The following is a 57,671-nucleotide window of genomic DNA, read 5'->3' as shown; positions in this document are numbered from 1 at the left end:
CTTTGACCAGGTCATCGACCGAGCGGGTCGAGACCCCGTGCACGTATGCCTCCATCACCACGGCGAACAACGCCCGGTCGATCCGCCGCCGGCGTTCCAGCAGAGACGGGAAGAACGACCCGCTCCGCACCTTCGGGATCTTCAGATCCAGGTCACCGGCCTGCGTGGTCAGCAGCCTCTCCCGGTGTCCGTTGCGCCAGGTCGTGCGCGTCTCGGTGTGCTCACGCGGCGCGGCACCGATCACATCGGTGGCCTCGGCCTCGATCAGCTCCTGCAGGATGCGCTCGCACACCACCCTGATTGCTTCAACTCCCTCGGCCCGACGTAGTGACTCCAGCAGCCGCATCAGCTCAGACTGGGACAAGGCCATCGCGTGCTCCTCCGGTTGAACCGCCCGTTCACCAGGGAGACTTGCGCGATGGCCTGCCCTTGTTCAGGGAGCATGCACCGCCAGCGGATGCACGCCCCGGGCAGACACCCGCGCGTTCCGGGACCGTGCCCGACTACACCACCTCATGGGACGCGATCTCCTGTCGCCGGGGCACAGTGTGACTCGCGACGATCTCATCGCCATGCTCCGCGAACAGACTCCGGCATGCGGGCCTGCACGTAACGCCTTGATCGCCGGGGCTGACTTCGTCGTCTGGGACGGACTGGTCCCAGCCAACCGGCACGCGGGCGTCTTCCGGGGTCGAATGCACCACTCTTTGAAGCGTGGCCACACGATCGATGGCCTGGCCGACAGCGTCGACATCCTCAAGCGGGCCGGGGAAGAGCCGCTTCGTACCGGATCCATCGACGCGGTGGACAGGTCATCCTGGTTCACGATCTTCCTGAACTCCACGGCGACAGCAGTGGTGGCCTGCTGCGGCGGACGCCGACCCACCCCCATGGAGTCGGCCGACACCTCCGAGTCCGGCGCCCAACCGCGCAGGTGACAACAAGCCTGCCTATGGGACAACCATCGCGCTTTGGCTCACCAAGACCACCCCTTGATCACGACCGAATACTCGCCTTAGCAGCCCGACGCTGACGAACGCAACCGCCGCCACGACCGTCGCACGGCCAAATGCCGCGGGGCCGAAGGCGCAGCAGTAGCCATCACCACGATCATGGCCGGTAAGGATCGCCCGTCACAACTGACAGGGCGGTAGCACGGCACCGCATTGCGCAACTTCTGATAGCTGGAACCACCGGCAGAGCACCAAGCTGAGCCGGTCGCGGGGGTTGGGGAGACGGTCGAGAGTGCCGCGCAGATTATCGTCGGCCAGCCGCCTGGGCAGTACGACGGCGGTGGTCAGGGAGACGGTGCGGGCCAGGACACGGAAAATGAGTTTCTCCCGTTTGAGAGCGCGGAACAGCGAGCGCAGGGCGGTGGCCAGGGACTTGGCGGCTTCTCCCTGGACCGGTTCGAGTGAAGGGTGCTGTCACCGGGCACGGAGGCTGGGCAGTGTGCAGGGTGGCCCGAGCCCCCGTGGGAGCGCCGCGCCTGCTTCAGTGATCCGGACCTGCTGCGACGCGCGCTCGCGCCGTCGTCAGGAGCGCGCGAGCCGGGCCGCGAGGTAGGGCGCGGTGGCGCTGCGGCGAGACCTGGCCAACTTGGCCGGCGGCCCCGCCGCGACTACCCGCCCGCCCGCGTCGCCGCCGCCCGGCCCGAGGTCGATCACCCAGTCGGCAGTGGCGATCGTGTCCAGGTCGTGCTCGACGAGGACGACCGTGTTGCCGGCGTCGACGAGCCGGTGCAGCTGTCGCAGCAGCAGTGCGATGTCCGAGGGGTGCAGCCCCGTCGTCGGCTCGTCGAGCAGGTAGAGCGCGTGACCGCGGCGGGCTCGCTGGAGTTCGGTGGCCAATTTGATGCGTTGCGCCTCACCACCGCTGAGTTCCGTCGCGGGCTGCCCCAGCCGCAAATACCCCAGTCCCACCTCGCGCAGCGTCTCCAGACTGCGGGAGGCGGCCGGTACCGGGGACAGGAACTCGGCGGCGGCGTCGACGGACAGCTCCAGCACTTCCGCGATGTTCTTGCCGCGGTAGGTGACTTCCAGCGTTTCGGCGTTGTACCGGGCGCCCTGGCAAGTCGGGCACGGCGCGTACGTGCCGGGCAGGAACAGCAGCTCGACCGCGACGAATCCTTCGCCCTGGCAGGTCTCGCAGCGCCCTTCGGGCACGTTGAAGGAGAACCGTCCGGCCGAGTAGCCGCGCGCCCTGGCCTCGTCCGTCGCCGCGTACAGCTTGCGCACCGCGTCGAACATCCCCGTGTACGTGGCCAGGTTGGACCGGGGAGTTCGGCCGATGGGCCGTTGGTCGACCCGGACCAGGCGGTCGAACGACTCGACCCCCGACGCGTCCTGGACGTCAACCTCCAGCTGCGCCTCGTCGGGCTCCTCGGGTGCGAGTCCGAGGTGGCCGCGGACGACCTCGGCGAGGACCTGCGTCACCAGCGTCGACTTTCCGGAACCGGACACGCCCGTCACCGCCGTCAGCACGCAGAGCGGTACGTCGACGGCCACGTCGTGCAGATTATGGCGGGAGACGCCGCTCAGGTGCAGCCAACCGTGCGGTGTGCGCGGGCGGTGATCGAGCGGTTGGGCGCGCCCGAACAAGTACTGGCTCGTGGCCGATTCCCCGACCTTCTCAAGACCGGCGACCGGGCCGCTGTACAGCACGCGTCCGCCGCCCTCACCCGCGCCGGGACCGATGTCGACCACCCAGTCCGCCCGCCGTACGACGTCCATGTCGTGCTCCACGACGAACAGCGAGTTGCCCGCCGCCTTGAGGCGGTCCAGCACGTCCAGCAGCGGTTCGGCATCAGCCGGGTGCAGGCCCGCGGAGGGTTCGTCGAGGACGTAGACGACGCCGAACAGTCCCGAGCGCAACTGGGTGGCGATCCGCAGGCGCTGTGCCTCGCCGGGCGACAGGGTGGTCGAGCGGCGCCCGAGGCTGAGATATCCGAGGCCCAGGTCGAGCAGTACGTCGACCCGTGCGACCAGATCGCCGCAGATCCGGACCGCGACTTCGGTCGTCTCCCCGGATCGGGCGGTCGACGTGGTGGCGTCGGCCTCGGACCGCCCCGCGACGGGCCGCAGCAGCGCCACGACCTTGGTGAGCGGCATCGCGTTGATCTCGGCGATGGAACGTCCGGCGAAGGTCACGGCCAGCGCCTCGGGCCGCAGTCCGCTGCCATGGCACTCGGGGCAGGGCACACTCCTGACGAACCGGAGCGCCCGCTCGCGCATCTTCTCGCTCTTGGAGTCGGCGAGGACGTGCATGACGTGCTTGCGGGCGCTCCAGAACTTGCCCTGGTAGCCGTAGTCGACGCGGTCCTCCTCCGGCTCGATGTACACGGAGGGCTGCTCGTCCGTGTACAGCAACCAGTCCCGGTCCTTCTTCCTGAGCCTGCGCCACGGTCGGTCGATGTCGATCCCCAGGCCGTTCACGACACTGCGCAGATTGGCGCCCTGCCAGGCGCCCGGCCAGGCGGCGATCGCCCCCTCGCGGATGCTCAGCGAGGGGTCCGGCACGAGCAGGTCCTCGGCGACGTCGTGCACGACACCCAGTCCGTGGCACTCCGGGCAGGCCCCGGCGGCGGTGTTGGGTGAGAACGACTCGGCCTCCAGCCGTGCGGCCCCGGGCGGATAGGTGCCGGCGCGGGAGTACAGCATGCGCAGCAGATTGGACAACGTGGTGAGGGTGCCGACCGTCGAGCGCGAGCTGGGCGACCCACGTCGCTGCTGCAGGGCCACGGCGGGTGGCAGTCCGGTGATTTCCTGCACGTGCGGTGCGCCGACCTGTTGCAACAGCCTTCGGGCGTACGGTGCTACGGACTCGAAGTAACGGCGCTGGGCCTCCGCGTAGAGCGTGCCGAACGCGAGCGAGGACTTGCCCGAACCGGAAACGCCGGTGAAGGCGACCATCGCGTCCCGCGGAACGTCGACATCGATGTTCCGCAGGTTGTTCTCACTGGCGCCCCGGACATGCACGAAGGGGTCGGTCGCGTCCTTGTTCACCGTTCCTGATTACCTGATCGCACCGGGAACCGCGCGACAGGCACCGTCACCGGGCCCCGCTTGCAGACGCCATCAGGACATGACCGGCCTCGACCCCTACGACGCCGGCACACCGGCCGACTCCTGGCGCCAGCAGCCCAACGGCCCCGTCTACTGCACCGAGCTGACCATCGAGGAGCTGCCGGCGGCTCTGGCCGCGGCCGACCGCGTCAAGGACGCGGCCATCCGCGACAGCCTCCCGGAACGCTTCGCCGCCCTCCCGGCCAACCCCACCGTCGACGACGTCGGAGATGAACCGCGCCGCCCACCGCTGAGTCACCCGACGCCCGGGCTGAGGGTGACGCAGTTCTTTGCGGTGGCGGCGGAGGGCAAGAAGGCCCCGCCGAAGCGGTAGGCGCTGCGCCGGGGCTGGTGTGGAGCGGCTCGTCGAGGCTGCCGCGTGGTGCTGCGCGTCAGCGGGACGCCTGTACGCCGAGCAGGGTGAGTGCGTTGCGGATGCCCTCGTCGAGGAGTTCTTCGGAGAGTTGCCGGTCGGACAGGGCGCGGGAGAGCTGCAGCGTTCCGACCATCAGGGCGTAGACGCTGAGTGTCTTCGTGCGCGCCGAGGGCGGATCGGCGGGCGCCAGGCGAGCGGCGATACCGTCGATGACGGCGAGCACGCCGTCGGTGTATGCCTGCTTGGTCTCGTCCGGGCAGCGCCCGATCTCATCGAGGAGTGCCGCGGAGGGGCAGCCGTCGTCGGGACTGTCGCGGTGCTGGGGCGACAGATACCACCGCACGATCTGCTCGACTCCGGCGATGCCGGGGGCAGCCTGCTCGATGACGTTCGCGTACTGCGCGCGCAATTGGTCCGTGACCGCGGTGGCCACGAGGTCGTCCTTGGATGCGAAGTGGGCGTAGAAGGCGCCGTTGGTCAGTCCGGCGTCCGCCATCAGTGTTGCGACGCCCGAGCCGTCGATGCCGTCCCGCTTGAACCGGCGGCCGGCGGTCTCGATGATCCGCTGCCTCGTCGCCTGCTTGTGCTCTTTTCCGTAACGCGGCACGCGCTCGCTCCTCTGTGTGCCGGAAGGGTCACCTGCCCTCCGCCGGCTTCCCCATTGTATTGGATTGTGAACGTACTCCAATGGTGTGCCGACGGGTGTCCTGGAGCACCGGCACCCCTTCTCTGCGGCTGGCCCGGTTCACTCGTCGTCGGGTGCCATCGAGATCACGACCTTTCCGGCCGCGGTGCGGCCCTGCTCGACGTGCGCCATCGCTTCGAGCGTCCGGTCGAAGGGGAACGTTCGGTCGATGACCGGGCGGAGCTGTCCGTTGTCGTAGAGGGCGGCGAGTTCGCGCAGTTGGGTGCCGTTCGCCTGCATGAAGAAGAACTGGTAGCGCACGCCCAGGGCCTTGGCCTGCTTGCGGGTCTTGCGACTGAGCACGTTCATGACCAGGCCCAGAAAGGATGGGGCGCCGAGCTGCTTGGCGAACGCGGCGTCCGGGGGGCCCACGACGCTGATGGCCACGCCACCGGGCTTCAGCACGGTCAGCGACTTCTCGAGGTTCGTCCCGCCCAGGGAGTCCAGCACCAGGTCGTAGCCGGACAGCACCTGCGAGAAGTCCTCCTTGGTGTAGTCGACGACGATGTCGGCGCCGAGGCTCCTGACCAGCTTCTCGGACGCAGTGTTCGCGGTCGTGGCCACTGTGGCGCCGAGGTGCTTGGCGAGCTGGACGGCCGTCGATCCGAGGCCGCCGGCACCGGCATGGATGAGCACCTTCTGGCCCGGCTTCACGCGGGCGCGGTCGACGAGGATCTGCCAGGCGGCCAGGGCCACCAGAGGCACCGCGGCCGCCTCGCGGAGGGTGAGTGACTCCGGCTTGGGGGACACGTCGTCCTGGTCGATCGCAATGAACTCGGCGAAGCCGCCGATCCGCAGGTCGCGGGGACGTGCGTAGACCTCGTCGCCGACGGCCACGTCGCGCACTGCGGACCCGACCTGTGTCACGATGCCGGCGACGTCGTGGCCGAGCACGAAGGGCAGCTTGTACTTCAGGAGCCGTTTGAACTCCCCGTTACGGACCATCTTGTCCAGCGGGTTGATGCTGGCGGCACTCACTCGGACCAGGACGTCGCCGTCGCCGACGGTGGGCTCGGGAACCTCTGCGGCGCGCAGGCCGTCCTTGCCGTACTTCTCGACGATGAATGCCTTCATGTCAGCCATCCCCTCGCGTGATCTTCTCGGTTGCCTTTCGGCGGACGATGCGCATGTCGGACCACCTTCCACATCAGCTGCCGAGGTGCCGTCGAAGCCACTGCCCCATCTGCTCGATCGCCCGGTCCACCTCGGGCACACGCCCCGCCCCCAGGATGAACGAGTGCTGCCCCCCGGGCAGCGGACGGACCTCGGAGAGGATCTTGAAGTCGGCGAGTCGGCGGCCGAAGTCGGCGCCCTCGCCGGCAAGCGCCTCATACTCTCCGTAGTGGAGGGCCGTCGGCGGCAGACCGGTCAGGTCGGCGTTCAGGATGCTGATGTCGGGGTCGGTGAAGTCCACGCCGGGGTCCTGCAGCCAAGCCGCTCGGAACTGCTCGAGGATGTCCCGGCTGAGCATCTTGTCCAGTTCCTCGTTCTCGTCCACCTTCGGGTTACTGATGGTGAGGTCGGTCCACGGCGAGATGCTGATGATCGCCCCCGGGGCTGCCTCGCCCTTGGAAAGCAGGCGCAGCGGAAGCGCGATGGCCAGGGTGCCTCCGATGGAGTGGCCGGTGCTGCCGATGTTTTGCGGCTCGTAGCCCTGTGCGAGCAGCCACCGGTAGGCGGTCTCGGCGTCGTCGATCTGCGCCGGGTGGGGGTGCTCGGGCGCCAGACGGAAGCCCACGACGAGTGAGCGGGCTTCGGCCGCCTTGGCGATGTGGCCGGCGGCCTTGCGGTCCGATGTGATCGAGGCGGCGACCGATCCGCCGAAATGGAAGTGGAGCAGCGCCTTGTCGGGGTCGGCCCCCTCAGGGATGGCCCACAGGGCGGGGACGCCGTCCGCGTCCACGTCGGCGTAGGTGACGCCTTCCGGCTCGGCCGATGCCGAAGCATGTGTGTCGACGATGGCGCGGACGACGGCCAGGTCGAGGCCCGGTGTCGACGCCTTCGTGCGCACACTTTCGAGGAACTGCGCGAACTGCTGTGCTTCCGTGCTGATTCCCATGGTGATGCTCCTCGTCAGGTCAGGTCAGGTCAGGTCAGGTCAGGTCAGAACTGAACGCGCCGCTGGCGCGCACGGCAGGTCGATGGGCCGGGGGTGACGTCAGCCGGGCATCCGGTTGAATCTGCGGATCTGCTTGTCGAAGATCCCGGCGGGGACGAGGCGTCGCGCGGTGGTGATGCGTGAGGCGAGCGGTCCGGCGGTGTAGCGCAGCTTCGGCTTCGGGGCGGTGGCTGCCGTGACGATCTCCTTGGCGACGACGGCAGGGTCGTCGCCGGTCTTCATTGCCGCGGCGACCACTTCATCGAAGACACGCCGCCGCTCCGCATACAGCGGCAGGGGGGTGTCGGGCTGCGCGGCATTGGCGTCGAAGGCGGTCCGGGTGTAGCCGGGCTCAACGAGCAGGACGCGGACGCCGTGCTCGCGGACCTCGTGGTCGAGGGACTCGGAGTAGCCCTCGATGGCGTGCTTCGCGGCGACGTAGAGGGCCATATAGGGCTGCGGGACGACGCCGAGGACGGACGAGAGGTTGATGATGCGGCCACGGCCCTGGGCGCGCATGTGCGGCAGGACGGCCTTGGTCATGCGGACGAGACCGAAGAAGTTGAGGTTGAAGAGGCCCTGGGCCTGGGCGACCGAGTTCTCCTCGGCGGCGCCGGCCGAGCCGAGTCCGGCGTTGTTGACGAGGACGTCGATCCGTCCGAACCGTTCGATCACTTCCCGGACGGCGGTGGCGACGGATTCGTCACTGGTCACGTCGAGGTCGAGGAAGGTCACACCGGCGGGCGGGGTGAGTCCCAAGGTGTTCCGTCCGGTTCCGATCACCTCGAACCCGGCTGCGACCAAGGCGCGAGCGGTTGTGTTGCCGATCCCCGAGGACGCCCCCGTTACGAGTGCTAGCGGCCGATCTGTCGTCATCACAGACTCCCTGAGTCATTGAATTACGATCGTTTGTCTTACGGTCGTAATTCTATGGCGCGACGGGATGGATGGCAAGGGGGAGGCTCCGGTGATCGGCGGGGGTTCGGCGGCCCGTTTCTGATCTTGCTCGCGCAAAGGACCGTTTGTGAGAGCCGGGCATCACTTCAGTCAGTGGGGCAGGTCGGCGGTGAGGGCGTCGGCGAGGGCGTGGGGGCCTATGGGGAAGGCGTCGTGGGCTTCGCCAGGGATCTCGACGAAGCGGGCGTCGGGCAGGGCCTTGTGCAGGCGGCGGGAGGCGTCGGTCAGCCGGCGGGGGCCGAGCTCGCCGATCACGAGGAGGGCCGGGATGGTGAGGGTGGCGAAGCTGGTGAGGTCGTCGCCGAAGCTGTCCATCGCGCGCATCTCGCGGTCCCATGTCAGGGTCATGGACGCACGGATGGCCCAGAACGGGGTCTGGCGGAACTCCTCGATGGCCTCGTCGGGGAACTTCAGGAAGTTCCGCAGCCAGGGTGAGGGCATGCTCGAGGGCGCCTGCCTGGACGGCCTCCTCGAAGGGGCGATGGCATCGCCGCCGACGGGGCCGCCCAGCAGGATCGGCTCGTAGAGGATGAACGCCGCCGGGGGGCTGGTGCAGGGCGTGAGCGAGGGTGACCAGTCCGCCGTAGGAGCGGCCGAGCGGTATCGCGTCATGGCCGGCGAGGTCGAGGACGGCGGCAGTGTCGTCGGCCTCCTGCTGGATGGTGTGCGTGCTGTGGTCGCCGCTGGCGCCCCGGCCGCGGCGGTCGATCGCGTAGGTGGTGAAGTGCGGGGCCGGCAGGTCGGCGAGGATCTGCCAGTCCTGGGCGGCGTTGAGGGCGCCGGGGGAGGCGACCAGAGGGCGGCCCTGGCCGGTGACCGTGACGGCGATCTTTGTGTGCGGCCGGGCGGGCAGCCCGCCCGGGCTGGCCATGCAGGCGGTACGGGGAAGGCGCCTCCACCTGCATCGAAACGATGTTCACATCGTTTCGATGGGAGATCCTGGAGTCATGCTTGAACTCGCGATACTCGGCTTCCTCGCCGCAGGCCCCCTGCCCGGTCACGAGCTGCGCCGCCGCATCACGCACCTGACCGGCTACAGCCGTCCGGTCAGCGACGGCACCCTCTACCCGGCGATCAGCCGGCTGACGAAGGCCGGACTGATCGAACGGCGCCCCGCACCGGCGAGCAGGTCGGGGTCCAGCCCTGTGTCCGGACCGCGGTCACCGGCGGTGACCTCCAGGGTGTCGGGGACGACGTCGGCGGCGACCTCGCGTCGCCGTCTGCGCCACCACGACACCCGGGTGTTGAACGCGGTCCGGACCACCCAGGCGCGGGGCGCGGAGTGCCGGCGCACCACGTGCCACGACGTCCAGGCGCGGGTGAACGCCTCGGTGACCAGGTCCTCGGCCAACTGCCGATCACCCACCCCGGCCAGCACCGCCCGCAGGCAGACGTCCCGATTGGCTTCGTAGAACTCGCTGAACTCCAGCTGCTTCACACCCCCTGAACGCTTCGGGGCCGCGATCGGCTTACCTACTCTGGTGGCTGGCTCCAGCGGCAGTCGTCCAAGGCGGAGTTGAAGCCAGCGTGACAGCGGGTCGTCCGGGTGGGTCCAGGCTGAACAGTTCCCGGGCGCGGGGCGGCCGGTACCTCAGGGCGTCGGGCTGGATCGTCAATCGTTGTGCAGTCTCGCCGACGCTGCCCACGGCGCCCAGCCATGCGGTGAGCGAGGCGGCGTAGGCGCTGCCCCGGGTGCGGTCGCGTAGACCGACTCGGCGCACCGTCAGGGTCTGCCCCCGAGTGATGCCTCCTCGCAGTCCGTAACTGAGTGCCGTAGGCCGGGACGAGCGCCTGCCCGTCCCGTGCCTGGATGCGGGATCATCCCATCCGCCGGCCCCTGACGACCGGCCAATCACACAACGTCACCCGCAGCCCAATAACGGATTACGAGAAGGGAGAATCTTCAGGCTATGCGCCGTGCGTGCGCAGCTGGTGTTCGTAGGCGAAGATCACGACCTGGACCCGGTCGCGGAGCTGCAGTTTGGTGAGGATGCGGGTGATGTGGGTCTTGACGGTGGCTTCGGTCAGGAAGAGACGTTCGGCTATCTCCGCGTTGGACAGGCCGGCGGCGATGAGGTGGAACACGTCCCTTTCGCGGGCCGTCAGTCGGGCGAAGAGTGCGCCTGCGTCGTCTGCGCGGGGCCACGGGGCGATCTGGGCGAAGCGGTCGACGAGACCGCGGGTGATGCGCGGGGTGAGGACGGCGTCGCCGGAGGCCACGGCTCGGATCGCTGCCTGGAGCACGGCCGGGACGACGTCCTTGAGGAGGAATCCACAGGCTCCGGCGCGGAGGCCCTCGAAGGCGTACTCGTCGAGGTCGAAGGTGGTGAGGATGAGGACGCGGGACGCTGTGTGGGAGGTGATGCGCCGGGTCGCTTCGATGCCGTCCACGACCGGCATGCGTACGTCCATGAGCACCACGTCCGGCAGCGTGCGCCGCGTGAGGTCGACCGCCTCCTCCCCGTTGGCGGCTTCGCCGACGACAGTGATGTCCGGCATCGTGTCGAGGAGGCTGCGGAACGCCATGCGGATGAGCGCCTGGTCGTCGGCGAGGAGGACCGAGACCGTCATCGCGGTTCCCCCAGCTTCAGCTCGCCCGAGACGACCCACCCTGACGCGGTGGGCCCCGCCCGGAGGGCACCGTCGAACATCGCGACCCGTTCCCGCATCCCGGTCAACCCGTTGCCGGCATGTCCTTCGGAGCCGGTCCCGGGGGCCGGTCTGCCGTCGTCGGTGACACTGAAGGCGACCAGGTCACCGCAGCATTGCAGGACGACATCCACTGTCGACGCGTCCCGCGCGTGCTTGACGACATTCGTGAGCGACTCCTGCAGGATCCGGAAGAGCGTCGTCTGTGCCTCCGCGCTCAGGGTCTCCGGGCTGCCGGTCTCGGTCAGCCGGACGTCCAGGCCGGTGCCGCGGGTCTCGTCCACCAGGGCCTTGAGCGAGCCGAGGTCGGGCTGAGGGGCGCGGTCGCCACCGTCATCGGCCCGCAGGACACCGAGGAGGCGGCGCATTCCGGCAAGGGACTGTCGGCCGGTCGACGCCGCCTGGAGCATCTTCCCGCGAGCGCCCTCCGGATCGACCCCCGTGGTCGCCGCCGCGGCCTCGGAGAGGGCTACGACGACCACCAGACCGTGGGCGACGATGTCGTGCATCTCCCGCGCGATCCGGGCGCGTTCGGCCGCCGCGGCGAGCTGCGCCTGCTGGGCGCGCTCCTGTTCCAGGCGTTGCGCGCGGTCCTCGATGGAGGCGAGGTAGCGGCGCTGGGCCCGCACGGTGGTGCCGAGGAAGAACGCCGCGGCGGCCAGCCCACTGAGGATCACGAAGGCGTCGTTGATGCTTCCGGCCGGGGCGAACCGCACCGCGACCAGGACGACACCCAGCTCGACGGCCGCCGCGGCGGGAAGCGAGTGTCGCAGGCCGCGGTGGGCGGAAACGGTGTAGAGCGCGACGAGCACCGCGAATTCGGAGAACGAGACCGTGTCGAGCGCCCACGTCGCCAGTGCCACGGCCCAGCAGAACCAGAACACGACGACCGGTGCCCGGCGGCGCAGCACGAGGGGACAGATCACCGCGATCGCCAGTACCCAGTTCAGTGCTCCGGACCGGTTGTAGAGCAACTCGTGCGACGCGGCGACAGCGCACAGGACGGGTGGCCCGAGCAGCAGTACGAGGGAGAGCGGCGGGTGGTCCCGGAACAGTCGGTGCGCCGGCTGGAGGTGCTTCACCCCGCCGACATTACGGAAGGGCGGTCCCAGCGACATCAATCGAAGGTCTTACATCCGCCGGAAAGTGACCACCATCGTTGGATGTGTTGGTCCCGGGGTCACTTCTAGCTTCACGATATGAGAACACGACCAGCGACCATGGCCATGAAGGTGCCGGAGATCACCCTCATCTTCTGGATCGCGAAACTCTGCACCACCGGATTCGGCGAGTCCTTCTCGGACTACGTCTTCTTCAACGACTACATCGGACAGCATGTGGCCATGCTCATGGGCCTCGGCCTGCTCCTCGTATGCCTGGCCGTACAGTTCGCCACCACCAAATACACCCCGTGGGCCTACTGGCTCGCGGTGACGGCCGTGAGCATCTTCGGGACGATGTCGGCGGACTTCCTGAACAAGGATCTGGGGATGCCGCTCTACGCCTCCACGCTGATGCTGGTGGCCGTCCAGACCGCCGTCTTCGCCGCCTGGTACGCGACCCAACGCACCCTGGACGTGCACAGCATCAACAACCGTCTGCGGGAACTGTTCTACTGGCTGACCGTCCTGTGCACCTTCGCTCTGGGAACAGCCGCGGGTGACTTCGCCGCCGTGACCCTGGGACTCGGCACCTTGACCTCGTCCTTCGTTTTCCTGGGGATCATTCTGATACCGGCAGTCGGCTATCGCTGGTTCCGTCTCAACGAAGTCCTCGCATTCTGGTTCGCCTACACCATCACCCGCCCCCTGGGCGCCTCCGTCGCGGACTGGCTTTCCGTACCAGCCCCTTATGGGGACGGACTTCAATTGGGCACCGGACCCATCAGCCTCGTCCTTGGGATTCTCCTCGCGGGAGTCGTCGGAATGATCGGATCACGACACCGCCGGGCTGATTCCCTGGAAGCGGCTCCTATGAGCTCATAACAGGATCTTGTTGAGGTGCCCTGGTTGGGCGTGACCGATGTGACGATTCGGCCGTTCGGGAGGGTGCCAGTACTCGGCCGTGGATCGTGGATGACGACTTGTGGATGCCGATCGAGCCGCTGTTGCCCCCGTGGCCGGAGAAGTCGCCGGGGCCGCAGCCGGTGGCGGACCGGCTGTGTCCGCAGGGCATCCTGTACGTGCTCCACAACGACATAGCCTGGCAACTCCTGCCGCTGGAGCTGGGGTTAGGCTCCGGGCAGACCTGCTGGCGACGCCTGGAGCGGTGGCAGCAGGCCGGAGTCTTCGACCAGCTGCACCGCATCCTGCTCGCCGAACTCAACGCGGCCGGCGAACTCGACTGGTCCCGCGCATGCGTGGACGGCTCCCACATCCGCGCGAAAAAGGGGGAACCGATACCGGTCCGTCGCCGGTCGACCGGCGGAAGACAGGCAGCAAACACCACCTGATCTGCGACGGACGCGGCACCCCGCTCAAGGTCATCACCACCGGGGCCAACGTCAACGACGTCACCCAGACCCAGACCCTGGCCCTCGTCGACGGCATCCCGCCCGTGGCCGGACGGCCCGGCCGACCGCGGCGCCGCCCCGACTCGCTGCTCGGCGACAAGGGCTACGACTCCAACCCCAACCGGCATGAACTGCGCAAACGCCGGATCCTGCCGGTCATCTCCCGCAAGGGCACCCCGAACATCAAGGGCCTGGGCAAACCCCGCTACGTCGTCGAGCAGACCTTCGCCCTGCTCCACCAGCTTCAAACGCCTCGCCGTCCGCTGGGAACGCCGAACCGAACTCCACGACGCCTTCGTCTCGTTGGCCTGCAGCCTCATCTGCTGGAGACGCCTCAAGAAACACCGATCATGATCGTGTTACAAGCTCTTCGGAATCGCCCTGCGGAAGGAGATTTCAAACCGTTTCATGCCGCGTTGGCCGAAGACGGCGCTTCCTTGGCCCACTGCCCGATGTGTCAGAGCCCCGCTCAGCTTCCACACAGAGAACGGGCCGGAATACCCGAAAGTACCCCGGCCCCGCCAGTACGACGCGATCTCAGCTATGGACTGTCTGTTTGACGCCATCCTTGTCGGTGATACTGACGGAAACGCGCCACCGCGTCCGCTTGTCGGCCTCGATCTTGACCGTACCGCCGAACTTCCGGCCATCCAGGTCTTTCGCCTTCATCGAGGCACCATAGGTGGCACTGTCGTCACACACTTCGATCCCGGCGCCCAGCGCTGTCCCATTACTGACCTTCAGACCACCCGAGGGGCCGAGACAGTCATACCGCACGGACAATGCGGCAATCCGGTCCGCAGCCACGGGCAGCTTCACCGTCCCCGGACCCAGCCGACCCGGCGTCTTTGCACCCTTGTCGGAATTGTCCGGATCGGACACCAGTGCCGCCTTCGAGGCACTCGGCGAAGGCGGCGTACTCTTCCCGCCGCTGCATCCGGACACCACAACGGCGGACACCACCAGCAGAACGATCCCAGCGCTGCGGGTCAGCTTGTCCCGTGCCACGTCTCGCGGCCGTTGTAGACCAGGTGCGCCGTTCCCTTTTCCAGCACCTTCGTGCTGCAGTTGGGCTCGGTAATGTTGTAGTTCCACTTCGTGTACCTGGCCTTCACCCCGGCGTGCAGGTAACCGTGCCTCATCGTCTTCGGCACCTGCCACGACCACGTGTACGTAGAGCTGTTCGTCCACTGCCAGGCGAAATGGTAGTTGAACTCAGCCGGCGCCTTGCCGAACACCATCTTCGCTTCGCCGAGTTCGGCGAGCAGGATGCGGTGCAGCTGGTCGAAGACTCCGGCCTGCTGCCACCGCTCCAGGCGTCGCCAGCAGGTCTGCCCGGAGCACGACTGCGGGAGTTGGCGTTGCTGGTCGCCGCTCGCCACTTCGACGCGCAGCACTCGTGGAACGCGCACCTGGCCAAGGCGGTTGACGCCGGGGTGGACCCGGCCGCGCTGGAACGCCTGGCCCGCGGAGAGGAGCCGCGGTTCAGCAGCCCGGACGAGGAAGTCCTCCACCGCTTCGCGTCCGAGGCGCTTGAGGGGCACTTCGTCGGCGACGAGACCTCGCCGCCGGACTTGAGCACTTCGGGGAGCCCGGACTGGTCGACCTGGTCGCCGCCCTGGGGACCTTCTCGATGTTCGCGATGGCCCTGAACGTCTTTCAGGTGGACCTGCAGGCCGACCACGATCCGCCGTTCCCGGACATCAAGGGATTCCGCCGGATGTAGCGGGGCGGCAGACGAGTCGAGCTGTACGCCGCGTACAGCCTGGCTTTGATCTGGATGCGTGGATCCGGCCCTTGTGCGTTCTTGTCCTGGACGAGGTTGCGGCGTATGCCTCGTATGTTCATCAGCGGGAGTTCGCGCTGCAGAGCGGGGCGGACACGGTCGGATTGCTGAAGCCGGTGGCGCCCCGTACGCGCCGATCCCGAGGTGCGCTGTGGGCGGCTTTCCCGTTGGGGATCGTGGTCTCGCCGGCGGCGAATATCGCGGCGGCACCCGCTCTGGAGTGGAAGCCGATCCTTGTTGCCGGATTGCCTCCCGTCGCCTTGTTGCTGTCGGTGGAACTCCTTGTGCATCGCTCCGTTGCAGGAGGACGGTGATCCGTCGCTGCCGCGGGCTCGCATGGTCGATGCCCGGCACCGGGGGTTGCACCGACGACCCGTCTCGGCCGAGACGCTGCGAAAGGAACTGCGCATCGGCGCGGGACGACCGAGACAGCTGGCCGCGCTTGTACGGGGGAGCCGAAGTGGCAGCGATGAGACAGAAGTGTTCCGTAATCGGGCAAATGAACCCAAGAGGCGGCGTTCGGAGTGAGCCTTGGCTACGACGGCGCCGGGCTGGAAGACATTGACGGCGATCAGCCCGACGGCCAGGGCGGCCAGCCTGGAAGTAGAGCAGGGATTTGAGGCCGACCCTACGGCCGCGACGCAGGCTGTCGACACCGCCGATGCCTGCCACGATGGTGAGGAAGACGATCGGTGTGATGAGCGTCTTGATGGCGGACGCGAAGGCGGTGCCGACCGGCTCCGGGGCGACGGCGCCACCGGGCCAGAGCCAGCCGGTCAGGATGCCGCAGACGATCGGGCCAGGACCTAGAAGACATTTGCTTGTACCAGGGCTTGGCGGCTGGCGTGGTAGAGGACGGGCAGGGACGCGGTTGCCGCCACGGCGTTTCTCCTCGTCGAGGAGCGTGGACGCAGCCGGGACGTGGGGCGGCCCTCCAGGTGTGAAGGCCGGTGGGGAGGGTGCGGCTCGGTGGCGGACAGATGCGGGTGTCCGGTGATCGGTGCGGGACGGTCGTCCCGCACCGGGCAGGCCGGGGTGGGCGCCGACACCGGGATCTCCACGTCGGAGGTCTACCGGATCTGTAAGGACCTTGACACCGAGGTCGCGCTGTTCAGCGACCGGCCGCTGTCACACACCGTCTTCCCCTCGTCTTCCTGGACGCCGCCTACTGCTAGGTACAGGTGAACCACCGGGTGGTGAGCCAGTCTGTGGTCATGGCTGTTCTTCGTCCTGCTGTCTCGATGAGGCGGCGTCGAGCGCGGTCCACACCAGTGCCGTGGCCGCGTCGAGCAGTGCCTTCTCGGCGGCCTCGCCGACGCAGTGCGCGGCGAATTCGCGCTGGTGGTTGAGGGCGGGTAGTGAGTCGATCCCGATGTAGGGGTGGATGGCCGGGACGACTTGGGAGACGTTGCCCATGTCGGTGGATGCCCGGTTCATGCGTGCAGCGGCGCTGCCGTCCTGGAAGCGGCGGCCGAGTCTCTCGGCGTTGCGGCGGTAGGCGGACAGGGCACGTTCGGCGGTACGGAACTCCGCGTACGGCTTGCTCTCCGCGGTGATCGCGAGTTGGCACCCGGTGGCCAGCGCGCCTGCCTCGAAGCAGCGCCGTATCCGGGGCTCGATGTCGGTGAGCTCGGCGAGTGTGCCGGCCCGGACGTACCAGCGGCCCTCGGTGTGTTCGGCGATGGCGTTGGGTGCCTCGCCGCCGTTGGTCACCACGCCATGGACGCGTACGGTCGGGGGCAGTTGCTGGCGGAGCAGGGCGATCGCGACCTGTGCCACGGTGAAGGCGTCGGCGGCGTTGACGCCTTGTTCGGGGTACGCCGCCGCATGGGCGGCCTTCCCCCGGTAGGCGACGTGCGAGTGGGAGACGGCATAGGGTTCGGCCGCTGCTACGTCGACGGGTGCCGGGTGCGCCATCATGGCGAGATCGAGTCCGGCGAAGGCTCCCCGGTCGAGCAGTTCGATCTTGCCTCCGCCTCCTTCTTCCGCGGGGGTGCCGTAGACCTCGATGGTCAGCCCTGCTTCGTCGGCGAGCGGTGCGAGTGCGAGTGCGAGACCGACCCTGGTGGCGTGACGACGACCAACACCTACGACGCCCTCGACGACCTGACCGCGCAGAGCGCCACCGGTGCCGAAGCGGCCACGGCCGACCGACACTTCACCTACTCCCTGGACGGTTACCTGGTGGCCTCGGCGGTCGGCGGCACCTGGGAGTACTACGCCACCAACGCGCTCGGCGACCTCCTCACCACCTCAGGCCAGGCGGGCAGTTCGTCTTTCACCTACGACGCCGACGAGAACCCGGCCACCCGCACCGACGCCTCCGGCACCAGCACCTACACCTACGACACGGACGGCCGCCTGGGCACCGACACGGACGCGTCGACCGGCACGACCCTGACCTACCAGTACAACTCCCTCTCCCAGCCCCAGTCGGTGACCTTCGGCGCCTCGGGCGACGTCCGCAACTTCGGCTACGACTCCCTGCACCGCTTGACCTCCGACACCCTGACTACCGCCTCCGGTACCAAGGTCGCGTCGGTCGGCTACGACTGGGACAAGAACGACAACCTGACCTCCAAGACCACTACGGGTGTCCAGGGTGCCTCCACGAACGCGTACGTCTACGACTACGCGAACCGCCTCACGTCCTGGACCTCGGGCTCCACGACCACCGGCTACACCTACGACGCCGACGGCAACCGCCTGACCGCAGGTCCCACGACGTACACCTACAACGCGCGGGATCAGCTGACGTCCGACGGCACGCTCAACTACAGCTACACGGCCCGCGGCACCCTCTCCGCCAAGGGCTCCACGGCGTACACCTTCGATGCCTACGGCCAGCAGGCCACGACAGGCGCGACGACGTACACCTACGACGCGCTGGGCCGTGCGATCACCGTCGGCTCCACCACCCTCACCTACTCCGGCACCGACAACACGGTCGCCTCCGACGGCGCGAGCACCTACAGCCGCGACCCGTCGGGTGCCCTGACCGGCGAGTCCTCGGCGACCGGCGCCACCCTGGCCTGGACCGACCTGCACACCGACGTCATCGGCCAGTTCACGGCGAGTGGCACCACACTCACCGCCTCCGCGAGCTACGACCCCTGGGGCACCACGACCGCCTCCACCCTCACGGGCAGCGCCGGCTACCAGAGCGAGTACACCGACCCCGCCACCGGCAACGTCAACATGCACGCCCGCTGGTACAGCCCTGCCGCAGGCGGCTTCGACTCGGCGGACACGTTCGACAACACGGCGGTCGGAGACAGCGTCAACGCCAACCACTTCACGTATGCGAACGACGCACCCCTCGTCGGCACCGATCCGTCCGGTCATTTCGTCAATCCCAATGAAGGAGGCGGCGAAGGGGGGGACGGCGAATTCGGCGAGAGCGAAGGCGAATCCGCAGCCGAAAAGAGAGCGCGGGAGCGAGAGGAGGCCGAAGAGGAGCAGGAGGAGTACGCGACGGAGCAGGAGGAGTCGCTGGAGGAGGCCAAGCGCTCCAACTCCCATGCCGAGGAACGGGAAGAAGAGGCCCGCGCCGAGGGCGAGGAGGGGGAGTCGACCTCCCGCGGCCGTGGATCGTCATCCGGCTCCTCGAACGGGTCCCGTTCCTACCGCGGTTCGAACACGACCACGCAACGCGAGTCCGCCGAGCAGGCAGCCGAAGAACGCGCCGCCGCCGCGCGGGCAGCAGCGGCCCGTCGAGCGGCGGTCAGAGCCCACGCTGAGAAGATCACGTACAGCATCGGCCGCGGCACCCTGACCATCCGCTCCGGCACCGGATCCGTCGCCGTCGCGCCAACCGTCGGGATCAACATCAGCAACTCGGTCCTCAACGCCGCCTCCGCCATCGCGGCCGGCCTGACCACCGCCGCCGTGTGCGTGTCCACCGGCGGCTGCACCGGAGACGACGATGACGAGGGGCGCAGGAGTTCGTGCGATGCGACACCCTTGATCGACGGGGGGCGGATCTACGGCGGTCTTGAGGAATACACGGACCACCAGGGGAACAAGGGATGCAGGGCGACCGGCGCCATCGCATTCCTCACCAAGAGCGATCGCAGGTCGCGCACCGGAGCGGGTGGCCTGCCGAAGTGCTCCGAATGCGATCCCTCCGTCGATCCGGACGGAATGGAAGAGATCAGGGCAGGAGGAGGAGATCCGCAGGCTGGTCACCTGATAGGTTATTGGGGCAAGGGTACCGGTCAGGATGTCCGAAACCTGGTGGCTTTGAATGCCAGGGCGAACGCCCGGATGGCGAGCAAGGTGGAAGCCTTCGGGTGGAAGTCCCTGAATAAGAACAACAGCCTGTTCATGTCCGTCGTTCCCCTATACGGAGACACTCACTCGGCCGTTCCTTCGACTATCCAAGTGGGAATGACCGTGTACGGACCCGGGGGAGGGATCGTGGACAGTTATTCATGCACTGCGATCAACTCCAAGACCGGCATCGGCTCGAAATGCTAAAGAGGTCTAGTGGTGGCAACATTCGCAGAGATCCGAGCCTTGCTGGGCGAACCCAGATTCAACTGGACGGATCCGGCGCCATGGATTGAAATGAAACGGGAGTTCGGAATCGAATTCCCGGCGGACTTCCGTGAGATCCTGGATGCCTACGGTTCGGTCCAGATCAACAATCAACTGTATCTGAAGCACCCCGCCGGCCATCTTCTGCACAACCTGGGAGAATTGATCAGGGGGGATCTTGAGCTCTGGCGCGAGGAAGACATGGTGGAGTACCTGCCCAGTCCGGCAGGGGCGAACCCCGGTGAGTTGATGCCGGTCGCGTTGGCCAAGACGGGGGAATGGGTTTTCCTCCGCGTCCCGGACGGCTCCTCGTCACCCTGGCGCGTCGTGGTGGCGGAGCTCGACAGTCCGGCCTGGACACTGCATGAGATGACGTTCGGCGAATGGTTGGTGGCTTACCTCAGGGGCGAGGACGTGACGGTGTGTTCTCGCAACTTCGCTCCCGATCGCCCGTTCTTCGAATCGCTGAGCTGAACCGCGGATACCGGCAGACCAGATCGACCTCGACAAGGACGATGACCTTGAAGGCTTCTGATCGTGCCCACCGCCCGACTCGTGGGTGCCGGTGGGCCGTTCTCGGCGCGGGTGCCGCGGTGCTGCCGGCGGTGGCCGGTGTCGTGGCGCTGCTCCTGCCCTCGGAATCCGGCGATGGTGCGACGCCGCCCGCGCCGGTGTCGCACGTCGACACAGCCACCCGGGCCTGCCTTCTGTCGTCCACCGACACCGACCCGACGGGCACCTGGGTGGCGATGCAGAACATGGCAAGGGCGAGCCGCACGAACGTGGTGGTGCAGCGCTACCGCCTGCCCGTGTCGGGGAAGGCAGCCGCCTACGTCAACACCCTCGTTCAGCTGCGCTGCTCCACGATCGTCACCACCGGCGCCACGGCGCGCTCCGCCGTAGCATCCCGGCTGGCCGACGGACACATTCCGCACGTCCGCTTCGTGGTCGTTGCTGGCCAGCCGGTGTCGGGTGCGACGCATCTGAGCCCCGACTCGGTGAGCACATCGGCCCTGACTCGGGCGGTCTTGCGCTGAGCGGCGCGCACAGGTACGTCACCTCGCGGACGCCCGCGAGCTGCTGCTGCTGCTCGCGCCGGACGTCTCCCCTGGATCTGGTACAGGGTTTCAACTTGTGATTTAACGTCCTGGCATGAGCGGTGCGCACCCTTCTCGGTGGCCGGTCCGGTCAGGATTCGTTGTGTCAGTTCGTGTTGTCGATGACGCTGCGGGCTGCGAGGCGGAAGTTCTTGACTGCTTGGTAGAGGATTCGCTCTCGTTCGGCAGCAAGGGCGGTGTCCTCGCCTTTGCGGGTGCTGTCTCCCGCGTGAGCGTTCTCGGTCATCCGCCGCATGATGTGGGAGAGATCGCTGGAGGCGTGGGTGACTCGTGCGGCGACTTCCGCGAGGGAAGCCGGTCCTTCGAGGATGACGACTTCGGTAGCGCGGTGGACCTCGCGGGCCAGGGCGATGAAGCGGCGTAGCTTCTCGTCGACGTCTGCTAGGTCGGGGTTGTCTGAACGCAGTGCGTCGAGGATGGCGTCCATGGCGATGTCGCGGTCATGGAGCGCGCTGAGATAGCCGGCGTATGCGTCGCGGCGATGCTGACGGCGCCACTGATCATGCTGCGCTCGTGCCTGTGCCCGGCCGCTCACGATCGCGGCGGCGAGAGTGGCGATAGAGCCGACAGCGGCGCCCAACAGCGCGGCAAGTCCTGCGTCCATGGGCCCAGTCTGCCGTTGTTGTCGTTCATCCAGTGCGCCGGGGTTTGGTGCCGACCTTGTGGTGGGCGGGTCGGCTGTATGCCTCGCGGGTGGCAAGGACTCTGCCCACGTCATGACGGGTGGCTTGGCGGCGGTTCTTCGAACCCGGGGGCCGACCTGGTCCGGGCCGGGACGGTTTCGGTGCACCGGTTGGCGACCCGGTCTTCGCGTGCAGGTTTCTGAAGCCTCTGCGGACGCGGGCTGGTGTCAGTCTGTTCGGTTCGGCCGGCCTTTCCCAAGGTCGCCGCAGGTCGGTGGCCAGTGGGCGGGCGAGCCGGAGCTGGGCATAGGCGGCGATCACCAACCACGTCCACCGGTCGGCCGCTTCCGAGTCGTGGAGCCGGGGCTTGGTCCAGCCGAGTGTCTGCTTGAACAGGCGAAACGTGTGCTCGATGTCGAAGCGTCGGAGGAAGGACTGCCAGCATCGGTCGACATCTGCTTCGGTAGCACCGGTGCCGACCACCACAGCCAGACCGGCTTGTTGACCCCGCCGCTGGGCAGTTTCTCCACGGCCAGGCGGATGACGGTGCCCTCGATGATGGGCAGTGGTCCGTCGTGGTCAAGCCATGCCGCCCGGCGGGTCAGGCGCGGGTGCAGCCGGTCCCATGCCCGCGCGGTCGCCTTCCCATAGAGCCGCGTGTCCGTGGCCGTCACGACCTGCTCGGTGCCCCAGGTTGCCGGGTCGCCGCAGATGAACTCGCCACCGTGCTTGGGCGGCCGACCACCTTTGGGGTCGTAGACCCGCGGCGGTGTCGGCCGCCGCATCACGCGGTCCGAACGGAGCCGCCCAACTATGTCGACAGGCAGCCCCGCCGGCAAGTGGGCGATACGCGGAGCGTCGTATCCCGCGTCCAGCACGACCAGGATCTCCGGGTCACCCGGCCGCCACTGGCCGGCCGCCACCAGCCGCTCGACGACCTCGCGGACCTGCACGGAGGTCACCGCGGCGACATCGGCGCCGGGCTCCAGGCGGACCGCGTCCAGCACCGCCGTCCAGGACGTGCGGCCGGCCTCCAGCGCGGCCACCACCGAGTACGGCCAGCCCGGGACCATCTGATGCTTGGCCTCGCCCCGGCCGAATGTGTGGCAAAAGGACCGGTCAGCACATGTGTTGGCGTCCGGCCGCAGCCACGGCGAGACATCCACAGCCAGCACCAGCCGACCATCGGCCGCCCTCGGCAACGGCATCCCGACCAGGGCACGACGCAACCTTGCGACATCGATCCGCCCCTGGTTCAGTCCGCCGTACAGAGCCCCGTGACCACGACGGTGTTCAGGCACGAGCGCGAGATCAACCAGCGTCCGCACCGGGCCGTCCGTGCACAACAGCGCGTCGCACAACTCGAACAACGCGTCGCCCCGCGCAGTCAGACACGCGTACAGCTCCGACCGGAAGTGCGACACTTCCGCGAACGCATCCCGCAGGACGCCTTGATGCACCAAACTCACGACCACGGCCTTCGCGCTGATCCACTCTGAGACGGAGCACAGGATCAGACGGGGGCCGCCCTCACGTCCGCTGGACTGCGAAAACGCCTACCAAGTTCGAGCCGTGTTCGACACCGGACCATAAATGACAAGCTCAGATCTGGTTCTGCCCGCCGTCGACGTAGATGTTCGCGCCGACGATGTAGCTGCTCTGTCCGGAAGCCAGGAACGCCACGGCGGCCGCGACCTCCTCAGGACGCCCTATGCGGCCCTTGGCCACGGTCGCGGCGACATTCTCCTTGACGGCGGACAGTGTCTCCTCGCCACCGAGAATACTGGCGAGCCCGGGAGTCTCGACCCCGCCCGGCGACACCGCGTTGACCCTGATGCCCCGGCCTTTGAGTTCGTTGGACCATGTCCGCGCGAACGACCGGACGGCGGCCTTGGACGCCGCGTACGCACCGAACGCCTCCATGCCGTTGTCGGCAGCTGTGGAGGAGGTCAGGATGACCGAGGCACCGTCATTGAGCAGCGGGAGCGCCTTCTGCACGGTGAACAGAGTGCCCCGGACGTTGACCCCGAAGGTCTGGTCGAAGTGGTCTTCGGTGGTCTGCTCCAGCGTGACGAACGCACCGACCGCCGCGTTCGCGACGAGCACGTCCAGTCCCTGTCCCCGGGCCCGGACCGCGTCGTAGAGCCGGTCCAGGTCGGCTGCCTCGGAGATGTCGCCGACCACCGCGGTGGCCCTGGATGTTCCGATGGTCTCGATGGCGGCGTCCAACTCGGTCTTGCGCCGGCCTGTGATGAACACGTGCGCGCCCTCGTCTGCCAGACGTGCGGCGGTGGCCAGACCGATTCCGGTGCTGCCGCCGGTGACCACAGCCGTCCTGCCCTCAAGCTGTCCCATGCGAGTGTCTCCATATCCCTCTGTGTTGACCTGCTTCGACAGCCATACTTCAGGAGCACCCCGGTACGGTGCATCATGTGTAGTCCTTATTTCTTTACGTATCGTCCAGAAAGGAGGAGGGTGTGCTCGGCTCCAGCGATCCGATCGCCGACGCCATCGGTCTTCTGCGCCCTCGCACCGTGATCGACCCCGGTCTCCATGCGGCAGGACCGTGGGCCCTGCGCTTCGATCAGTCCTCGCATGTCAAGCTTGGTATCGTCGCGCGCGGCACGTGCTGGCTGACCCTTGACGGGCACAAGCCCGTACTGCTGGAAGAGGGCGACTTCTACCTGCTGGGCAACCCCCCGCCCTACGTCCTGGCCAGCACGCTCACCGCACCATCGCGCCCCGCGAAGCCGGTGTGGGGGAGCGCCAGGGACGGTGTGGTACGCATCGGCCCGGAGGCTGAGGAAGACACGTACCTCTGCGGCGGGCACTTCTCGTTCGAGGACACGAACACCCCAGCCCTGACCCAAGTCCTACCGCTGCTCGTGCTTGTCCGTGCCGCAGATCCCCGCGGCAAGCTCCTGGCACACCTCAGCGAGCTCCTGGTCTCCGAGACCAGAAGCGCCGCCGCCGGCAGCTCTCTCGTCCTGAACCACCTCGCACAGGTCCTATTCGTCCACATGCTGCGCGCCCACGCCGAACAGGCCGATCAGCCCACCGGCTGGCTGGGAGCGCTCAACGACGACGGCATCGGTGCCGCACTTCGCGCCATGCACACCGACGCGGCACACCCCTGGACACTCAAAGAGCTGGCCGCTATCAGCCACATGTCACGTTCCGCGTTCGCCTCATCCTTCAAGGGCCAGGTCGGAACCACCCCGCTGGACTATCTGATCCAGTGGAGAATGAGCCTCGCTCGCGACGCCCTGAGCCGCGGCACACGAACGATCTCCGAACTCGCGTTCACGATCGGCTACAAATCCGAAAGCGCGTTCAGCACCGCATTCCGCCGCGTGGTCGGTTCCTCACCCAAACAATTCCGCGAAACATCAACCTGCGCGGTCAACGGCCGTCCGGATCAGGGCCACTGACCCCGTACCGCGACAAGTACCCGTTCTCGAAGCCCATGGTCAGGGATCGAAATCAGGTTCTCAGGCCTGCTGCCCTGGCTGTTGGGAGGCGCCGTGCTGCCGGCAGGAGCTCTCCCGCGGATTCAGCGCAGCAGGACCACGACCCGGACTCCGGCGGCAACGCCTTAGCCACACACAGTGTCGGCCCTGTTCTCGTATAGCTACGGCGAACGGACATGTAGCGCTCCGTAACCATCTGGCAACGGTCCCGATCTTCTGACGTTCTGACTGGTGCTCGGTCGCCACGCTGTGGTGATCCAACTGGTCGGCGGGGGAGTACGGGTGCGGCAGGACTGGGAGCCGGAAGACCTGATCGAGGTCTGGACGCTGCTCGAAGACGACATGAAGCGGTTACGGAGCAAGTCGGGGGCGAACCGGCTGGGGTTCACGATGCTGCTGAAGTTCTTCGAGGTGGAAGCTCGGTTCCCCGAGACGGTCAAGGAGATGCCTGCCGCCGCGGTGGAGTACGTGGCTCAGCAGGTGAAGGTGCCAGCGGAGGCGTGGGCCGCCTATGACTGGCAGGGCAAGACGGTTCAGCGTCACCGGGGAGAGATCCGGGCGGCGTACGGGTTCCGGGCGATCACCGAGGAAGACCGGGAGCGGCTGGCCGAGTGGCTGGCCGCTGAGTTGTGTCCGGTGGAGTTGTCGCGGGATCGGCTGGCGGCGGCGGTGGTCGCCAGGTGCCGTAACGACCACGTCGAGCCGCCGGCCCCGGGGCAGGTCGGGCGGTTGGTGGGCAAGGCGGTCAGGGACTTCGAGGCCCAGTTCTGTCGCAGCAGGGTGGAGCGGCTTTCTCACGCGACCCGTTCGCGTCTGGAGGATCTGGTCGCCAGCAGCGAGGACGTGGCGGCCGAGGAAGCGGACGGTGAGGACGCGGTGGCGGGTGGCGGGTGGTCGTACTTCGCCGAACTGAAGACCGACCCGGGTGCCCCGGGCCTGGAGAGTCTGCTGGCGGAGGTGAACAAGCTCCAGCGTGTGAGGCGGCTGGAGTTGCCCGCGGACCTGTTCGCGGACGTGTCGGAGAAGCTGGTGGACGCGTGGCGGGCGCGGGCGTCGAAGCGAACCTGGAGCGGATGAAGCCGCCCCGGCGCCTGACGCTGCTGGCCGCGTTGTGCCATGTGCGGCAGACGGAGATCACCGACTCGCTGGTGGACCTGTTCATCCAGCTCGTTCTGAAGATCAACACGAGGGCGGAGCGGAAGGTCGACAAGGAGCTGAACGCTGAGCTGAAGAAGATCCGGGGCAAGGAGGGCATGCTCCCGCGGGTCGCGGAGGCGGCGCTGTCCGAGCCGTCCGGCACGGTGCGGCGGGTGATCTACCCAGTGGTCGGCGGGGAGAAGACGCTGAAGGCCTTGGCAGCGGAGGCTGCGGCGAACGAGGCCCGCTACAAGGCGCGGGTCCGTACGGTGCTGCGCTCCTCGTACTCGGCGCACTGGCGCCGGATGCTCTCGCCGCTGCTGGGCGCGCTGGAGTTGAAGTGCAATAACACCGCGTACCGGCCCGTGATGGATGCGATCGACCTGCTTCAGCGCTACCTGGAGCAGCCGTTGAAGGAGGGGGCGTTCTTCGATCCGGCGGAGAGCGTGCCGTTGGCGGGGGTGGTGCCGGAACAGTGGCGGGCGGCGGTGGTGGACGACAAGGGGCGGGTCGAGCGCATCCCGTACGAGTTGTGCGTGCTGGGTTCGCTGTGGGACGCGGTGCGCCGACGGGAGATCTGGGTGGTGGGGGCGAACCGGTGGCGCAACCCGGAGGACGACCTGCCCGCCGACTTCGAGGACAACCGGGACGTGCACTACGCCGCGCTGGGCCAACCGCAGGACGCCAAGGAGTTCATCGCCGCCCTCCAAGGCAAGCTCCGCACCTCGCTAGTGCTCTGACCGGGAAGGTCCGCCGGGTTGGTGGTCGTGGCGGTTAGATGTGCGGTGACCGTCCGATCGTTGGGGGTGTGGTGGCAGAGCCTGTCCGTGTGCGCAGGTTGACCGACCAGGAGGGGCAGAAGCTGCAGCAGATCGTGCGCCGGGGCAGTACCAGTTCGGTGCGCTACCGGCGCGCAATGATGCTGCTGGCCTCGGCCGGCGGAAACCGGGTACCAGTGATCGCGCAACTGGTTCAGGCCGACGAGGACACCGTCCGCGACGTGATCCACCGGTTCAACGAGATCGGCCTGGCCTGCCTGGACCCTCAATGGGCGGGAGGCCGTCCCCGCCTGCTCAGTCCTGACGACGAGGACTTCGTCGTCCAGACGGCCATCACCCGCCCGACCAGGCTCGGCCAGCCCTTCACTCGCTGGTCCATCCGCAAACTCGCCGCCTACCTGCGCAAATTGCACGGCCGCGTCATCCGGATCGGCCGCGAGGCCATACGGTCCCTCCTCGCCCGCCGCGGCGTCACCTTCCAGCGCACCAAGACCTGGAAAGAGTCCCCGGACCCGACCGTGACACCAAGCTCGACCGAATCGAGCACGTCCTGGACCGCTTCCCCGACCGGGTGTTCGCGTTCGACGAATTCGGCCCGCTCGGCATCCGCCCCACCGCCGGATCGGGCTGGGCCCCTGCCGGTCACCCTGAGCGGCACCCCGCGACCTACCACCGCACTCACGGCGTCCGGTACTTCCACGGCTGCTACTCGATCGGCGACGACACCCTCTGGGGCGTCAACCGCCGCAAGAAGGGCGCCGGGAACACCCTGGCCGCGCTCAGGTCCATTCGGGCGGCCCGCCCGGACGGCGCCCCGATCTACGTCATCCTGGACAACCTGTCCGCGCATAAGGGCGAGACCATCCGGCGCTGGGCCAGGAAGAACCGGGTCGAGTTGTGCTTCACCCCGACCTACGCGTCCTGGGCCAATCCGATCGAGGCCCACTTCGGGCCGCTGCGGCAGTTCACCGTCGCCAACTCCAACCACCGGAACCACACCGTCCAGACCCAGGCTCTGCACGCTTACTTGCGCTGGCGCAACAAGAATGCACGTCACCCGGACGTCCTCGCCGCCCAACGGAAGGAGCGTGGTCGTATCCGCAGCGAGAAGGGCATCCGCTGGGGCGGCAGGCCCGCGCTCCCAGCGTGAGGAACTCCGATCAGAGCTCTTCCGCGACGTCCTCGGACGCCCAGATCCGGAACAGCGAGAGTCCCTCGGTCAGATTGCCCGGCCCACAGGCGACGTGAAACGTCTGCTCAGACGTCCACACAATGACCCAGTCATGCTCGTCTCGAGTAACCCGCTGATGGGGATGCTCCCGGTCAGCCAACTCCGTCTCTTCAAGATTGATCTTGACGAACCACCCCGGGTTGTCGGTCGTCTCGAACCTCACGCCCCATTCGTGTTCCCAGTCGCCATCGCACTGTGAGGAATACCAGCTCTGCAACCACTCAAGGACGTGCTCAGGTCCGGACATGAACGCGATGGTAGGCGAACCACACGTGGACCAACGGACCCTGTGAACCTTCCCGGTCAGAGCACTAGCACGGTGAGCAGGGCCTTGGCGGCGCGGGCGGGATCGCCGGTCTGGTTGCCGTCCTTGGTCCGGCGGGCGGCGCGGATCGGGTCGAAGACGGTGTCGTAGTCGGAGATGGTCCGCGGCACGCGGGTCATCGAGCGGCCTGCCCAGTCGGTGCGGAACGCGCCCAGGGCGAGGGCGGTGACGTGGATGCCGAGGTGGGCGACCTCTTGCGCCAGGGATGCGGTGATGCCCTCGACGGCGAACTTGCTGGCGCCGTAGAACGCGACACCGGGCAGCGCGGTCAGTCCGGCCATGGAGGACACGGTGACGATGTGGCCGGTGCGACGGCGCCGCATGGACGGCAGAACCGCCTTGATCGTGGCGACGGTCCCGTGGACGTTGACGTCGAACTGGTGCCGCAGGTCGTCCATGGAGGACTCCTCGACGGTGCCCTCGACACCGTATCCGGCGTTGCTGATCAGCACGTCCACCGGACCGATGCTCTCCTTGACGTACTCGACCGCCCGGGAGACGGCCGCGGCGTCGGTGACCTCCAGCAGCAGGCCGGTGGTGCGGCCCGGCGCCAGGGCTTCGAAGTCGGCGATCTGGTCCTGGTTGCGGACGGTGCCGACGACCAGGTGGCCGACGGCCAGGGCCTCCTTGGCGAACGCACGGCCCAGGCCACTGCTTACACCGGTGATCAGGATCGTCTTGCTCACGGGGCACTCCTTGACAATGGCGGCATCCTGGCCGCCCGGGCGGCGAACAGCCGCGTGCTCAGTGACCGGAGCCTGGCGCGACTACGACGAAGCGACGTGAGCCCGAGTCACGATGACATCGGAAGTGCTGGTTCCGTGGGGGAGGGACGTCGGTGAGGGCCGGCGGCGTCCCGCCCCACGGCGACACCGTTCTTCAGCCCGTCCGGCGCAGGAAGTCGACGACCAGGTCTGTTGTCGCCTGCGGCTGTTCTTCCGTGATCCAGTGCCCGCAGTCCGGGATGACGGCGTCCTCGACGTCGTCGGCGACACAACGCAGCACCTCGCCGATGCCGGGGCCGAAGGTGGCCTCGCCGCCGAAGGCCAGGACCGGCATCCGCAGCTTGCCCTGCGCCAGGAACTTCTCGTTGTCGGCCGCGTCCTGACCGAACGCCAGGAACTGGGCGAAGCTCGCCCGCATGGCGCCGGGTTGGGCGTAGAGCGCCGCATAGTGCTCGCGCTTCGCTTCGTCGAACCGCTCCGGGACCACGGAGAGTTCGTTCCAGAAGCGGTCGAGGTAGATGCGCTCGCGGCCCTCGACGAGACGCTCCATGTCGTGACCGCCGAAGCCGAAGTGCCACATGACCGGGTCCTGCGTGATCCGGTCCCAGGGGCCGATGCCGGGCAGCGGCGCGTCGATCGCCACCCACCGGCTGACGCGCTCACGGTGGGTGGCGGCGACCGCGTAGCCGACCATGATGCCGATGTCGTGCGTGACCAGTTCGATGGTGCCCACTCCCAGGGCGTCCAGGACGCCCCACACGTCCGCCGCCTGGTTCTTCTTGTCGTAGCCGCCCTCGGGTTTCGAGGAGAGGCCCAGCCCGCGCAGGTCGGGCGCGATCACTGTGTGGTCCTCGATCAGTGCGCTCGCCAGGTGACCCCACATGTCGCCCGTGGTGCCGAAGCCGTGCAGCAGGACCACCGCCGGACCCTGTCCGCCGACGCGCACATGGATCGTGGCGCCATTGGCCTCGAACTCATGCGACTGCATACCGGCCGGGAAGGGGTGGATGCCGTCCTGGCGTCCGTTGTCGTTCATCGCTGTACTCCAGGTTTGAAGGGAACAGGGCTCCCAGGCGAGAACGGCCGGGAGGACAGAGCCGCGTCCGGGCGTGGAAGCACCGCCTCGACGGCACGACCTGCCGGTTGTACGCGCTCATGGGCGCGTCCTGCTGAGGAACTGGATCTGGGGCGGCCGCAAATCCGCGCCACATCCTGAAGCTAACCGACCGGTCATCTAAGTTCCATCGGGTGCCGAACGCCGCTCCCGCGGGGGCAGCCCGCTGACCTGTGATGGAAGGAAGGGGCTACCAGCAGGGAGGAAGCTGGTCGGTGATCTCGTCCCGCCCGGAGCGCAAAATGGCCCATGAGCGCCCGGAGAGAGGCCCCTGTCCGCTGGAAGGATTCGCCGTGAGCACCGAGACCCGTTCGCTCGCCTCCCCGAGGTGCCCCGCTTCACAGTCGCCAGCACCACGGTGTCCGACGGGAGGAGTGCGGCGGCGGCGTCGAGGGTGCGGTGCTGTAGGTCGTGACGTTCGGCGGTTCGGAGAACTCTGGCTCGACGACAGCCAGCCGGTCGGTCATCCCGAGTAGCTCCAGGACCCAGGACGATCCCGGTGCCGATGGCCCCGGCACCGACCAAGGCGGTGCTCGTGATCTCCGGCCCCGTGCCGGTCATCGCGCCGGGCTCCGTGCCGAGCGGCACCGGACAGAAGTCCACGACCGGGCTGGTCGCGTACGTGCCGGTGCGCAGCCCGACGGTGCGTTTGAAGACCTCGGCCGTCAGTAGGGCGGCGTCAGCACCGCCTCGAATCCGGAGCTGCCGGTCGCGGGAACGTGTGGCCGGCATGCGGGATCCGTTCGCCGTGCCCATCGGGGACACGGCTGAGTGCACGCCGGACGGCGGCTGCGTCCCGATACCTGTTCCATGGCGACGGCCGGCCATCCGGCTCCGGAACCGCTCTCCCGGGACAGCGCCAGCAGTGTCGTGGACCTCCCGTCGGCCCTCTGCTCGGCCCGGGCAGGCTGCCCTTCGAAGCAACCGGGCTCACCCTGGCCGAAGAGCCTGCTCGCCGCCCAATTCGCCGACGGGCTCCTTGAAACCCGCGCGCACGACATCGACGAAGGACTCCGCGACCTTCGGCATGCCCTTGAGCGGCTGGCCGCTTCACTCGACACACCGGCCGACGACATCACCTTGCTGCTCGCCCGCACCGGATCCACGAACAACTCGCCCTGCGGAGCCTGGAAGAGGAACCGTTCACCACCGAACTGGTTCCATGCGCCACGGCTGGCCGCGACCTGTTCGTCGTCGCCCCGCTCACCGAGCGATGGTGAACGCGCTACAACCGCACGGCAAGACCATCTGGGCCGAGCAAGTCATCCCTGTTCCGTCACCGGACCAGCCCGCTTGATCGCCCTTCCTCGGCTTTGGTTCATCGTGTGCCGTCCAGCGCACCCGACATGAGTCGGCGGACCACCTCGGTCAGCAGATCGGTACCCGCGCTGATGTCGTGGTCGTTCGTCGACTCGCCCTCGTTGTGGGAGATTCCCTCGATGCTGGGCACGAACAGCATGATCGACGGTGCGACGTCCTTCATGTTGACCGAGTCGTGGCCGGCGATGGTCATCATGGTCTGGTGGCTGAGCCCCAGCTCGTCGGCGACGCGGGCGGCGAGTTCGACACCGGCCGTGGGGAACGGCGCCACACCCCAACCATGCGTCTGTACCTGCTCGATGGAGACCGACGCACGTTCCTCGATGCCGGGGATCGACTCGGCCAGTTTCTTGGCCGCCGCATCGAGCAGGGCTTCGTCGGGCGAGCGCAGGTCGACGTGCATGCGCACTTCGCGGGCCACCACGACAGGGGAGTTGGGCTCGACGGTCATCTCGCTCACCGAGGTGTGCAGCGGCAAGTCCGTGCTCTGCTCGGCCAGTTCACGCACCGCCACGACGAGGAGCGAGGCACCGAACAGGGCGTCGCGCCGGTCCGCCATGATCGTGGACCCGGTGTGTGACTGCTCGCCGCGCACCACCACCTGGTACTTGCGTGCCGCCCAAGTGGCGTCCACCAGGCCGACGGTGAGCCCCTTGTTCTCCAGGTCGCGACCCTGCTCGATGTGGATCTCGGCGTACGCCGACACGTCCGGTCCGGGGTAGTCGCCGATCGTGCCGATCTCCCGGAGGGCGGTCTCGACGGTGGTGCCCGTGGGGTCGGTGGTCGCGAGGGCAGTGTCGGCCGACAGCTTCCCTGTGAAGACCGCGCTGCCCATCATGCTCGGCTTGAAGCGGGAGCCTTCCTCGTTGAACCAGTTGACCACCGCCACGTTGTACTTCGGTGCGGCCTCGGAGTCGCCGTACTGGCGCACGGCCCGGTGTGCGGCGTGCGCCGAGGCCAGGACGCCGTACGCCCCGTCGTAACGGCCGCCGAGCGGCTGGCTGTCCAGGTGGGAGCCGGTGAGGACGTACGGGGCTCCGGGCGTGACGGTGAAGAGACCGAACTGGTTGCCGACGCCGTCGTAGCGGACCTCGGCGCCACGAGTGGTGAGCCACTGGTGGAGCCAGGCGCGCTGTTCTCCGTCGGCGGCGGTGGCGGCCTGGCGGTCGACTCCGCCGGCGGGGGTGGCGCCGAAGGCGGAGAGGGTCGCGAAGTCCGTCAAGAGGGTGGCGTCGGGGGTGCTCATGATCACGTCCTGTCGGGGGTGTGGGAGGGGGAGTTGGGAGCTCAGGCGGCGGTCGCCGGTGCGCGGACCGTCGGGTCCTGGATCAGGTGCAGTACGGCCGGGAGTCCGCTCGCGCGGGCGCGGCGGAACGCCTCGCGGAAGTCGCGGTGCGAGGTCACCGTCTCGCCGTACGCGCCGTACGAGCGGGCCCATGCCGCGAAGTCCGGGTTGGTGAGCCGGGTGCCGGACGGGCGGCCGGGGTAGGTGCCCTCCTGGTGTTCGCGGATCGTGGCGTAGCAGCCGTTGTCGACGACCAGGGCGACGAAGACGGCGCCGTGACCCACGGCGGTGGCGAGTTCCTGGCCGTTCATCAGGAAGCAGCCGTCACCCGCGACCGACACGACCTCGCGTCCCGGGAAGACCAGGGAGGCGGCGACGGCGGCCGGTATGCCCATGCCCATGGCGCCGTTGCGGGGGGCGACGAGTGAGGCCGGGGTGCGGTGCGGAAGGTGGCGGGCCGGCCAGAGGGCGTGGTTTCCGGCGCCGTAGGTGATGACGGTGTCGGGGGTGAGTTCCTCGCGCAGCACGCTCATGACCGAGGTGAGGTCGACGTAGGTGTCGTCGTCCGAGGCCGTCGGCGCGGGTGAGGGAGTGGAGAAGTGCGCGTGTGCCTTCCCGGCCGCCTTGAACCACGCGACGTCGGCATCCGGTGACGCGGGCGTGGTGACCAGGTCGAGGACGAAGGACGGTGCGTGGGCCGAGACGAACTGGTCGATGCGGCCGCTGTGGCCCTGTGCGTCGCCGGGCAGGACGAGCACCGTCTCCGAGTCGAGACCCCGCGTGTATCCGTCGCTGAGCACGTCGCCGCGAGGGGCGCCGAGGAAGACGGTGAGGTCCGCCTCGTCCAGCAGTCGGGCGGCGTGGTCGCCGCGGCCGTAGCCGAGTGAACCGGCGTAGGCACCGGTGCCTTGGAGGTCGTGGGGGACCGCGTCGTAGGCGCGGAAGTCGGCGAGGACGGGGATCGAGTGGCGGGTCGCCCAGCGCATGAGTTCCTGGCCGCTCTCGGCGGTCCAGCCCTCGCCTCCTACGACGATCAGCGGACGGCGGGCGTGCTCGAACCGCCGTACCAGTTCCTTGAGTTCGGCCTCGGCGGCGCGGGGCGTGGGCACCGCGAGCGGCTGGACCGGGCGGGAGGTGCCCGCGGGCAGGGTGAGGACGTCCTCGGGGAGGCCGATGACCACCGGGCCGGGTCGACCGCTCCGCGCCACATGGACGCTCTCGGCGACGACACGGGCGGCGGCGGTCGGGTCGTCCAGCATGACGACCTTCTTCGCCGTGCTGCCGAACCACCCGGTGAGGTCGAACTCCTGGAAGGACTCCCGGCCCCGGTCGGGCACCGGGACCAGGCCGACGAAGAGGAGCATCGGGGTCGCGTCCTGGTACGCGGTGTGGACGGCGATGAAGGCGTTCGCGGCGCCCGGACCCCGGGTGACCATCGCGATCCCGGGCAGTCCCGTCAGTCTGCCCTCGGCCAGCGCCATGAAGCCGGCACCGCCCTCGTGCCGGGTGACGACCGTCGAGATCGGCGAGTCGTGCAGGCCGTCGAGGACGTCGAGGAAGGACTCGCCGGGGACGCCGTACACCCGCCGTACGCCTTCGCGCTCCAGCTGAGCGACGAGCAGATGGCCGGCGGAGAGGGGGCGCTCGGAGGGCTCGGGAGACTCGGGTGCGACGTTCGCCATCGGGTGTGTGTTCCTTCTCTTGAGGCCGCGGTTGCCCGGTCAGTGTTGCTGTCGGGGGCGGCCGGAGACACGGGGCAAAGGCCCTCGGATACGGGCGTTGGGGTGTGCAGATGAACAGAGCCGGGTCGGAGGTGGACGTCCGTCCGCTGACTGTTCTTCTGCTCGGCCCCACGTCCGTAACAAGAAGTTTTCATCCGGACCTCGAAGCGCGACGTGGCGCATTGGTCATCTGCACAGTCGACGGGCCGTGGCGGTGTGCTTCTGCTCCTTGTGGTCGGTGAAGGGGGCGATGCACGGTGGGCCGACCCGATGGCGCCCGTACAGTCCCCAGACGCTTCCTCTGCTCAGACCGGAGTCCCCATGACCGCTCCCGCCTCCCCGCCGACCCCGGACAGCCGGCTCGACGCGACGAAGATGCGCAGGATCTCCCTCGCCAGCATGGTCGGCACCACGGTCGAGTGGTACGACCTGTTCCTGTTCGGCACCGCCTCCGCGCTGGTGTTCGGCAAGGTGTTCTTCCCCGAGTTCGACGGTGCCGTCGGCACGATCCTGTCGTTCCTGACCTTCGCCTCCGCCTATCTGGCGCGCATGGTGGGGGCCGTGCTCTTCGGCCACTTCGGGGACAGGCTCGGCCGCAAGTCCATGCTGCTGATCTCCCTGACGGCGATGGGCGTGGCCACCTTCGCCATCGGCCTCGTCCCCGGCTACGGCACCCTCGGCGTGGCCGCGCCGCTCCTGCTGCTCGGCCTCCGGGTGATCCAGGGCCTCGCGCTCGGCGGCGAGTGGGGCGGTGCCGTACTGATGACCGTCGAGCACGCGCCGGCCGATCGACGCGGGTTCTTCGGCTCCATGGTCCAGATCGGCGTGCCGATCGGGACGCTGCTCGCCAACGGGGCGTTCCTGCTGGTGGCCTCCACCACGAGTGACGATGCCCTGTATTCGTGGGGCTGGCGGATCCCCTTCCTCGCCTCGGCGCTCCTGGTCGGCATCGGCGTGTACATCCGCCTCCACATCGAGGAGACGCCGTCCTTCAAGGCCGTCCGCGACGAGGGGGCCAAGGCGAAGATCCCGTTCGTCGCCCTGATGCGCCGGTACTGGCGCCAGGTGCTGCTGGGCGGTGTCGCGACGCTGTCCACGGGGTCGACCTTCACCTTGATGGTGGCCTCCGGCGTGAGCTACGGGACCAACGACCTCGGGCACTCGAAGAACCTGATGCTGTGGGCGGTCATGGTGTCCTGCGGTGTCGCGTTCCTGGCCATCCCGTACTTCGGGCGGCTGTCCGACCGGGTCGGCCGCAAGCCCGTCATCTACGCCGGCATCGCGGCGGAGGCCGTCCTCGCCTTCCCGTTCTTCTGGCTGCTGGACACCGGATCGGCGCCTCTGGTCTTCGTCGCCTACGCGCTGATGATGCTCGCCTTCTCCGCCAACTACGGCCCCATCGCGACCTTCCTCGCCGAACTCTTCGGCACCCACGTGCGCTACTCGGGCCTCTCGGTCGCCTACATGCTGTCGGGCCTGCTCGGGTCCGCGGCGACGCCCGCCATCACTGCCTGGCTGCTGACGGCCACCGGGAACAGCTCCTCGATCGCCTGGTACGTCCTCGGCGCGGCGACCCTGTCCCTGCTGGCCCTGTTCCTGCTCGCCGAGACCCGGTTCGGGGACATCGACGAGCCGGGCCTGGCATCCCGGTCGGCCGGGCGTCCGATCGGGGCCGTCGCATGAACACGAGCGTCAACGGGATCAGGCGGATCGAATCGCCGCCGGGCGTCCCCGCCGCCGTAGGCCCCTATGTCCAGGCGACGTCAGCAGGCGGCTTCGTCTTCACCACCGGCCAGATACCCGCAGCCCCTGGTGAGTCGACCGGCACCTTCGAGGACGACGTGCACGCGACCCTGCGCAACCTCGAAGGCGTCCTCCATGCGGCGGGCTCCGACCTCGACCACGTCGTCAAGGTCAACACCTACCTCAGCTCACCGGACCAGCTCGCGCCCTACAACAAGGTCTACGAGACGTACTTCGCCGACCGCCGGGCGGCCCGGACGACGGTGTGCGTGGGGCTGTGGGGCGTGTCCCTGGAGATCGACTGTGTCGCGGTGGTCCGGACGGAGGGGGAGCGGTGAGTCTCACGGCCCCGGATCAAGTAGCCCTCGGACAGGCGGAGTTGCTGGAACGCCTTCAGCAGGTCGACCTCCCCACCCTCGGCCACCTGCTCGAAGACGGCTTCGTCGACCCGGCTGTACGACGGCTGGGGCAGTCGCGCCGGATGGCCGGTACGGCCGCCACGCTAGCCCTCGACGCTCCGGACGCCACGGCCGTCAACCGTGCGCTCGTCGCATTGCGACCCGGTGAGGTACTGGTCGTCGACATGTGCGGTGACCACACCCACGCGCCGATCGGTGCCGTCACCGTCGCTGCGGTTCGAGCGCGTGGGGCCGCGGGCATCCTCGTCGACGGTGTGGTGACCGACGTGGACGCGCTGAAGGATCCGAGTGACGGCCTGCCGGTTCACGCCCGGGGGACCAGCTGCCTGACCACCAAACGGCTGGACGGCTCAGGAGGGCGGCGCCAGGTGCCCGTGGACATCGGCGGTGTCCGTGTCGCGCCGGGCGACATCGTCCTCGGTGACGCCAATGGCGTGATCGCCCTGCCGCCGGCCGCACTGGCCGCCGTAGTGCACCAGGCGGAACTGTCCGACGCGGCCGAGCCTGAACTCCTCGCGCGGATCCGGGCGGGCGAGGACCTGCGGACGCTCCTCCACCTCGGCTGATCCACCTCGGCTCTGCGAAGGATAGAACACACATGACGGAATACAAGATCGTCGACCCGGTCACGAACAGGCTCGTGCGGCGGTATCCGACGTCGGACGACGCCACGGTCGACCGCGCGGTCGAGGCAGCGGCAGCGGAGTTCGCCGACTGGAGGCGACGCCCGGTCAAGGAGCGCGCCGAACTCGTGCTCGCCGTGTCCCGGGAGTTCGAGAAGCGGCGCGAGGAACTGGCCGCGATCATCACGCGCGAGATGGGCAAGACCACCGTTGAGGCGCTGGGGGAGGTGGACCTGTCGGCGGCGATCTTCGCGTACTACGCGGAGCACGGTGCCGACTTCGCCGCGGACCAGCGGCTCGACATCCGCGGCGGCGGTGACGTGGTCGTAAGGTCCGAGCCGCTCGGTGTGCTGCTCGGCGTCATGCCATGGAACTACCCGTACTACCAGGTGGCCCGCTTCGCGGCGCCCAACCTCGTCCTCGGCAACACGATCGTCCTCAAGCACGCCCCGAACTGCCCCGAGTCGGCGCAGGCCATCGAGGACATGATGCGGGCGGCCGGACTGCCGGCCGGTGCGTACGTCAACGTGTACGCCACCAACGAGCAGGTCGCCCGTGTCATCGCGGACCCGCGGGTTCAGGGTGTGTCGCTGACGGGCTCGGAGCGGGCCGGGCGCGCGGTGGGCGAGGTCGCCGGCCGCCACCTCAAGAAGTACGTCCTCGAACTCGGCGGCTCCGACCCCTTCGTCGTCCTGCCCGACGCCGACCTGGCGGCAGCCGTCCGCGCGGCCGTCGAGGGCCGGATGGGCAACGCGGGCCAGGCGTGCACCGCCTCGAAGCGGTTCATCGTCGTCGACTCCGTCTACGACCGGTTCCTGGACGCCTTCACCGACGCGGTGCGGGCCCTGACCGTCGGGGAACCCACCGACGAGGGCGTCGCCTTCGGACCTCTCTCCTCCGAGGAGGCCGCCCGGACCGTGATCGCGCAGGTGGACGACGCGGTGGCGAAGGGCGCGACGGCGGTGACCGGAGGCAAACGGCCCGCCCGTGAGGGAGCCTTCGTCGAACCGACCGTCCTCACCGGCGTCACCCCCGGTATGCGCGCGTACCGGGAGGAGATCTTCGGCCCGGTCGCCGTCGTCCACCGGGTCCCCGACACCGCGGCGGCGATCCGCCTCGCCAACGACACGCCGTACGGCCTGGGCAGTGTCGTGTTCGGCCGGGACCTCGACACGGCGAAGGCGGTCGCCGACGCGCTCGATGTCGGCATGGTCTCGATCAACGGCCCCTCCGGGACCCAGGAGGACCTTCCCTTCGGCGGGGTCAAGCTCTCCGGTGTGGGGCGGGAGCTGGGCGCGTACGGGATGAGTGAGTTCGTCAACCGGAAGGTCGTCCGCGTACGGGGCTGAACCCGTTGCCGCCGGGTGGGGAGGAGCAGGCCAGGATGGAGCACATGCACACTCCGCCCTCGCCCTCGGCGCTGCCCCCGCCGGACCCGCATGTCGTCGCGCTGGCACGCCAGTGCCTGGAGGAGATCGACAGCCTGGTCGACGAATGGGCCGAGTACGTGGGGCCGCTGCGCGCCTCCTACTCGGAGCTGGTCTCCCCGCAGGAGTTCCGGGACAGCGCCTGGCAGGCGTTCGAGGTACTGCTGCGCACCGTCGCCCGGCTGCCGGTGCCGGAACACATCGCCGGGGTCTCCGAGCGCGTCGGCGAACAGCGCGCCCGGCAGGGCGTTCCGCTGGACGCGCTGCTGCAGGCCGCGCGCGTGGACTTCCGGGTGGTGTGGGCCGCGCTGGTGCGGCGCGCGGGGGACGAGGGCAGGGCGCAGCTGGTCAACTCCGCCTACTACGTGTGGGAGGCGGTCGAGCACCACGTCACCGGCATCATGACCGCCTATCAGCGCACCGTGCTGGAGATGGGGCGGCGGACGGAGGACGAGCGGCGGCTGTGGTTCAGCCGGCTCCTGGACAGCGACGGCCGCAACCCCACCGTGGTGCAGGACGCGGCGCGGGCGCTCGGGTTCCAGGTGTCCGGGCGCTTCCTGTGCGCGGTCACTCCCGGCGGCGGCGAAGCCTCCCTGCGCGGAGTCGCCAACGCACTGCGCGGTCTCGGTGCGCCGTTGCAACAGCAGGCGGTCGCCTCGGACATGGTTCTGGTCGTCCAGTTGAGCCCCCGGTTGACCCGGGAGGCGTTGCTCGCACAGCTTCGGGGGACGCCGTGCGGTGTCTCCTCGGAGGTGAGCGGGCTGACCGAGGTGCCCCGTGCGGTGACGCTGGCGACCGCCACGGCCCGTGTCCTGCCGCCCGACGCCGGCGAACCGCATTGCCTGGAGGACAGCTGGCTCGACGTCCTGGTTCACCGGGCCGGGGACCTCGGCCGGGATCTGGCGGCCGACGTGTTGGGCGGCCTGCACGCGGGGGCTCCTCCGGCGGAGGTGGACCGGCTCCTGGAGACCGTCCAGACGCACCTGTCGGGCAGCGGCTCCGTCGCCGACACGGCCGCCGCCCTGTACTGCCACCGCAACACCATCCAGCAACGCCTCAACCGCTTCGCCGAACTCACCGGCCGCGACCCCAGACGCCCCGAGGACGCGGCTCTGGTGGTGTTGGCCCTCAGCGCGAATCGCCTGCGGCGGATGTGACGCCGGTCCGCGTTACGGGTCTGTTCACGCCGAGAGCAGGCAGGGTGCGGAGTGGAGGGACGAGTTCGGGAAGATGTCCTCTACTGCGAGGTGAGCGTGGCCAGTTGGTGCAGGCGCTCGTAGTACCGGAGCTCTTCCGGTTCGGTGAGGAGGGGCAGGACCGTGTCGAGTTCGGTGACGCAGTGGCGCAGTATGCGCAGGCGTTCCACGTCGAGGAAGCCTCCGTTGCCGCGCCACGTCGTCATGCAGCCGGCGATACCGGCGTCGATCAGCACCATGTCGACGCCCTGCAGTTCCGCACCGCGCAGTGCGGCGGGGAACTCCGCATCCAGATGCTCCTGCCACAGACGGGCCACGACGGCCTCGCGCTCGATGTCGCCATTCACCGAGGTCATCTTCCTTCATACGGCCCTGACTCACGTTCCGCGGTCGCCTACTCGACGATGAGCGGGCGCAGTGTCCGGTGGGCGATGCGCAGACCCTGCTTCACCTTGGCCTCGGTTCCGGACCAGACGGGGTCCTCGTGTTCCACGGAAACGGTACCCGTGTAGCCGAGTTCGTGGAAGCGGTCGATGACGCGGCGCCAGTCCACCTCGCCCAGACCGGGCACCCGGTAGCGCCACCAGCCCGTCTCCCAGGGGTTGTCGCCCTTGTGCACGGTCCCGAAGAAGCCGAACCGGTCGCGCTTGGCGGGGAAGAGCTCGACGTCCTTGGCCTGGGTGTGGATGATCCGGTCGATGTACGGCTCGATCGTCGTGAGGGGGTCGACGCCGATCCAAGTGAGGTGCGAGGGATCCCAGTTGAGGTAGAAGCCGAGCCCGAACATCCACTCCCACAGCTCGGGGGAGTAGGCGAGGTTGCCCGGATAGCCGTCGGGGTGCCAGCCCTCCATCACACAGTTCTCGATCACGATCTTGACGCCGTGATCCGCCGCGTAGCCGACCAGCTCGGGCAGGATCTTCTCGCCCTCGCGCAGGTTCTCCACGACGGAGAGCCCCGGATCGCGTCCGATGAACGTGCCGACCGACTCCACGCCCAATCGTGCCGCCACGTCGATCACGTGCCGGAGATGGGCTCTGATCGCCTCCCGGGTCGCGGGATCGGGGTGCAGGTTGTTCTCGTAGTAGGCCAGCGAGCTGATCTCCAGGCCGGTGCGGCTCAGCAGTTCGCGGGTCGCGTCCTCGTCGGCCTGCGAAAAGGTCGCCACCGGGAGATGGGAGGCCTCGAACTCGCGGCCACCGGTGTTGGGCCACACGGCGACTTCGAGGGTCTGATAGCCCTCGGCCGCGGCCCAGCCGGCGATTGCGTCGAGAGAGAGGGAGGGGAGGCAGGCGGTCAGGAATCCGAGCTTCATGACGCGGGTCCTTCGGTGAGAGGGATGGGGGAGGGCGTCCGGGGCGGGGAGTCACATGCGCCGGTCAGCCCGCGAGAGGAGTCGCACGCGTCGGTCGGCCGAGGTTTGTGGTTCGCGCGGGCCGCGGGTCGGGGACAGCGGTCCACGCGCGCCGACCGACCGAGGGCCGGGGTCCACGCGCACCGGCCAGCCGGGGATCGTGGTTCACGCGCGCTGATCAGCCGGGGATCATGGTTCATGCGCGCCGCCTATCCAGGAACCGACGTCCACGCACGCCGGTTCGCCGAAGCCAGGACCGCGTCCACGAGGTGCGCGGACCGTAGGCCGTCGAGCACGGTGGGCAGGCCCTCCGGGGTCTCGCCGCGCAGCGCCGCGTAGGTGTCCTTGACGAAGTTCTCGAAGCACTCCAGATAGCCCTGGGCGTGTCCGGCGGGTACGAGTGAGAGCCGGGCCGCCTCACGGGTGTTGGACGTCGGATCGCGGACCAGGGTCTCGGTGCGGTTGGCGTAGCCGAGCCACAGGGACTCGGGCAGTTCCTGGTCGAAGACGGCGCTGGCGTCCGCGCCGTCGAGTTCGAACCACAGCCGGTTCTTCCGGCCGGCCGAGACCTGCGAGACGGTCGCGGACACCAGGACCCCGTCCGTCGTCCGCCCGAGCACGCCGACCGCGTCCTCCGTGGTGACCGGGACGCGCACGGAGGACGCGAGCGACCTCTCGGAGAACGACGGGCCCCCGGCATCGGGCCGTTCGGTCACCGTCGTGGCGGTCTCGGCCAGCACCTCGGCGATCCTGACCCCGGCCACCCACTCCACCAGGTCGAACCAGTGCGAGCCGATGTCGGCGAAGGCCCTCGACGGACCACCGGCCGCCGGGTCCACCCGCCAACTGGTGCTCTCCGGCGGGAGCAACCAGTCCTGGAGATACGAACCGTGCAGCAACTGCCAGGAGCCGAAGTCGCCTGCCGCGACCCGGGCCCGCAGCTCGCGGACCATGGGGTGATAGCGGTAGACGAAGGGCACGGTGGCGATCAGGCCCGCGGCCGCGGCGGTGTCGGCGAGCGACCGGGCATCGGCCGCCGAAGTGGCGATCGGCTTCTCGCAGACGACGTGCTTGCCCGCGAGCAGCGCGTGGCGCGCCTGGGCGACGTGGAGGTGGTTGGGCGTGCAGATGTGGACCACGTCGACGCGGTCGTCGCTCAGGACGGCGTCCACGTCCGGATAGCCCACGTCGATCTGCCAGTCGTGTGCGACCGCCCGGCTCCGCTCGGGTGAGGAGGCCAGGACGCCGACCACGTCGGCGCCGGCGGCGCGTGCGCTGCGGACATGGACTGCCGCGATCATGCCCGCGCCGAGGACGGCGACCCGTGGGCGCGGGATGCGGGGGTGTCGTACAGGGGTTTCGGTGACGCGTGTGGTGTGCCCAGTCGGGGCGGCCATGCAAGATCCTTTCGGCACGTGCCGTACGGGAGCTCGCTGTTCCGGTCTCATCCGCGACCAACAGTAAGAGGCATACTTCTGTCAGGAAAGCCCTTTGAATATTGTCGTTTCTGGAATATTAATCGTCCGTTGGTGTCGTCGGCCTTTCCAGGGGGAGTGAACGTGGCAGCACGACTGGGCGCACCGGGCAGCGGCTCGCGCCGTCACCCCGACGCGGTGCGCAGCCAGATAGCGCGGCTGATCGCGGCCGGTGAGGCGTCCCACCGCCTGGACCTGTCCCGGCTCACCGGGCTCTCGCGGTCCTCGATCCACACGCACGTACAGGACCTGGTGGACGCGGGCCTGTTGCACGGGGAGGACGCCGGCGGCGGGGGAAGAGGCCGGCCGGCGCTGCGGCTCAGCCTCGCGGGGGACGCGGGTGTCGTGCTCATCGCCGATCTCACCACCTTCTCGACGCGCTGCCTGGTGACCGACCTGACCCAGCGGGTGCTCGCCGACACGACCGTCACCTGGCCGCTCGCCGAGGGCCCGGAGCGCACCGTGAACCTCCTGGTGGACCAGTTCGCCGACCTGCTCGAACAGGCGAAGGTTCCGGCGGACCGGCCCCGCGTCCTGGTCGTCGGACTGCCGGGACCGGTGGACGTGGCACGCGGCATGGCCGTCCGCCCGCCGATCATGCCGGGCTGGGACGCCTTCCCGGTGGCGGAGCGGCTCGGGGCCGCACTCGGCTGCCCCGTCCTGGTGGACAACGACGTCAACCTCATGGCGCTCGGCGAGGCGCGGACGGTGCCGCCCGAGCAGTTGCCCGTGCTGTTCGTGACCGTCGGCGCCGGCATCGGTGCCGGGTTCGTGCTCGCCGACGGGACGCTGCACCGGGGCGCCGACGGCGCGGCCGGAGACATCGGGCACATCCGTGTCCCGGGCGCCGAGGAAGTGGTGTGCCGGTGCGGAAAGGCCGGCTGCGTCGAGGCGGTGGCCTCCACCGCGGCGCTCGCCCGGCGCCTGACGGCGACCGGTGAACCGCCCCTCGACGCGACGGAGGGCGGGGCCGCGATGCGGGACTTCCTGGCCCGGCTGCGCGACGGCCTGCCGGACGCGCTGCACGCGGTGCGCGCCGCCGGGGTCACGCTGGGCGAGGTGATCGCCCTGTGCATCCACATGCTGAACCCGCGGCACGTCGTGGTCGGCGGAGAGATCGTCGAGGCCAGCGACGACCTGCTCTCCGCGGTGCGGGGCGTGGTGTACCGGCAGGCCCTGCCGCTCGCCACCCGTGAACTGTCCATCACCCGCAGCGAGTTGGGCCGGGACGCGGCGATGGTCGGTGCGATGGTGCTGGGCATCGAGCACCTGCTCTCGCCGGCCGGGATCGGGCGCTTCCCGGGGCCGCGCGACACTCCCTGAGCCGGGCGGTCCGCCCAGCGAACCAGCGGCCTTTACCGCCTCTCACCGTCGCCACTACCTTCCATCGTGTCTCGCACGTCCGGTCTCATCCACCGGCGGACTTGCTCCGCTCGACCGCGATCTGGGAGACACGGTGAATCGATCAACCCCTCGTGCACGCATCGGCGTCGTCGGCGCCGGCATGGTCTTCGACGCCTACGCCCGTGGCCTTGCCTGGTACGGCGACCTGCCGATCATCAGGATCGCCGACATCGACGTCGGCAGGGCCCGCGCCAAGGCCGAGCAGCACGGCATCCCCGCGTACGGCACGCCCGCCGAGCTCTACGCGGACCCGGACGTCGACGTCGTCGTCAATATCACGCCCCCCGTGGCTCATTGGGAGGTGACCCGGGACGCGCTCGCCGCGGGCAAGCACGTCTACAGCGAGAAACCGCTCGCCGCGACGGTCACCCTGGCCCGCGAGAACCTGGCCCAGGCAAAGGCGGCCGGGCGCGTCCTGGCCGGCGCCCCCGACACGTTCCTCGGCACGGCAGGCCAGACGGCACGCGCCGCCGTCGACGGTGGCCTGATCGGCACGCCCTTCGCCGCCACGTCCTTCGTCCGCTCGTCCAAGGTCGAGGCCAAGCACCCCAACCCCGGCTTCTTCTTCCAGCCCGGCGGCGGCCCGACCCTCGACTGGGGCCCTTACCACGTGGCCGCCCTGGTCAACGTGCTCGGACCCGTCGCCGAAGTCGTCGGCACCAGCACGATCCCCAGCCCCCGCATCACCGTGACCACCCCGGACCGCGTCGTCGACGAGGTCGAGGTCACCGTCCCCACGACCGTCGCCGCGATCCTCCGCACGACCTCCGGCGCGATCGTCTCCACCCTCTACAGCTTCGACATCTGGGACATGACCCTGCCCCACATCGAGGTCTACGGCACCGAGGGCACCCTGAACATCCCCGACCCGAACCGCCACGACGCCCCGGTCCTCATCAAGCGCCGTACGGACACGGACTGGTCCGAACTCCCCCCGGTCATCCCGCCCACCCGTGCCCCGGAGGCCGGCCCGTTCCGCGGCCACGGAGTGAACGACCTCGTCGAGTCCCTGCGCGGCCAACCGCTGCGTGTCCCGGGCGAGTTCGCGCTGCACGTGCTCGAAGTGCTGGAAGCCATCGAGCAGTCGACGTTCGCCGCCGGAGCCCGAGCCATCACCAGCCGCGCCGAGCGGCCGGCGCCCGCGGTCCTCCCGCAGTCCGTCTCCGCCTGAACCCCTCCGGCCCCGCACGCCGGCTCCGATCCCGTTGCACCACCCCCATCGATCTCGCACGTCCTTGAGAGGAAAATCCCATGCAGCGCAGAACCCGTGCAGTCGCGCTCGCGGCTGCGGCGATGCTGGCAGGCGCCGGTGTCACAGCGTGCGGCGGCGGCTCCAGTTCCGCCTCCGGTGACAAGACCATCACCTACTGGGCGACGAATCAGAGCACCAGCCTCGACGCGGACAAGAAGGTCCTCCAGCCGGAGATCGACAAGTTCACCCAACAGACGGGCGTGAAGGTCAAGTTGGAGGTCATCCCCTCCGCCGATCTGCTCAACCGCATCCTCGCGGCGACGACCAGCGGCAAGGGCCCCGACGTACTGAACATCGGCAACACCTGGTCCGCGTCACTCCAGGCGACCGGAGCCTTCGTCGGCTGGAACAAGGAGATGCTGGCCAAGGTCGGGGGCGAATCCCGTTTCCTGCCCACGGCGTTGAAGTCCACCGGCGCCACCGGCCAGGACCCGGCGAGCCTGCCGCTCTACACCAGTTCGTACGAACTCTTCTACAACAAGAAGCTGTTCAAGGCCGCGAACATCACCTCGCCGCCGAAGACCTGGAGCGAGTTCGTCGCCGACGGACGCAAACTCACCAAGGACACCAACAGCGACGGCAAGACCGACCAGTGGGGCCTCGGCCTGCAGGGCGCCTCGTCCTCGTTCGCCGCGCACTTCGCGTTCATTCTCGGCACCCAGCACGGAGCCAAGGTCTTCAGCGGCCACACCCCGAAGTTCGACGACACGGGGATGGTCGACGGGATCGACCAGTGGCTCTCCTGGATCGGCAAGGACGGCATCGTCAACCCGTCCGACGCCGAGATGACCGACAAGGTCGCCCTCCTGCAGAACTTCGCGTCCGGCAAGGCCGGCATGATCCTCGCCCAGTCGTCGACCGGCCTGACGCTCGGCCAGTACAAGATGACGACGGCCGACTACGGCGTCGTCCCGATGCCGGCCCAGGACCCGGCGGTCGCGGGCGGCAAGGACATCGGCTCGTTCGTCGGCGGCATCAACGTGGCGATCTTCAAGAACACCGGGAACCTCGACGGCTCCACCCAGTTCGTGAAGTTCCTGACCAGCGCCAAGGAACAGGTGATCCTCAACAAGACCTACGGGACGCTGCCCTCGGTCACGGACGCGAAGGATCCGGCGTTCGACACCCCGACCCTCGCCGTGGCCCGCGAGACCCTCGGCTCCCGGTCCGTACCGCTCCCGCAGATCGCCGAGGAGTCCCAGTTCGAGACCCTGGTCGGCCAGGCGATGAGCTCCTTCGCCGCGCAGACCGCGACCGGGAAGCAGCCCGGCAAGGCCAAGATCAAGAGCGAGATGACCGCAGCCGACCAGAAGCTCGAAGCCGGCAGCTAGGAGCAGGACGATGGCAGTCATCAGTCCTTCCGGGACCCGCGAGAGCCCCGGAACCCCGGACACACCGAAACAGTCCGCGCGCGGCAGCCGCTTCCGGGGGCGCGGCCGCCGCTGGATCCCGTACGCCTTCCTGCTCCCCGCCCTGGTTCTGGAACTGCTGATCCACTTCGTGCCCATCGTGCTCGGCGTGGCGATGAGCGGCCTGCGCGTGACGCAGTACCAGATCAGCCACTGGTGGGACGCGCCGTTCACCGGCCTCGGGAACTTCAGGATCGTCCTGGACTTCGACGGCCCCACCGGCAAGGCCCTGGCCCAGTCCTTCTTCGTCACCCTCGGCTTCACGGCCGTGGTCCTGACCGGGGCCTGGATCGTCGGCATGGCGGCGGCGCTCGCGCTCCAACGCGCCTTCCGTGGCCGGGGGTTGCTGCGGACGCTGTTCCTCGTGCCGTACGCACTGCCCGCGTACACCGCGGTCATCACCTGGCGTTTCATCTTCCAGCGCGACAACGGCATGCTCAACCACCTGCTCGGGCAGCTCGGGTTGATCGACTCCAACCCGTTCTGGCTGATCGGCCACAACGCCTTCTGGGCCGAGTGCGTCGTCGCGATCTGGCGGATGTGGCCCTTCGCCTTCCTGATCCTCATGGCCGGTATGCAGGCGATCCCGGGCGAGGTCTACGAGGCGTCGAGCATCGACGGGGCAGGGCCCTGGCGGCAGTTGCAGATGATCACCCTGCCGCTGCTGTCCTCGGTCAACAAGGTGCTGGTCCTCGTGATGTTCCTGCACACCTTCAACGACTTCAGCACCCCGTACATCCTGTTCGGCGGCTCGGCGCCGCCGGCCGGGGACCTGATCTCCGTGCACATCTACCAAAGCTCGTTCGCCACCTGGAACTTCGGCCTCGGCTCGGCCATGAGCGTGCTGCTCCTGCTGTTCCTGACGCTGGTCAGCGCCTGCTATCTCGCTCTCACCCGGAGGACCGGCCATGAATCATGACACCCCGGGCTACCGGGCCTTCCGGTACGTCACGTTGACCCTGCTGTCGGTGTTCGTCGCGGCCCCGCTGTACGTCATGCTGGCCTCGTCACTGAAGACGCTCCCCGACGTGCAGGGCGAGTTCACCTGGTTCCCGTCGTCGCCGACGATCCAGTCCTTCATCGACATCTGGCACACCGTGCCGCTCGCCCAGTACTTCGTCACCTCGCTGATCGTGGCCGTGTCCGCCACGGTGCTGTCGGTGCTGGTGGCGATCTTCGCCTCGTACGCGCTGAGCCGCTGGACGTTCCCCGGCAGCGCGAGCTTCAAGGGGGCGGTGCTCGCCACCCAGATGTTCCCCGGAATCCTCTTCCTGCTGCCGCTGTACCTGCTGTTCGTGTACGCCGACCAGAACCTCGGCACCGACCTGGTGGGCACCCGCACCGGGCTCATCGTCACCTACCTGACCTTCTCCCTGCCGTTCGCGGTGTGGATGCTGGTCGGCTACTTCGACACGGTGCCGCGCGACCTCGACGAGGCGGCGAAGGTGGACGGCGCAGGACCGCTGCGCACCCTGCTGCAGATCATCGTGCCCGCCGCGACACCCGGAATCGTCGCCGTGTGCATCTACGCCTTCATGACCGCCTGGGGAGAAGTGCTCTTCGCCTCGGTCCTCACCACCGAACAGACCCGCACCCTGGCCGTAGGCCTGCAGGCCTACTCCACCGAGGCGAACGTCTACTGGAACCAGGTCATGGCCGCCTCCCTGGTCGTGTCCGTCCCCGTGGTCGCCGGCTTCCTTCTCCTCCAGCGCTTCCTCATCACCGGCTTCACCGCAGGCGCGGTGAAGTGACGGTGACGTGACCAAGTGGCCCCGACAGATTGGAACTTGGCATGCCGGACATCGGCCTGCAGCTCTACACGTTGATGAACGTCCTGGAGGACCGTCCCGCCACGCTGGCCAGGATCGCCGGCCTCGGGGTGACCTCGGTGGAGCCTTTCCGCCTCGGCCGCACCGAACTGACCCGTGACGCGCGCCTGGCCGAGGCGCGCTCCCTGAAGGCCGACATCGAGGCCGCCGGCCTCACCGTCTCCTCGACCCACGCCCGCCTGCCCGATGCGGAGGACCCGGGCTGGTTCTTCGAGGAGATGGCGGAAGCGGGCGTGCCCATCGCCATCGCCTCCACCCCCGAGGCACTCCCGGGATTCACCCGCGACGCCCTGGTCTCGGCCGACGGAGTGCGCCGGTACGCCGACCGGTTCAACGCCCTGGCCAAGGCCGCGGCGGTCCACGGACTGCGGGTCGGCTACCACAACCACTACTGGGAGTGGACCCCGCTCGACGACGGCCGCTACGGCTACGACGTCCTGTGGGACGCCCTCGACCCGTCGATCGTCGCCGAGGTCGACCTCTACTGGGCACAGACCGCCGGCCAGGTCCCCGCCGACGTGGTCGCCAGGCTCGGCGAACGCGTCGAACTCGTCCACGTCAAAGACGGCCCGGCGGTCCGCGGCGAACCCCAAGTCCCCGCCGGACAGGGCTCGGTGGCCCTGGCGGACGCGCTCGACGCGGGCCGGGACGCGATCCGGGTGCACATCATCGAGGCGGACGGGATCGCCGAAGGGGCCGACATCTTCGACCTGGTGGCGCAGAGCGTGGCCTGGCTGAAGGAGCGGCAGGGGGTGGGCTACGAGGCGCCATGACGGTGAGTCGCGGGTCGTCGGTGGTCACTCCCCGGGGCATGCGGAGTGACCACCGACGCGGTCACGGGCAGCGGGATCGCGCAGCCCGGATCGTTCTCGCGACAGCCGCCGACGCTCGCGGCGAGGGACCAGGCGGCGACAGCCCCGGACCGAACACATAGGAGTGGTCGCTGTTCACCAAGAGATCCGCGTAGCGTGCCGCGGTGGCGCTGACGGCGTGCGGCGGAACGCTCCTGGGCGCACTCTTCGCGACAGGCCGGGCCGCCGCGACCCAGCGCAGAAGACCACCTCCTTCGAGCAGTACAGGCGATCTGTCCAGGACGTCGAAGTCATCACGTTCTACGAGTTCCACCAACGGGCCCGCTTCATCGTTGAGGACCGCCGGCCCTGCCCTGGTCCGGGCCGAGAGTTGACCAGGGGAGGCGCCAGGTTGCATTCATCGGAGCAGGCGGGATTGGTTCGAACTTGCACTGGCGGCCTGGTACGAGACGGCGGCGGCCGAGCTGATCGGCTTCTGGCCTCGGACCGTGTTCTCTCGTGCGGAGCCCAGGAGGTGCGGGAGCGCATGGAGGGTGGCTCGGCGGTGACCGAACAGCTCGGGGCAGACGCGGACCGGAGCCGCCGGAGAGAACTTGGCCGAGTGGCCTTCCCGCCCTGTGGCGCATTCGCGCGACAGGAAGAGAGAAAAGTTACGGCTGATATGCCCTGTTGTGTCATGGCGTGAGGGTGGTCGGCCACACGCTTTCGGGGTGCGCAGGTCGGGGCGCACTGAACTGGAGCCGGACCGGTCGCCGGAGGTGCGGGAGCCGGCCGAGCTGGGCTGGGAGCTTGTGCCCGAGGCGCCGATGTGGGTGTTTCTTCCCTACGTCTGGCCGGCCGTACGCGGACCTGGGTGCCTGACCGGTCCACGCGCTGGGAGGTCACCACGGCCCTCGACTCCGACGGGCAGGTGACCGCCGTCGAGTGCCGGCCGCTGTCGCAGGAGGAGCCGGCGGTTCAGGAGCGGGATGTGGCGGCGGACCTGGAGGCCGCCGGGATTCCGTCTCGACCCCCGGGCCGATGGCGGCTGCTGCGCCCGGTCGGGGACTTCGGCGAACTGGACGGACCGATCGCCGACGCCGCTGTTTCCTTCCCGAACCGTCCTCCGCGGCCGATCACTGGGCCGATCGGGCCGTGGTGCCGGGGACCAATGGCCCCAGGTGGGGATATTCGGCCACTGACCACGATCAGCGCCGCCGAGAAGGATCGTGCAGAGATCGATTTCCCCGTAGCGACCCGCACAAGGAGCACCATCATGCCCAGGACCCCAAGAAGCAGTGAAGGGGCGGTTCCCAAGGCGGCACTCGGTCTCTCCGGTGCGACCGCCCTCGTGGTCGGCACCATCATCGGGACCGGGGTGTTCGCACTCCCCTCGGCTCTCGCGCCGTACGGGCCGATCGCGCTCGTGGCGTTCGGGGTCGTCACCCTGGGCGCACTCGCGCTGGCGGTGACCTTCGGGGCGCTGTCGAAGCGCGTTCCGGGGAGCGGCGGACCGTACGTCTACGCCCGTGAGGCCTTCGGTGAGTTCGCCGGATTCCTCAACGCCTGGTCGTACTGGATCACCGCCTGGGCGGGGAACGCCGCGATCGTGGTGGCCTGGGTCGGCTATGTCGAGGTGTTCGTCAACACCGACCACAAGACGGCGATTTCGATAGGTATCGCGTTGATCGGGCTCTGGATACCGGCCGCGATCAACCTCACCGGCGTACGGAACATGGGCGCCTTCCAGGTGTTCACCACCGTGCTGAAGTTCATCCCGCTGCTCTTCATGGCCACCATCGGCCTGCTGTTCATCGACCCGCACAACTTCGGTCCGTTCAACGCCAGTGGCCAGTCGGCGATGGGCGCGATCTCGGCCGCCGCGCCGATCGCCCTGTTCAGCTACATCGGCCTGGAGGCCGCCTCGGTGGTCGCCGGACGAGTCCGCGAGCCGGGCCGCAACGTCCCGCGCGCCACCGTCTACGGCACCCTCGCCTGCGCCGTCCTCTACATCCTGGGCACCCTCGCGGTCTTCGGCACCGTCTCGCACGGCCGACTCGGCGTCTCCACCGCCCCGTTCACCGACGCCGCCAACAACATCCTGGGGGGCACCTGGGCCGGCGACACGGTCGCCGTCGCCGCGATCGTCTCCGGCATCGGCGCGCTGAACGGCTGGACCATGCTCTGCGCCGAGATGCCGTACGCCGCCGCCCGCGACGGACTCTTCCCCGCCGCCTTCGCGAAGCTGCGCGGCGAGAACGGCGTCCCCGTCTTCGGGATCATCGCCTCGACCGTCCTCGCCTCCCTGATCACGGTCTTCAGCTACACCCGCTTCGACGACGTCTTCACCAAGATCGTGCTGCTCAGCGTGCTCACGGCTGTGATCCCGTACCTGTTCTCCGCCGCCGCCCAGCTGTACTGGCTGCTGGTGCGCGGACGCGAGAGCATCGCCGGCAGGCGCCTGGCCCGCGACATCACCGTCTCCGTCCTGGCGATGGTCTTCTCGTACTGGGCGATCCTGGGCAGCGGCTACCAGACCGTCTACTACGGCCTGTTCGTCCTGCTGCTCGGTCTGCCGGTGTACGTGTGGCTGAAGCGAAACCAAGGGGTCTACGGCGAGGAGCCGACCCCCGAGCCCGTCGGCAAGGGCAGGACCCCCGAGATCGCGGCCCCGCCGGTCAAGCGGATCTCCCGCGCACTTCCCACCAGCCGCGCCGGGGTCTTCCTGAGGAACCGCCGCCGCAACCACGGCTGACCGTGTCTCGCGTCAGCCCCCGCCCGTACGACCAGAGGAGCAGCCCCGCCATGAACGCCACCGCCTTCCACGTCGACTCCGAGGTCGGCCGTCTCCGCCAGGTGATCCTGCACCGCCCCGGCCTGGAACTCTCCCGGCTGACCCCGCGCAACGTCGACGCCCTCCTCTTCGACGACATCCTGTGGGCCAAGCGCGCCCGCGAGGAGCACGACGCCTTCGCCCAGGTCCTGCGCGACCACGGCGCCCGCGTCCACTACTTCGCCGACCTGCTCGCCCAGACCCTCGCCGATCCCGAAGCCCGCGACTGGCTCCTGGAGCGGGTCGTCACCCCGGCCACCGTCGGCCCGGCGCTGATCGACCCCCTGCGAGAGCTGTGCATCGACCTCGACGGGGAGACGCTCGCCGGCCATCTCATCGGCGGCATCCTCAAGAGCGACCTGACGCTCCCGACCCCGCACAGCCTGGTCTGGAACACCCTCGACGCCGAGGACTTCGCGCTCACGCCGCTGCCCAACCACCTCTTCCCGCGCGACAACTCCTGCTGGATGTACGACCGTCTGTCGGTCAACCCGATGGCCAAGCTCGCCCGGCGCCGCGAGAGCCTGCACGCCGAGGCCATCTACCGTTTCCACCCGATGTTCTCCGGCACGGTCACCACACCACTCCTGGACGGCGCGGTCGGCACCCTGGAGGGCGGCGACGTCCACGTCCTCGGCAACGGTGCCGTCATGGTCGGCATGGGGGAGCGCACCACCGCCCAGGCCGTGGAGAACCTGGCCTCCCGGCTCTTCGCCACCGGCACGGCGAACCGCCTGCTCGCCGTCCAACTCCCCGCCGCCCGGGCCTACATGCACCTCGACACCGTGCTCACCATGGTCGACCGCGACGCCTTCACCATCTACCCGGGCCTCGCGGACTCCCTGCGCTCGTGGACACTCACGCCCAGCGACGCCCGCGAGACCGGCTTCGAGGTCACCCCGAACTCCGACCTGGACGGCGCCCTGGCCGAGGCCCTCGACCTGGACAAGGTCCGGATGCTGTCCGCGCCGCAGGACATCCGCAGCGCAGAGCGCGAGCAGTGGGACGACGGCAGCAACTTCCTCGCCGTAGCCCCCGGTGTCGTCGTCGGCTACGAGCGCAACGTCACCACCAACACCTACCTCCGCAAGCAGGGCATCGAGATCGTCACCATCGCCGGCGCCGAACTCGGGCGCGGCCGGGGCGGACCGCGCTGCATGAGCTGCCCCGTCGAACGCGACCCGGCCGCCTGACCCAGCAAGGGGACTTCACCATGACCGTCGACCTACGAGGCCGCTCCTACCTGAGCGAACTCGACTTCACAGCAACCGAGATCCACCACCTCCTCGACCTCGCCACCGACCTCAAGGCCGCCAAGCGCAACGGCACTGAACAGCCCCGGCTGACCGGCCGCAACCTCGCGCTGATCTTCGAGAGGACCTCCACCCGCACCCGCTGCGCCTTCGAGGTCGCCGCCGCCGACCAGGGCGCCCACACCACCTACCTCGGCCCCGGCGACACCCACGTCGGCAGCAAGGAGTCCATCGCCGACACCGCCCGGGTCCTGGGCCGGATGTTCGACGGCATCGAGTACCGCGGCTCCGCCCAGTCGATCGTCACCGAACTCGCCGCCCGCTCCGGCGTCCCCGTCTACAACGGACTGACCGACACCGCGCACCCCACCCAGAGCCTGTGCGACGTCCTCACCATGGACGAGCACAGCCCCAAACCTCTGCCGGACATCAGCTACTGCTACCTCGGCGACGCCCGCAACAACATGGGCAACTCGCTGCTGTCGATGGGCGCCCTGCTCGGCATGGACGTACGGATCGCCGCACCCGGGGCCTTGTGGCCGGCGGCCGAACTGGTCGTTGCCTGCCGGGAGTTGGCCGAGGAGAGCGGGGCCCGGATCACTCTCACCGAGGATGTCGAGACCGCCGTACACGGCGCGGACTTCCTGCACACCGACGTCTGGGTCTCCATGGGCGAGGCCGCCGACACCTGGCGGAAGCGGATCGAACTGCTCCTCCCGTACCAGGTGAACGACAAGACGCTGGCCGCCACCGGAAACCCGGACGCCAAGTTCATGCACTGCCTGCCGGCCCTGCACGACCGTCGCACCCACCTCGGCCAGGAACTCTTCGACGCCTACGGACTGGACGGCCTGGAGGTCACCGACGACGTGTTCTCGTCCCCCGCCTCGATCGTCTTCGACCAGGCAGAGAACCGACTGCACACCATCAAGGCCGTACTCGTCGCCACTCTGGAGGACTGAGCCATGCGTATCGTCATCGCGCTCGGCGGCAACGCCCTGCTGCACCGCGGCGAACGCCCCGACGCGGCTGTCCAGGAGGCGAACATCGACCGGGTGACCACCGCGATCGCCGCCCTCGCCACCGAGCACGAGATCGTCGTCACCCACGGCAACGGCCCCCAGATCGGCCTGCTCGCCATGGAGAGCGCGGCCGACCCGGCCCTGAGCGCCCCCTACCCGCTCGACCTGCTCGGTGCCCAGACCCAGGGCATGATCGGCTCCCTGCTGGCCCGCACCCTGCACGACGCCCTGCCAGGCCGCAGGATCGCCGCGCTGGTCACCCACACCCTCGTCCGCGCCGACGACCCGGCCTTCGAGCACCCGACGAAGTTCGTCGGCCAGGTGTACTCCCACGACATGGCGTCCGCACTCGCCCGCAGACGCGGCTGGCACATCGGCGCCGACACCACCGGCTGGCGCCGCGTGGTTCCCTCCCCGGCACCCGAGCGGATCCTGGAGACCGACACCGTCCACGAACTGCTCAACAGCGGCACGCTCGTCATCTGCGCCGGCGGCGGAGGCGTCCCTGTCACCGCGGACTCCGACACCGGCGCACTCACCGGGGCGGAGGCCGTCGTCGACAAGGACTTCACGGCAGCGCTGCTCGCCGAGCACCTCAAGGCCGACTTCCTGCTGATCCTCACCGACGTGCCCTGCGTCTACAGCGGCTACGGCACCCCCGACCAGCAGCCGGTCCTCGGCGCGACCCCCGCGCAACTGCGCGGCGGCGACTTCCCGGACGGCTCCATGGGACCGAAGACGGAGGCCGCCGCCCGGTTCGTCGAGCGCACCGGGGGCCTGGCCGCGATCGGGGCCCTGGACGCGGCGTACGAAATCGTCCACGGCCGGTCGGGCACGCTCGTCCGCCCGGACCTGCCCGTCGTGTGAGCGTCCGCGGCGGGGAGGGCCGTTCGGCCTTCCCCATGGGTCGGACGGCCAAGGTCAGGGCCCTGACCGGCCCTCCCGGCGACCGGAGCATCGGACCAGCATGGAGTCAGGGAGACATCCCTGCGTGGAACAAGGGAGAGAACCGGCGATGACAACGACAGCGGTGGTCGGAACGCGCGCCTCCGAGGCATGGCGTGACTTCGCGGGTACGTCGTGGCGCGAGGGCGTCGCCGTACGCGACTTCATCCAGGCCAACTACACGCCCTACGAAGGCGACTCCACCTTTCTGACCGGCGCCACCGACCGCACGCGCGCCGTCTGGGAGAAGGTCAGCGCCCTGTTCCCGGAGGAGCGGCGCAAGGGCATCCTGGACGTCGACACGGCGACCCCTTCGACGATCACCTCGCACGCCCCCGGATACATCGACCGCGAACGGGAGTTGATCGTCGGCCTGCAGACCGACGCCCCGCTGAAGCGCGCGATCATGCCCAACGGCGGCCTGCGCATGGTCGAGAACAGCCTGAGGGCCTACGGCTACGAGTCCGACCCGTTCGTCGCGCGCGTCTTCGGCACCTACCGCAAGACCCACAACGACGGCGTCTTCGACGCGTACACCCCCGAAATGAGGGCCGCCCGCAAGGCCGGCATCATCACCGGCCTGCCCGACGCCTACGGCCGCGGCCGGATCATCGGCGACTACCGGCGCGTGGCCCTGTACGGCACGGACCGCCTGATCGAGGTCAAGAAAGCCGAGCGGGCCCTGCTCGACGCCTGCGCTTCCTCCACCGAGGTCATCCGGGACCGGGAGGAACTCGCCGAACAGACGCGGGCGTTGGGCGAGCTGACGCGAATGGCCGCGACGTACGGCTGCGACGTCTCGCGCCCCGCCGCCACCGCCCACGAGGCCGTGCAGTGGCTCTACCTCGGCTACCTGGCGGCCGTGAAGGAGCAGAACGGCGCCGCGATGTCACTCGGCCGGACCTCCACCTTCCTCGACATCTACCTCCAACGCGACCTGGACGAAGGCGTGTTGGACGAGTCCCGCGCACAGGAACTCATCGACGACTTCGTGATCAAGCTGCGGATCGTACGGTTCCTGCGCACCCCCGAGTACGACGCCCTGTTCTCCGGCGACCCGACCTGGGTGACCGAGTCCATCGGCGGCATGGGTGAGGACGGGCGCACCCTGGTCACCCACACGTCCTTCCGCTTCCTCCAGACCCTGTGCAACCTCGGCCCTGCCCCCGAACCGAACCTGACGGTCCTGTGGTCGCCTCAACTCCCCTTCGCCTTCAAGGAGTTCTGCGCCCAGGTCTCGATCGACACCAGCGCCGTCCAGTACGAGTCCGACGAGCTGCTGCGCCCGTGCACCGGCGACGACACCGCGATCGCCTGCTGCGTGTCGGCGATGCGGGTCGGCAGGCAGATGCAGTTCTTCGGCGCGAGGGTCAACCTCGCGAAGGCGCTGCTGTACGCGGTCAACGGCGGCCGCGACGAGATGACCGGCGAACAGGTCGCGACGCCGACGCCTGCGCTGACCGGCGAGTACCTCGACTACGACGAGCTGTCGGCGGCGTACGACCACGTCCTGGACTGGCTGGCCCGGACGTACGTCAACGCGCTCAACGTCATCCACTACATGCACGACAAGTACGCCTACGAGCGCATCGAGATGGCCCTGCACGACTATCCCGTGCACCGTTTCATGGCCTGTGGCATCGCCGGCCTGTCGGTCGCCGCCGACAGCCTGTCCGCCGTCAAGTACGCCCGGGTGAAGGTGTTTCGCGACGCCGGCGGCCTCGCCGTCGACTTCCGCACCGAGGGCGACTTCCCGGCCTACGGCAACAACGACGACCGCGCCGACAGCATCGCCGTAGGACTGGTGGAGTCCTTCATGGAGAAGGTGCGCCAGTACCCCACCTACCGGGGCGCCGAGCACACGCAGTCGGTCCTCACGATCACCTCGAACGTCGTCTACGGCAAGCACACCGGCAACACCCCCGACGGCCGCCTCGCCGGAGCGCCCTTCGCCCCCGGCGCCAACCCGATGAACGGCCGCGACCGGCACGGAGTCGCCGCCTCCGCGCTGTCGGTCGCCAAGCTGCCGTACGAACAGGCCCGTGACGGGATCTCGTTGACGACGACGATCACGCCCGAGGGGCTGGGACACGCGCCCGACGAGCGTGCCGGGCACCTGGTGGGCATCCTCGACGCCTACACATCGGCCGGCGGCTTCCACATGAACGTCAACGTGTTGGAC

General features: G+C 68.8%; 47 protein-coding genes and 8 pseudogenes (2 of these 55 cut by a window edge). 30 read left to right on the top strand and 25 right to left on the bottom strand.

Going from position 1 to position 57,671, the window contains the following annotated elements; translation table 11 throughout:
• Positions 1 to 370 carry the 5' end (the start) of an IS256 family transposase gene (locus OG504_RS01425; RefSeq protein ID WP_405987985.1) on the bottom strand. 875 nt of this gene lie to the left of the window's left edge, so 370 of the gene's 1,245 nt are visible here — the first part of the coding sequence; its start codon is at positions 368 to 370; its stop codon lies beyond the left edge, outside the window.
• Between the two features lie 145 nt (positions 371 to 515).
• Between OG504_RS01425 and OG504_RS01420 the strand changes: the two genes are divergently transcribed.
• Positions 516 to 938 (top strand): hypothetical protein, encoded by a 423-nt coding sequence (locus OG504_RS01420; protein ID WP_405987984.1) that lies wholly within the window; start codon positions 516 to 518, stop codon positions 936 to 938.
• Positions 939 to 1,535: 597 nt separating this feature from the next.
• Here OG504_RS01420 and uvrA read toward each other — a convergent pair.
• Positions 1,536 to 4,004 carry an excinuclease ABC subunit UvrA gene (gene uvrA, locus OG504_RS01415; protein ID WP_405987983.1) on the bottom strand — a complete coding sequence of 823 codons (2,469 nt, stop codon included), beginning with the start codon at positions 4,002 to 4,004 and terminating at the stop codon, positions 1,536 to 1,538.
• Positions 4,005 to 4,083: 79 nt separating this feature from the next.
• Between uvrA and OG504_RS01410 the strand changes: the two genes are divergently transcribed.
• Complete coding sequence (locus OG504_RS01410) at positions 4,084 to 4,398, top strand: hypothetical protein (protein WP_405987982.1); 315 nt, start codon at positions 4,084 to 4,086, stop codon at positions 4,396 to 4,398.
• 58 nt (positions 4,399 to 4,456) lie between these two features.
• On the opposite strand, the gene OG504_RS01405 is transcribed toward OG504_RS01410, so the two are convergent.
• The 5 genes from OG504_RS01405 to OG504_RS01385 all read right to left on the bottom strand — a co-directional run bounded on the left by OG504_RS01405 (position 4,457) and on the right by OG504_RS01385 (position 8,792).
• Complete coding sequence (locus OG504_RS01405; protein ID WP_405987981.1) at positions 4,457 to 5,047, bottom strand: TetR/AcrR family transcriptional regulator; 591 nt, start codon at positions 5,045 to 5,047, stop codon at positions 4,457 to 4,459.
• A 138-nt stretch (positions 5,048 to 5,185) separates the two neighbouring features.
• Complete coding sequence (locus OG504_RS01400) at positions 5,186 to 6,199, bottom strand: NADP-dependent oxidoreductase (RefSeq protein WP_405987980.1); 1,014 nt, start codon at positions 6,197 to 6,199, stop codon at positions 5,186 to 5,188.
• 73 nt (positions 6,200 to 6,272) lie between these two features.
• Complete coding sequence (locus tag OG504_RS01395; RefSeq protein ID WP_405987979.1) at positions 6,273 to 7,184, bottom strand: alpha/beta hydrolase; 912 nt, start codon at positions 7,182 to 7,184, stop codon at positions 6,273 to 6,275.
• 99 nt (positions 7,185 to 7,283) lie between these two features.
• Complete coding sequence (locus OG504_RS01390) at positions 7,284 to 8,099, bottom strand: oxidoreductase (RefSeq protein ID WP_405987978.1); 816 nt, start codon at positions 8,097 to 8,099, stop codon at positions 7,284 to 7,286.
• A 171-nt stretch (positions 8,100 to 8,270) separates the two neighbouring features.
• Positions 8,271 to 8,792: an alpha/beta fold hydrolase gene (locus tag OG504_RS01385; protein ID WP_405987977.1), complete on the bottom strand. Its 522-nt coding sequence runs from the start codon at positions 8,790 to 8,792 to the stop codon at positions 8,271 to 8,273.
• A gap of 335 nt (positions 8,793 to 9,127) precedes the next feature.
• Here OG504_RS01385 and OG504_RS01380 point away from each other — a divergent pair.
• Positions 9,128 to 9,307: pseudogene (locus tag OG504_RS01380) on the top strand (PadR family transcriptional regulator); the annotation flags it as partial.
• On the opposite strand, the gene OG504_RS01375 reads toward OG504_RS01380, so the two are convergent.
• The 3 genes from OG504_RS01375 to OG504_RS01365 form a co-directional block, all read right to left on the bottom strand.
• Positions 9,244 to 9,618 carry a sigma factor gene (locus OG504_RS01375; RefSeq protein WP_405987976.1) on the bottom strand — a complete coding sequence of 125 codons (375 nt, stop codon included), beginning with the start codon at positions 9,616 to 9,618 and terminating at the stop codon, positions 9,244 to 9,246. The pseudogene OG504_RS01380 and the gene OG504_RS01375 sit on opposite strands and share 64 nt — an antisense overlap.
• Positions 9,619 to 10,088: 470 nt before the next feature.
• Positions 10,089 to 10,751: a response regulator gene (locus OG504_RS01370; protein ID WP_405987975.1), complete on the bottom strand. Its 663-nt coding sequence runs from the start codon at positions 10,749 to 10,751 to the stop codon at positions 10,089 to 10,091.
• Positions 10,748 to 11,911, bottom strand: a complete 1,164-nt coding sequence (locus OG504_RS01365; RefSeq protein ID WP_405987974.1) for a sensor histidine kinase — start codon at positions 11,909 to 11,911, stop codon at positions 10,748 to 10,750. Before OG504_RS01365 ends, OG504_RS01370 begins: the two co-directional genes overlap by 4 nt.
• 117 nt (positions 11,912 to 12,028) lie before the next feature.
• Here OG504_RS01365 and OG504_RS01360 point away from each other — a divergent pair, with 117 nt between their 5' ends.
• Positions 12,029 to 12,814, top strand: a complete 786-nt coding sequence (locus OG504_RS01360; RefSeq protein WP_405987973.1) for a hypothetical protein — start codon at positions 12,029 to 12,031, stop codon at positions 12,812 to 12,814.
• Between the two features lie 83 nt (positions 12,815 to 12,897).
• Positions 12,898 to 13,695: pseudogene (locus OG504_RS01355) on the top strand (IS5 family transposase).
• 183 nt (positions 13,696 to 13,878) lie between these two features.
• Here OG504_RS01355 and OG504_RS01350 read toward each other — a convergent pair.
• The 3 genes and pseudogenes from OG504_RS01350 to OG504_RS01340 form a co-directional block, all read right to left on the bottom strand.
• On the bottom strand, positions 13,879 to 14,349 hold the full coding sequence (locus OG504_RS01350; protein ID WP_405987972.1) for a hypothetical protein: 471 nt from the start codon (positions 14,347 to 14,349) through the stop codon (positions 13,879 to 13,881).
• Positions 14,350 to 14,585: 236 nt separating this feature from the next.
• Positions 14,586 to 14,681 (bottom strand): annotated as a pseudogene (locus tag OG504_RS01345) (IS5/IS1182 family transposase); the annotation flags it as partial.
• A 1,106-nt stretch (positions 14,682 to 15,787) separates the two neighbouring features.
• Positions 15,788 to 15,907 (bottom strand): annotated as a pseudogene (locus OG504_RS01340) (hypothetical protein); the annotation flags it as partial.
• Between the two features lie 255 nt (positions 15,908 to 16,162).
• On the opposite strand from OG504_RS01340, the pseudogene OG504_RS01335 reads away from it, so the two are divergent.
• Positions 16,163 to 16,299 (top strand): annotated as a pseudogene (locus OG504_RS01335) (transposase); the annotation flags it as partial.
• Between the two features lie 40 nt (positions 16,300 to 16,339).
• Here the strand turns inward: OG504_RS01335 and OG504_RS01330 are convergent.
• Positions 16,340 to 17,284 (bottom strand): peptidase dimerization domain-containing protein, encoded by a 945-nt coding sequence (locus tag OG504_RS01330; protein WP_405987971.1) that lies wholly within the window; start codon positions 17,282 to 17,284, stop codon positions 16,340 to 16,342.
• Between OG504_RS01330 and OG504_RS01325 the strand changes: the two genes are divergently transcribed.
• The 3 genes from OG504_RS01325 to OG504_RS01315 are packed head-to-tail and all read left to right on the top strand — an operon-like array spanning position 17,198 to position 20,703.
• Positions 17,198 to 19,606 (top strand): RHS repeat-associated core domain-containing protein, encoded by a 2,409-nt coding sequence (locus tag OG504_RS01325; protein ID WP_405987970.1) that lies wholly within the window; start codon positions 17,198 to 17,200, stop codon positions 19,604 to 19,606. The genes OG504_RS01330 and OG504_RS01325 overlap by 87 nt on opposite strands.
• A 12-nt stretch (positions 19,607 to 19,618) precedes the next feature.
• On the top strand, positions 19,619 to 20,140 hold the full coding sequence (locus OG504_RS01320; RefSeq protein ID WP_405987969.1) for an SMI1/KNR4 family protein: 522 nt from the start codon (positions 19,619 to 19,621) through the stop codon (positions 20,138 to 20,140).
• Positions 20,141 to 20,187: 47 nt separating this feature from the next.
• A complete protein-coding gene (locus OG504_RS01315; protein ID WP_405987968.1) occupies positions 20,188 to 20,703 on the top strand; it encodes a hypothetical protein in 516 nt (171 codons plus the stop codon).
• Positions 20,704 to 20,869: 166 nt separating this feature from the next.
• Here OG504_RS01315 and OG504_RS01310 read toward each other — a convergent pair whose 3' ends face one another.
• The 3 genes and pseudogenes from OG504_RS01310 to OG504_RS01300 form a co-directional block, all read right to left on the bottom strand.
• Complete coding sequence (locus OG504_RS01310; RefSeq protein WP_405987967.1) at positions 20,870 to 21,388, bottom strand: proline dehydrogenase; 519 nt, start codon at positions 21,386 to 21,388, stop codon at positions 20,870 to 20,872.
• A gap of 25 nt (positions 21,389 to 21,413) precedes the next feature.
• A pseudogene (locus tag OG504_RS01305) lies at positions 21,414 to 22,876 on the bottom strand (NF041680 family putative transposase).
• A 133-nt stretch (positions 22,877 to 23,009) separates the two neighbouring features.
• Complete coding sequence (locus OG504_RS01300; protein WP_405987966.1) at positions 23,010 to 23,762, bottom strand: SDR family NAD(P)-dependent oxidoreductase; 753 nt, start codon at positions 23,760 to 23,762, stop codon at positions 23,010 to 23,012.
• A gap of 122 nt (positions 23,763 to 23,884) precedes the next feature.
• Between OG504_RS01300 and OG504_RS01295 the strand changes: the two genes are divergently transcribed.
• The 4 genes and pseudogenes from OG504_RS01295 to OG504_RS01280 all read left to right on the top strand — a co-directional run bounded on the left by OG504_RS01295 (position 23,885) and on the right by OG504_RS01280 (position 27,943).
• Positions 23,885 to 24,838, top strand: a complete 954-nt coding sequence (locus tag OG504_RS01295; protein ID WP_405987965.1) for an AraC family transcriptional regulator — start codon at positions 23,885 to 23,887, stop codon at positions 24,836 to 24,838.
• A gap of 270 nt (positions 24,839 to 25,108) precedes the next feature.
• Positions 25,109 to 25,954, top strand: coding sequence for a DUF4158 domain-containing protein (locus tag OG504_RS01290; protein ID WP_405987964.1), 846 nt, complete (start codon positions 25,109 to 25,111; stop codon positions 25,952 to 25,954).
• A complete protein-coding gene (locus tag OG504_RS01285; RefSeq protein ID WP_405987963.1) occupies positions 25,951 to 26,754 on the top strand; it encodes a hypothetical protein in 804 nt (267 codons plus the stop codon). Before OG504_RS01290 ends, OG504_RS01285 begins: the two co-directional genes overlap by 4 nt.
• Before the next feature lie 71 nt (positions 26,755 to 26,825).
• Positions 26,826 to 27,943: pseudogene (locus tag OG504_RS01280) on the top strand (IS630 family transposase).
• Positions 27,944 to 27,953: 10 nt separating this feature from the next.
• Here OG504_RS01280 and OG504_RS01275 read toward each other — a convergent pair.
• The 5 genes from OG504_RS01275 to OG504_RS01255 form a co-directional block, all read right to left on the bottom strand.
• A complete protein-coding gene (locus tag OG504_RS01275) occupies positions 27,954 to 28,271 on the bottom strand; it encodes an immunity 53 family protein (RefSeq protein WP_405987962.1) in 318 nt (105 codons plus the stop codon).
• A gap of 56 nt (positions 28,272 to 28,327) precedes the next feature.
• Positions 28,328 to 29,035 carry an oxidoreductase gene (locus OG504_RS01270; RefSeq protein ID WP_405987961.1) on the bottom strand — a complete coding sequence of 236 codons (708 nt, stop codon included), beginning with the start codon at positions 29,033 to 29,035 and terminating at the stop codon, positions 28,328 to 28,330.
• Between the two features lie 193 nt (positions 29,036 to 29,228).
• The gene (locus OG504_RS01265) at positions 29,229 to 30,110 is read right to left on the bottom strand and encodes an alpha/beta fold hydrolase (RefSeq protein ID WP_405987960.1); all 882 of its coding nucleotides are present in this window, start codon (positions 30,108 to 30,110) and stop codon (positions 29,229 to 29,231) included.
• A gap of 1,396 nt (positions 30,111 to 31,506) precedes the next feature.
• A complete protein-coding gene (locus OG504_RS01260; protein WP_405987959.1) occupies positions 31,507 to 32,754 on the bottom strand; it encodes a M20 family metallo-hydrolase in 1,248 nt (415 codons plus the stop codon).
• A 41-nt stretch (positions 32,755 to 32,795) separates the two neighbouring features.
• Positions 32,796 to 34,475: a thiamine pyrophosphate-dependent enzyme gene (locus OG504_RS01255; protein ID WP_405987958.1), complete on the bottom strand. Its 1,680-nt coding sequence runs from the start codon at positions 34,473 to 34,475 to the stop codon at positions 32,796 to 32,798.
• 360 nt (positions 34,476 to 34,835) lie between these two features.
• On the opposite strand from OG504_RS01255, the gene OG504_RS01250 reads away from it, so the two are divergent.
• Genes OG504_RS01250 through OG504_RS01230 form a run of 5 tightly spaced genes read left to right on the top strand, consistent with a single transcriptional unit; the run spans position 34,836 to position 39,883 of the window.
• Positions 34,836 to 36,197 (top strand): MFS transporter, encoded by a 1,362-nt coding sequence (locus tag OG504_RS01250; protein ID WP_405987957.1) that lies wholly within the window; start codon positions 34,836 to 34,838, stop codon positions 36,195 to 36,197.
• Positions 36,194 to 36,595, top strand: a complete 402-nt coding sequence (locus tag OG504_RS01245; RefSeq protein ID WP_405987956.1) for a RidA family protein — start codon at positions 36,194 to 36,196, stop codon at positions 36,593 to 36,595. The genes OG504_RS01250 and OG504_RS01245 overlap by 4 nt, the downstream gene beginning before the upstream one ends.
• Positions 36,592 to 37,242 carry an RraA family protein gene (locus tag OG504_RS01240; RefSeq protein ID WP_405987955.1) on the top strand — a complete coding sequence of 217 codons (651 nt, stop codon included), beginning with the start codon at positions 36,592 to 36,594 and terminating at the stop codon, positions 37,240 to 37,242. Before OG504_RS01245 ends, OG504_RS01240 begins: the two co-directional genes overlap by 4 nt.
• A gap of 32 nt (positions 37,243 to 37,274) precedes the next feature.
• Positions 37,275 to 38,648 (top strand): NAD-dependent succinate-semialdehyde dehydrogenase, encoded by a 1,374-nt coding sequence (locus OG504_RS01235; protein ID WP_405987954.1) that lies wholly within the window; start codon positions 37,275 to 37,277, stop codon positions 38,646 to 38,648.
• Positions 38,649 to 38,683: 35 nt separating this feature from the next.
• Entirely contained in the window at positions 38,684 to 39,883 is a 1,200-nt protein-coding gene (locus OG504_RS01230; protein WP_405987953.1) for a PucR family transcriptional regulator, read from the top strand.
• 80 nt (positions 39,884 to 39,963) lie between these two features.
• On the opposite strand, the gene OG504_RS01225 is transcribed toward OG504_RS01230, so the two are convergent.
• From OG504_RS01225 to OG504_RS01215, 3 genes are all read right to left on the bottom strand, one after another.
• A complete protein-coding gene (locus OG504_RS01225; protein WP_405987952.1) occupies positions 39,964 to 40,278 on the bottom strand; it encodes a hypothetical protein in 315 nt (104 codons plus the stop codon).
• A gap of 38 nt (positions 40,279 to 40,316) precedes the next feature.
• Positions 40,317 to 41,237, bottom strand: coding sequence for a sugar phosphate isomerase/epimerase family protein (locus tag OG504_RS01220; protein WP_405987951.1), 921 nt, complete (start codon positions 41,235 to 41,237; stop codon positions 40,317 to 40,319).
• Positions 41,238 to 41,485: 248 nt separating this feature from the next.
• Positions 41,486 to 42,673 (bottom strand): Gfo/Idh/MocA family protein, encoded by a 1,188-nt coding sequence (locus tag OG504_RS01215; protein ID WP_405987950.1) that lies wholly within the window; start codon positions 42,671 to 42,673, stop codon positions 41,486 to 41,488.
• 162 nt (positions 42,674 to 42,835) lie between these two features.
• On the opposite strand from OG504_RS01215, the gene OG504_RS01210 reads away from it, so the two are divergent.
• From OG504_RS01210 to pflB, 12 genes and pseudogenes are all read left to right on the top strand, one after another.
• Positions 42,836 to 44,074, top strand: coding sequence for an ROK family protein (locus tag OG504_RS01210; RefSeq protein WP_405987949.1), 1,239 nt, complete (start codon positions 42,836 to 42,838; stop codon positions 44,072 to 44,074).
• 133 nt (positions 44,075 to 44,207) lie between these two features.
• A complete protein-coding gene (locus tag OG504_RS01205) occupies positions 44,208 to 45,326 on the top strand; it encodes a Gfo/Idh/MocA family protein (RefSeq protein WP_405987948.1) in 1,119 nt (372 codons plus the stop codon).
• Positions 45,327 to 45,406: 80 nt separating this feature from the next.
• Positions 45,407 to 46,738, top strand: a complete 1,332-nt coding sequence (locus tag OG504_RS01200; protein WP_405987947.1) for an ABC transporter substrate-binding protein — start codon at positions 45,407 to 45,409, stop codon at positions 46,736 to 46,738.
• Positions 46,739 to 46,748: 10 nt separating this feature from the next.
• Positions 46,749 to 47,735, top strand: a complete 987-nt coding sequence (locus OG504_RS01195) for a carbohydrate ABC transporter permease (protein WP_405987946.1) — start codon at positions 46,749 to 46,751, stop codon at positions 47,733 to 47,735.
• Positions 47,725 to 48,567, top strand: coding sequence for a carbohydrate ABC transporter permease (locus tag OG504_RS01190; protein WP_359615936.1), 843 nt, complete (start codon positions 47,725 to 47,727; stop codon positions 48,565 to 48,567). Before OG504_RS01195 ends, OG504_RS01190 begins: the two co-directional genes overlap by 11 nt.
• 41 nt (positions 48,568 to 48,608) lie before the next feature.
• Positions 48,609 to 49,418 carry a sugar phosphate isomerase/epimerase family protein gene (locus tag OG504_RS01185; protein ID WP_405987945.1) on the top strand — a complete coding sequence of 270 codons (810 nt, stop codon included), beginning with the start codon at positions 48,609 to 48,611 and terminating at the stop codon, positions 49,416 to 49,418.
• A gap of 847 nt (positions 49,419 to 50,265) precedes the next feature.
• Positions 50,266 to 50,502 (top strand): annotated as a pseudogene (locus OG504_RS01180) (DUF5956 family protein); the annotation flags it as partial.
• Between the two features lie 285 nt (positions 50,503 to 50,787).
• Positions 50,788 to 52,191 carry an APC family permease gene (locus OG504_RS01175; RefSeq protein ID WP_405996233.1) on the top strand — a complete coding sequence of 468 codons (1,404 nt, stop codon included), beginning with the start codon at positions 50,788 to 50,790 and terminating at the stop codon, positions 52,189 to 52,191.
• 50 nt (positions 52,192 to 52,241) lie between these two features.
• Positions 52,242 to 53,462, top strand: coding sequence for an arginine deiminase (locus OG504_RS01170; RefSeq protein ID WP_405987944.1), 1,221 nt, complete (start codon positions 52,242 to 52,244; stop codon positions 53,460 to 53,462).
• Between the two features lie 20 nt (positions 53,463 to 53,482).
• Entirely contained in the window at positions 53,483 to 54,484 is a 1,002-nt protein-coding gene (gene argF / locus OG504_RS01165) for an ornithine carbamoyltransferase (protein ID WP_405987943.1), read from the top strand.
• A 3-nt stretch (positions 54,485 to 54,487) separates the two neighbouring features.
• Complete coding sequence (locus tag OG504_RS01160) at positions 54,488 to 55,411, top strand: carbamate kinase (RefSeq protein ID WP_405987942.1); 924 nt, start codon at positions 54,488 to 54,490, stop codon at positions 55,409 to 55,411.
• 148 nt (positions 55,412 to 55,559) lie between these two features.
• On the top strand, positions 55,560 to 57,671 hold the 5' portion of the coding sequence (gene pflB, locus OG504_RS01155; RefSeq protein WP_405987941.1) for a formate C-acetyltransferase. The gene runs 147 nt beyond the window's last position; only the first 2,112 of its 2,259 coding nucleotides appear in the window; its start codon is at positions 55,560 to 55,562; its stop codon lies beyond the right edge, outside the window.

Origin of the sequence: Streptomyces sp. NBC_00986 (genome assembly GCF_045162565.1) — a bacterium.
GTDB lineage: Bacteria > Actinomycetota > Actinomycetes > Streptomycetales > Streptomycetaceae > Streptomyces.
This window is presented reverse-complemented; position numbering and strand designations above follow the sequence as displayed.

What these genes read in the sequence shown, in the direction of transcription:
- OG504_RS01420 (WP_405987984.1), top strand. Translation starts at nt 516, where the DNA reads ATGGGACGCGATCTCCTGTCGCCGGGGCACAGTGTGACTCGCGACGAT.
- OG504_RS01410 (WP_405987982.1), top strand. Translation starts at nt 4,084, where the DNA reads ATGACCGGCCTCGACCCCTACGACGCCGGCACACCGGCCGACTCCTGG.
- OG504_RS01400 (WP_405987980.1), bottom strand. Translation starts at nt 6,199, where the DNA reads ATGAAGGCATTCATCGTCGAGAAGTACGGCAAGGACGGCCTGCGCGCC.
- OG504_RS01395 (WP_405987979.1), bottom strand. Translation starts at nt 7,184, where the DNA reads ATGGGAATCAGCACGGAAGCACAGCAGTTCGCGCAGTTCCTCGAAAGT.
- OG504_RS01390 (WP_405987978.1), bottom strand. Translation starts at nt 8,099, where the DNA reads ATGACGACAGATCGGCCGCTAGCACTCGTAACGGGGGCGTCCTCGGGG.
- OG504_RS01385 (WP_405987977.1), bottom strand. Translation starts at nt 8,792, where the DNA reads ATGACGCGATACCGCTCGGCCGCTCCTACGGCGGACTGGTCACCCTCG.
- OG504_RS01370 (WP_405987975.1), bottom strand. Translation starts at nt 10,751, where the DNA reads ATGACGGTCTCGGTCCTCCTCGCCGACGACCAGGCGCTCATCCGCATG.
- OG504_RS01360 (WP_405987973.1), top strand. Translation starts at nt 12,029, where the DNA reads ATGAGAACACGACCAGCGACCATGGCCATGAAGGTGCCGGAGATCACC.
- OG504_RS01310 (WP_405987967.1), bottom strand. Translation starts at nt 21,388, where the DNA reads ATGGACGCAGGACTTGCCGCGCTGTTGGGCGCCGCTGTCGGCTCTATC.
- OG504_RS01300 (WP_405987966.1), bottom strand. Translation starts at nt 23,762, where the DNA reads ATGGGACAGCTTGAGGGCAGGACGGCTGTGGTCACCGGCGGCAGCACC.
- OG504_RS01285 (WP_405987963.1), top strand. Translation starts at nt 25,951, where the DNA reads ATGAAGCCGCCCCGGCGCCTGACGCTGCTGGCCGCGTTGTGCCATGTG.
- OG504_RS01275 (WP_405987962.1), bottom strand. Translation starts at nt 28,271, where the DNA reads ATGTCCGGACCTGAGCACGTCCTTGAGTGGTTGCAGAGCTGGTATTCC.
- OG504_RS01265 (WP_405987960.1), bottom strand. Translation starts at nt 30,110, where the DNA reads ATGAACGACAACGGACGCCAGGACGGCATCCACCCCTTCCCGGCCGGT.
- OG504_RS01260 (WP_405987959.1), bottom strand. Translation starts at nt 32,754, where the DNA reads ATGAGCACCCCCGACGCCACCCTCTTGACGGACTTCGCGACCCTCTCC.
- OG504_RS01255 (WP_405987958.1), bottom strand. Translation starts at nt 34,475, where the DNA reads ATGGCGAACGTCGCACCCGAGTCTCCCGAGCCCTCCGAGCGCCCCCTC.
- OG504_RS01250 (WP_405987957.1), top strand. Translation starts at nt 34,836, where the DNA reads ATGACCGCTCCCGCCTCCCCGCCGACCCCGGACAGCCGGCTCGACGCG.
- OG504_RS01245 (WP_405987956.1), top strand. Translation starts at nt 36,194, where the DNA reads ATGAACACGAGCGTCAACGGGATCAGGCGGATCGAATCGCCGCCGGGC.
- OG504_RS01235 (WP_405987954.1), top strand. Translation starts at nt 37,275, where the DNA reads ATGACGGAATACAAGATCGTCGACCCGGTCACGAACAGGCTCGTGCGG.
- OG504_RS01230 (WP_405987953.1), top strand. Translation starts at nt 38,684, where the DNA reads ATGGAGCACATGCACACTCCGCCCTCGCCCTCGGCGCTGCCCCCGCCG.
- OG504_RS01225 (WP_405987952.1), bottom strand. Translation starts at nt 40,278, where the DNA reads ATGACCTCGGTGAATGGCGACATCGAGCGCGAGGCCGTCGTGGCCCGT.
- OG504_RS01220 (WP_405987951.1), bottom strand. Translation starts at nt 41,237, where the DNA reads ATGAAGCTCGGATTCCTGACCGCCTGCCTCCCCTCCCTCTCTCTCGAC.
- OG504_RS01215 (WP_405987950.1), bottom strand. Translation starts at nt 42,673, where the DNA reads ATGGCCGCCCCGACTGGGCACACCACACGCGTCACCGAAACCCCTGTA.
- OG504_RS01200 (WP_405987947.1), top strand. Translation starts at nt 45,407, where the DNA reads ATGCAGCGCAGAACCCGTGCAGTCGCGCTCGCGGCTGCGGCGATGCTG.
- OG504_RS01195 (WP_405987946.1), top strand. Translation starts at nt 46,749, where the DNA reads ATGGCAGTCATCAGTCCTTCCGGGACCCGCGAGAGCCCCGGAACCCCG.
- OG504_RS01190 (WP_359615936.1), top strand. Translation starts at nt 47,725, where the DNA reads ATGAATCATGACACCCCGGGCTACCGGGCCTTCCGGTACGTCACGTTG.
- OG504_RS01185 (WP_405987945.1), top strand. Translation starts at nt 48,609, where the DNA reads ATGCCGGACATCGGCCTGCAGCTCTACACGTTGATGAACGTCCTGGAG.
- OG504_RS01170 (WP_405987944.1), top strand. Translation starts at nt 52,242, where the DNA reads ATGAACGCCACCGCCTTCCACGTCGACTCCGAGGTCGGCCGTCTCCGC.
- argF (WP_405987943.1), top strand. Translation starts at nt 53,483, where the DNA reads ATGACCGTCGACCTACGAGGCCGCTCCTACCTGAGCGAACTCGACTTC.
- OG504_RS01160 (WP_405987942.1), top strand. Translation starts at nt 54,488, where the DNA reads ATGCGTATCGTCATCGCGCTCGGCGGCAACGCCCTGCTGCACCGCGGC.